We start from the raw sequence: 57,671 nt of genomic DNA on the forward strand, positions 1-57,671 counted from the left end.
TTGGAATTAAATCCATCATTGTTGATTTTCCTGATCCACTAGTTCCCACAAATGCATAAGTTTCACCAAGTTTGATATCCAAATTGATTCCTTTCAAAACTTCTTGGTTTGTACCTGGATATGAAAAATGAATATCTTCGAATTTAATGCCTTCGTTTATTTTTTCTAAAACGGTTTCATCACCATGTTCAATCACTTCAGGATCGCGATCGATGATTTCAAAAATGCGTTTCCCCGCTGAATTCGCCTGGGTGATTTTACCAACCATTTGAGAAAGTTGTGTGAGAGGTCGCATTAAAAATAATAAAGTTAATAAGAATGCCATAAACTCACCCTGGGTGAATTTTCCGGAATATATAAATTTTGCACCTAATGCAAAATATCCGAGCACGACGATAGACGATGTCAATTCTACAAGGCTTGGAGCCATCTGCAGATAAAACTGTCCTTTAAAGGTCCTTCGATATACCTTTTGGTTGATGTTATCAAATTTTTTGAGATCTTGTGTTTCCTGGCGAAACGTACGGATAACTTTTATTCCCGAAATAAATTCTTGGATATGACCATTTAGATCTGCTATTTTTTCCTGGAACCTTGCTGTGGATGAGGATATTTTTCGAGTGAAGAGAGTAACTGGCAAAATCACAACAGGTACTGTCAAACAAGCAAGGATTAACAGTTCAGAATTTAAATAGATTAAGATAACCAAATGTGTTAATACATAAAAGAAATTAATGACTGCATCACGTAAATTACTTGATATTACTGCTGCAACAATTTCAGCATCATTGATGACACGGCTCATGATAAGCCCTGTTTTTTCTTTGTAAAAATAGGTAAGTGGAAGTTTTTGAACTTTTTGGAATAACTCTTGGCGAATGTCTCGAACTGCTTTGTAACCAGCAGTGGCGATACAATAAACTGATAGAAGGTATGTTCCCAATTTTAAGAGATAAAGTGGAAATACCGCAATACATACTGCCCAAACCACTTCTTTAGGCTCCATATTATCAGTGTATGCATTGATTTGAAGTTTGGCAGAGATGATCAATCGTTTGATACGTTCTAGTCCATCTAAACTATCATCACCTAGTAAAACTTCCTGAACCAAAATAGTTTTTTCAGGTAATGTTAAATCTAAATGGAATCTATTGTTTTTGTCACTACCTAAGGAATCAAATAAAGGGATAAGAGCAGTGAGTGAGATACCATTGAGTACAGCTGTTAATAAAGCAAAGATCAGACCTAATACAAACCTTTGCCGATAATGAACGCTATAACTCAGTAGTCTTAAAAAATATTTCATATATGAACTTCCTCATAGAAGTTACGAAGTAAGGTTTCCCCAAACTCAGTTAGAATGGATTCAGGATGGAATTGTACCCCGAAGACCTTTTTCCATTTTCTGTGACGAATTCCCATGATCACACCATCGTTTGTTTCTGCTGTCACTTCCAATTCATCTGGAAAATTAAGTTTTGAAACTGACCAAGAGTGGTATCGGTTCGCTAAAAATTGGTTTGGAATCTTTTTGAAGATTCCTTCGCCATTATGTGAAATTTCTGAAGGCCTTCCATGATAAATATCTTTGGTTTGTTCTAATTTTGCTCCAAAGAATTCGGCAATAGTTTGGTGCCCGAGACAAATGCCTAACACAGGCAATTTTGGAAAAAGAAAGGAAAAATGAGACATGAGTAAACCCGATGTTTTTGGTAATCCCGGACCGGGTGATAATACGACAGCTTGGTATTTTTGTATGGAATCCAAAGGTAGGTTTTCATCATTTCGCATTACTGTTGTAGGTGCGATTTTGTTGAGATATTGGTATAGAATATAGGTGAATGAATCGTAGTTATCGATGAGTAAAAACATACTAGGATAGGACAAGTGGAGTTTGTTTCCAAATCCACTTATCCTCGTTCCAACTTTTAAGCGTTTGGAGTTTCGATCCCAACTCCATCGTTGAGGAATTTCGAAATAATCACTCTTTGGATTTGAGAAGTTCCTTCGTAAATTTGGAAAATTTTTGCATCTCGCATCAATTTTTCTACTGGGTATTCTTCATTGAAACCGTATCCACCAAAAATTTGAACTGCATCGGTTGTGACACGCATTGCCATATCAGCGCAAAAAACTTTTGCAATGGAAGCTTGGTATGTGTTACGGAATCCATTGTCGATGAGCCATGCAGATTGCCAGCAAAGCAGTCGACCAGCTTCGATGTCACGAGCCATCTCTGCGATCATAAAACTTACACCTTGGTTCACAGAAATTGGTTTTCCGAACGCATTACGAGTGTTTGCATAACGTATTGAGTGGTCAAGAGCGGCACGTGCCACACCCACTGCACCAATTGCAACTGCTGGACGGGTTTTATCAAAAGCACCCATCGCAATTTTAAATCCCTCACCTTCTTTCCCAATCATATTCTCTTTGGGAACTTTTACATCTTCAAAGGTGACGCCACGTGTGTCGGAACATCGTTGTCCCATATTCTTTTCTTTTTTACCTACAATGATTCCAGGAGTTTTTGCATCTACGATGAACCCTGTCATGCCTTTGTGTCCAGCGTTTGGATCTGTTTTTGCTAAAACAAAAAACCAATCAGCATGACCTGCATTGGTGATCCACATTTTGGATCCATTGATGATATATTCATCACCAACACGTTTTGCTGTTGTACGAATTCCTGCAACATCGGATCCAGCCCCTGGTTCCGTAACAGCGTAAGCCGCTAAGGTAAAATTTTCTGTCATTGGTTGGATGAATTTTTTCATTACATAATCATCTGCACCGAGAAGAACGGGTGCAAGAGCAAGGTTGTTTGCAAGGATTGCTGTTGCCATCCCAGAACATCCATAAAATAACTCTTCTGAGGCGATGAGTTCGTCGAGAACTCCAAGTCCTGCACCACCGTATTCAACAGGAATGTGCATATTCATCAGACCAACGTCGAATGCTTTTTTCAAAATCTCTTTTGGATATTCACCTGTGTGGTCATGGTGTTCCGCTTTGGGAATCATTTCATTTTTTGCGAAATCTTTGGCTAGCTCGCGGAGGGCTTTTTGTTCATCGGTGATTGAGAAGTCGATCATGGTATGCCTTATGGATGTTTTTTTACAGTACTTTGGAATTTTCTCTATGAGTCAAGAAACTAGGGCGACTTAAATCTGTTGAAAAATCTTTTGAATCCAAAATCCTAGCCATGGGAGACTACAATGTCAGGACACTCGAAATGGGCGACGATTCGAAGAAAAAAGGGAGCCATTGATGCCAAAAGAGGCGCCATCTTCACAAGGATAGCCAAAGAAATTTCTGTGGCAGCCAAAGAAGGTGGAGGTGACCAAGAAGGGAATCCAAGACTTCGATTGGCTGTAACAAAAGCCAAAGCCGCAAACATGCCTAAAGACAACATAGAACGTGCCATTAAAAAAGGTACGGGTGGTTTGGAAGGCATGGTGTATGAAGAGTGTCTATACGAATGTTATGCACCAGGTGGGGTCGCCATTATGGTCGATGTGCTCACAGATAAAAAATCCCGAACTACTCCTGAAATTAAAAGTATTTTAACCAAACTTGGCGGATCCCTTGCCAATGCAGGTGCCGTCTCTCGTTTGTTTGAACGAAAAGGCCAACTCACTCTCAAAGCGGATCAAATTTCAGAAGAGACATTATTTGATTTAGCACTTGGGGCAGGCGCTGAGGATATCCAAGTCAATGATGGAATGTTTGTTGTCCTTACTTCACCAGCTGAATACGAAGCAGTGCAGTCAGCTCTCTCTTCCAAAGGATTGAATATGGAAGAATCGGAAATCAAATACATTCCGATGACAACGGTAGAAGTAAACGATAAAGAAACGGCTGAAAAAGTGATGAAACTCATCGAAAATTTGGAAGCTAACGACGATGTCCAAGGTGTGAGTTCCAATTTTGAGTTAGGCGAAGGTGTCGAACTCGATTGATCTTTGATCTTCGCGGAATGGACAGGGATTTATGTCTCCCTGTCTTCTTTGATACTACAATCGATCCATTGTTAGGATTGGACATCCTGCCAATGGATTTATTTCTTTTTGATCATCCCAGCGATGAATATCAGTAAAATTGCGCCAATCACTGCAACGATGAGTTCGGCGATGATACCATAAGTTCGAAATCCAAGTAAACCAAACACAATCCCACCTAAGAAAGAACCTACTACACCAATCACTAAATTGGCAATGATCCCAAAACCTTTCCCACGGAGGATACGGCCTGCAAGCCAACCTGCCGCAAGTCCAATGAGTAAAAACCAAATAAAACTATACATAACTGACTATCCTTGTTGCCTTTTCTATTGAATTCTCATAAAATTACAGGACGTCGTTAAAGAATCAAATCATATACGAAGGTAACATTTGAAAAATCAGCTATTAACAGGACCTTATTATTTTGGAATGAAAGACTTAGAAGTGTTTAAAAAACATTTCATCCAAGAAAATAAAGGAAAACCACTCTTTCTCATTCGTTTTGAAAATATCACTGGCATTGAACTCACAGAATTTTTAGATTTATTACGTACTGAATTTTACTCATGTCTAGACTTAGAAGATATTTGTTTTGGATTCCATTACTTAGAAAAACCAAATATTCTTTTAATGGGAATCTCACCATTATTTGAATGGGATATTGAAAAATTTCCCAATATTGAAAACTCAGTGGGAAAATTCCAACAACAATGTTTGCAGAATAAAATCGTTTCCTTTCACTTTGGTGTCTCGCGAACACAATCTAATTTTATATCCGATAATGAAGAAATTTTTGCTGAACTGTTTCGATCGTCTGAAAAAAATCTAAACGACAACTTAGTGCGTTGGAGTTGGACCTATTACAACAAAGCCAACACATATATTTCTGGTTCTGTGCATGAAGCCATGATCCAACCAACTGTTATCTTTAATCCAAAAGACAAAACCTATGCTGTGAAAGGTGGGGAAGTATTTTTAGGAGGAGGGGCATACATTGGTTATAAAGATTTAATCAATGACATTCCTTCTGACCAGGACATCAACCGAATCGAACTATTGATTTTGGAAAAACTCATCATAGCTTGTGAAGGCGCACCAGGTTTATTAAAATTTAATATTTCTCCTCAATCATTAATCGATACCTTTTCACAAAATGACAGGGTGGACCGATTAAAAAAACTCATCCTAAGCAAAGATTTGTCTCCTGAAAATGTTCGCTTTGAACTCGTAGAAAAACCATACGACGAATCAAAATTCCATTTAAAAGATGTCTGCCATGCATTTTATTCGCACGGAATGAGTTTCGCGGCTGATGACTTTGGAGTCAAAAGTCAGTCTCATCAAATAGTACTAGATCTTGGAATTATGATCAAAGAATTCAAATTGGATCCTATTAGTTTTAAATTCAAAATCGAAGAGGACCAAATTAAATTTTTGGATAACTTAGCTTTCATCGATTATTGTAAACGATTAGCAGACAACCGAGAAGCGGTGATTACTGCTGAGGCTGTAGAAGATTTTGATACCTTAAATTTCCTTATGGAACACCAAATTTACCAATTCCAAGCCAATATTTTATTTGGGAAAATGACCGTAACCGATTATAAACGAGATTTTGATTTACTCCATTCCATCCACGAAGATGTTGTGAAAGAAGTCTTAACAGACAAAATTTTATCGGAAAAACAAAAGAAAGTTGGGAATTTGTTCCTCGTCGCATCCGAAGAGGGACTCATTTAAAATTTTTATGCATTTTATCATGGCAATCGAAAACGATCCAAATTCATCGCAGGATTTGGAAAATATCTTCCTTGGATTAAGGCAACGTGTTGTCATCACTAAGTTTTCGCAAACAGTTCAAGAATATGTAAAATCTTCTAACCCAGATATCATTCTTATGGGTTTAACCTTTAAAGACAAAAAAGAATTAGAATTTATATTAGAGCTACGTCGGGATGTCATCACCCATAATATCCCAATTTTAGCTATGATTCCAAAAGAAGATACAAACTTCATAACAAATCACAAAAAATTGGGATTCACTGATTATATGGTGAAGCCATTAGCAAAACAAGCATTACTCGACAGAATCCATTCACATATTGAAGAATATAAGTTTAGCGAATCTACAAAAACAAGAGATAATGTTTCATTTGTAGTCGTTGACAGAGGACATGGCAGAGTATTATTCCAATGCCGTGCCAATTTAAAACGATATGTATTTCCAGAGTTTAAAAAAATTTTTACGATCAATTTTTTAAAATCAATTCATGCAGAAAGAATTTGTTTTGATGTCCGTGTAGTCCCTGAACTAGGAAAAGAAGAAGTAGAAGTTTTCGAAAGGGTGATAAAAATTTTTCAAAACCAAGAAAAGATAATATTCATTGCTGGTAGGCACATGGGTGCTTTCATAGAACATGCAACCGATGATGATAAAATGTTAGTTTTTATGGCTCCTAACGAATACGAAGAATATGTAAAAATGGAAGAGTTAAAAAAAGAAGAGCAGCGAAAAAAGGAGAAAAAAGAAAAATTCGCAAAAGATTCAAATAAGGAACCTTCCGTAACACCAGTTCAACCAACAAATTTGGGTGATGTGAAAATAGAAATCAATCCTTCGGATACAATACAAACAACAGCAAGTGAATCCAACGATACAAAAGATACAAATCCATCTGAAGAAGCAAAATCGTCTTCAAAAGATTCTACAAAAACAGATCAAGAATCTAACCAAGCTAAAAATTAAACCAAACCTAAATCAATTAAGTATAAAAGAAGAAACCTATGAACTATAAAAGAGAAGTAATCGATTTACCAAATGGAAAAGGTGAAATCATTCGTTTTCAAATGAATGAACAAAACTCACTCACTGGACAAAATATGAGGGATCTAGGTGAGATATTAAATGAAATCAAAGAAGATCCAACCAAAAAAGGTGTCATCTTAGCCACTGATAATCCAAAATTTTTTTGCAATGGACTCGATGCAGAAAATCTTCTCGCAACACCTAAAAACAAACTCATAGAAGAAGTTGGTGGGATTGTAATTTTGTTTGGTGAATTAGTAAAATTCGATAAACCTCTCATCACAGAAGTCACCGGTTATGCAATGGGTGGTGGTGCTGTCATCACAGTGGCTTCAGATTATAAATATATGTTAGATGGTAAATGTAGAATTGGTTTTACTGAAGTGAATGTTGGATTACCTTTGCCAGGAAGTTTTATCGATCGCATCAAAATGTGTGTTGAACCAAGGTATTGGGCAGAAGTTTGTTTAGAAGGGACAATTTATAAAGCTCCTGAAGCTAAAAAAATTGGTCTCATTGACGAAATTGCTTCCACACCTGAAGAAGTAAGAAAACTCTCTGTAAAAAAATTAGAAGCACTTTCTAAAATCCCTTCCTCTGCACTCCGATCGACAAAAAACACATTGAATGCCGCACTCATTCGAAATTTGGAACAATATAAAATCGATACAACAAAATCATTTGAACAACCAGGAGTTGTTGATAATTTATTAGAAGCGATGACCGCACTTAAAGAAAAAAGGAGACCTGTTTTCCAATAAACGTTTGTCATTGAAAATCAGGAGATGAGAAATCTCCCTCCTGATTTCTTATAAGTCTTTTCACCATACTTGCCGAAAATTATAGTGAAATCCGATGTTGCGTTTTATTGTATTTGTCCTCATACCTAGTTTTGTATCCCTATTCGCAATATCCTCATCTGATTTCCCGCCTGGTTTTGTTTTAAAAAATCCCTACTTATGGCCTGTAAAAGGATATGATTCCATTACCGGTGCCTTTGGTGAATTTCGAACTGGTCATTTTCACATGGGTCAGGATTTTTCCACTGGTGGAAGAATTGGTGTTCCCATCCTTGCAGTGACAAAAGGAAAAGTCACTCGGGTTCAAAGAAGATGGACAAGCATTGGTTATGCGTTATTTCTTCAACATGATGATGGTATGACATCACGTTATGGTCATCTCCATAAATTTGCACCAAAAATAGTAAAACAAATCTTAAAATCAAAACAAGCGAGACGATTCAAAGATAGAACGGATTTTGACATCGCCCTTCCTGAACCAGTAGAAGTAGAAGCTGGCGAAACAATTGCTTTCTCTGGTGATACAGGAGTTGGTCCTCCCCACTTACACTTTGAATTATTCAAAGACAATGTGTATTACAATCCAATGCACTTTGGGTTAGGATATAATTCTGCAGAGCCGATTGTATTTAATACTTTAAGGATCACACCCCAAACACCACGTACCTTTATCAATGGTCGAAATGAAACGATTGAAATTCCATTTTATGAATCAAGTGGAAATCGTTTTGAGTTATCTGAATCTCCTACACTTTTTATCCAAGGAAAAGTAGGAATTCAAATTGCGATCCATCAAAAGTCGAATAACAACCGACTTGGAATTTTCACATTAGATATGTTAATCGGAGACAATGTTTTGCAAGGCTTTCAGCTTTCAAAAATCCTGAAGGAACATACAAGAAAAAATGTTTTATTATATGATAGCTCTGTTAGTAAACCAAATGGAAATCCTTTTTCGTATTATTTGCATACAAGAGACGGAAATGATTTACTTGGAATGCGGAGTAACGGTCGCGAACAAGGTGTACTTGACAGTGAACAAATGAAGATGGGAGAACCGAAAGAAGTGACCATTCGTGCAACTGGTATGGGTGGCCAAATGTCTCTAGCTTCTTTTTATGTTTTGAAAGACCAAGGTGATTACAGCCACATAGTCACCAAAGAATGGAAATATAATGTCTATTATGATCGATATACTACGTTCAAATCGAAAGATACAAAAGTTGAATTGTTTTTTCCAGTAAATGCCGTGTATTCAAAAGCTTTCTTTGAAATCGAAGCCCAAGAACAAATCAAAATCAACACGCAAGGTCTTAACCAACTCTCAAGTGTTTATAAAATAGGTCCCGATTTTAAGGATTTTAATCTGGGATATGACCTTTATGTCAAAGTTCCCAAAACAAAAGATATTAATTCGGCCGATTTATATGAAGTATTACCAGATGGGAATGTCAAAAAAATCAATGGTTCTTCCTTTAGTTCATGGGGCCAATTTTTTAAAGTGAGACTTCGTAAAACAGGTTTGTTTGTTGTTTTATCAGACCAAACTCCACCAAATATTTATTTGCATGAGTTGATGAATAAATCGATTTATCCAAGAGAGGATTTTGCTTTGTATCTCAAAGCTGTAGATGTTGGATCAGGGATTATGCCAGATGGATTTGATATCACGGTGGACGGAATCCCTGGGAAAGCTGAATTTTTCCCAAAAGATGGCCGTCTTGAAATTTTTGAACCAGAAATTTTATACGAACCTGGAAAACATACCGTACTTGCAAGTGTACGAGATTATGCCGGGAATTGGAGTTCTACGGTAAGATATGATTATGAAATTCAGGCACCACCTGTCGTGGAAGAAAAGAAAAAACCAGTCACCGAATCAACAGTGATCGAAACTTCTAAAGAAAAAAAATCGACAAAAGAAAATAAAACAAAACAATCTTCGCCTAAGGTACAAAAGGTGGTAAAACCAATTACAATTGCACCAAAGGCAAAGGATAAAAAGTCTACATCCCGATAGCAGCACCACCGTCAACGCGGAGGTATGTTCCAGTGATGTAAGATGCATCATTACTTAAGAAAAACTTAACAGCAGATGCGATCTCTTCTTGTTTTCCCGGACGTTTGAGTGGGATCACAGCAGGATCAGTTAACTTTTCTTGTACTTCCTTAGAAAGTGTTCCTGTCATTTCTGTTTGCACATATCCAGGGCATACAGCATTGACAAGTACGTTCCTTCCAGAAAATTCACGTGCAGAAACTTTTGTTAGAGCGATTACACCAGCTTTTGAAGTGGAATAATTTGCTTGGCCTGGTTGACCAGTTAATCCAGATACAGAAGAAATATTAACAATTCTTCCAGAATCAGACTTAAGGATGAGTTTACTTGCTGACTTAGTCATAAGGAAAACACCCTTACAGTTAACATCCATAACAAAATCGTATTCTTGTTCTGACATACGAATGAGTAGGTTGTCTTTCAAAACACCTGCATTGTTCACTAGAAAATCAAGTTTACCAAATGCTTCTTTAGTTTTGCTGATGGCAGCATCACAATCTTCTGGTTTTGTTACGTTACAAGCAACTCCAATTGCTTTAACACCAAATTTTGCTTCTACTTCTCTTGCAGCTTCTTCAATTTTTTCCTGATTCAAATCAACAAGCACCAAACTTGCACCATGCGATGCGATTCGGTTTGCGATTGCTCTTCCCAAACCAATGGGAGAGGCAGCTCCCGTTACCAGTGCTACTTTTCCTTCGAATTCTTTGGACATATGCCCCCCTAGGATTTATTACTAGATTCTAAACTTGAATCTAGAACATCGTTCGGCAATCGTAAAATTCCCAGTTGAAACGGAAGTTTGCACTGAGAGACTGCCCTTATGATCGATCGTTATAGCCATCCTGAGATTTCCGCCATTTGGGAATTAGAGAACAAATTTAAGATTTGGACAGATATTGAAATTTATGCCTGCGAAGCTCGAGCCAATCGAGGAGAAGTCCCTAAAGAAGACTTGGAAACCATCAAACAAAAGGCAAAATTCAACGTAGATGAAATTCTAGAAATTGAATCCAAAGTACATCATGATGTCATCGCATACTTAACCAATTTAAATTCTTATATAGGACCAGCTGGCCGTCATGTTCACTTCGGTTTAACTTCCAGTGATGTTGGTGATACAGCACTTTGTGTGCAGATGGTGCAAGCAATGGACCTCCTTATCCAACGTACAGAAACTCTTTTAGAGACGACGAAACAAAAAGCAAAAGAGTACAAAGACCTTCCTTGTATCGGAAGGTCTCACGGGATCCATGCTGAACCAATGACACTTGGTCTTAAGTTTGCACTCTTTTATGCAGAGATGACACGTAACTTGGAACGAATGAAAGACGCCCGTGCACAAGTTGCTGTTGGAAAACTTTCTGGAGCAGTTGGAACATATTCCAATATTGATTTAGAAATTGAAGAATATGTATTAACCAAACTTGGTTTAACAGTAGATCCAATTGCAACCCAAGTGATTTCCAGAGACAGACATGCATTTTATATGTCAGTACTTGGCGTCGTTGCAGCAAGTTTAGACAGAATGGCAACAGAGATTCGTTTGTTACAAAAAACAGAAGGTCGCGAAGTAGAAGAACCATTTGCAAAAGGACAAAAGGGATCTTCTGCAATGCCACACAAACGTAATCCTGTAGTTTGCGAAAGAATTTCGGGAATCTCTCGAGTGATTCGCTCCAATGTAAATGTTGGATTACAAAACGTAGGGCTTTGGCATGAAAGAGATATTTCTCACTCATCCGCAGAAAGAATTGTTCTACCGGATTCCACCATTGCTCTGGATTACATTTTAGAAAAAATGAATTTTGTATTGAAAGGTCTTCACGTGTATCCTGATGCCACAGAACGTACATTAAATGTAACCCGTGGACTCATTTTTTCACAAAAAGTATTGTTATGGCTGATTGAAAAAGGTGGAATCACAAGAGAAGATGCCTACTTGATTGTCCAAGAAAATGCAATGGCAGTTTGGGCCGACCAATCGAAAAATCTACGTGACCTTTTGAAACAAGACCCACGTTGTTCTGCGATTTTAAAAGATTCTGACTTGGATGAAATTTTCCAGATCAAACCCTATTTGGAAAGAATACCGCTTATCTTCAAACGATTAGGGATCATTGATTAAAATATACAAGATTTAAAACCATTGGTTTGTAAAGGAAAGGTTAGGTAACGTAAAAACTACGAAGCCTAACCTTTTAAACTTGTGCATTGTTGATTTTAATTTTTTTTCAGTTCCAAATCCAACCAAGACACTAAATCTTCTAACATCTCATTACTAATGGTATGTCCTTCTGGATACTCTTTATATTGATATTGTTTCCTCATTGATTCTAAAAACTCTTTCGATGCTCGCGCTGATGTAACTGGAATCACGTTATCGTTCGTACCATGCGCGATATAAATTTTTTGATCATGAGGCAAATCATCTATTTTAGTATTTTTCTTTGTTTCCTCTAATATACGTCCACTGAGAGCAATTATCCCTTTAATGCGATCAGGATGTTCTAATCCAATTGAGTATGACATCACAGCTCCTTGGCTAAAACCACCAAACCAAACCTGCTTCGTATCGAACTGGAATTGAGTGGAAAGAAAATTTAAAAACTCTAATAGAATTTTTTGACTTTTTTGTTGTTGTTCAGCATCGATTTTTGGAGCTCCACCTGTGAATGTAATTTCATACCAACCAAATCGATCTCGACCAAGAGTGATGGGTCCTCTGACAGATACGATCAATAATGAATCAGGTAAAAATTCAGTAAGTGAAAATAAATCTTTTTCATTGCTACCGACACCATGTAACAGGATGAGCAGAGGTGGTTTCTCAATGGATACTTTTGGATGACGAATTAGAAATTCTAATGGTGGATGCATTGATCAAACCTATGTGATTAATTATTATTAGCAATTTGTGTTTGATACAAAGACGAATCAAAACGAAAGGATGTCATGGTTAATGCTCCTGCAACTGGTTTGTCATTGAAAAAAGATACTGAATCAGATTCTAATCGTGTCCCAACTGTATACAAAAGCGGAAAATAATGTTCGGTTGTAGGAATCGCCCATTCAAATTCTTTTCCTTTTGAACGAATCGACAATAAAGACTCTATATCCTTCGTGGTAATCCAATCCTTTACTTTTTGATTTACTTCGATTGCCCAATCAAAACCATAAACCTCATTTAATCGATCCCAAGCCACCATACGTAAGTTATGTACAATATTACCACTTGCAATAATGAGGATTCCTTGAGAACGCAAAGGTACTAATTCTTTCGCTAATAAAAAATGTTGTTCCGGAGAATTTTTATTATCCATACTCAACTGGACAATCGGAACATCTGCCTTAGGGTAAATGTGTTTGATTACACTCCAGGTCCCATGATCTAGTCCCCATTCATAATCTAATTTCACAGTTTGTGTTTTGACCAAATATTGGACCTGTTTTGCTAACATTGGGTCACCAGGTGCAGGGTATTCCACATCAAACAATGCTTTTGGAAACCCACCAAAATCATGTATCGTTGGAGGCCGTTCCATAGCTGTGACAAAAGTACCATCCGTTAGCCAATGTGCCGAAATCACTAAAATTGCCTTAGGTTTTGGGATGGAACTTGATAAACCACGTAGTCCTTCCACAAATTCATTTTCTTCAATGGCATTCATAGGACTTCCATGCCCTAAAAACAAGGACGGATAGATGTTTGGGTCACTTATTTCATTATTTATGGCTGTAAACTTTGTTTCGCTCATCTGGTTTCTAACAGATTTCTCTGTTTAGCCCCTTTTATTATTAGTTTAATATTAAACCATTTATTGTCAATCTAATTTCAAGTTGATCGGTTCGATTTTTCCAATCTTCTATGATTTTCTGATTTCCAAATTATTTTCAATCATATACTTGAGTTGTTTGAATTTGTACGAATTGTACATGAGGATCAATTTTTGTATCAAATGTTTCATATCGAACAAGTAATTTTCCAATTTGCAAATGAAGACGAACTTCCTATCATAATTTGTTTGTTAAAAGATAATCATCTTCCATATGAAGACCTTACGCATCGTTCGTTACAAAACTTCTTACTCGCAAAACTTGGAACTTTAATTAAAAGTACAACACAATACCGTTTGATTTTTCCCGATTCTGCAATTTGTATGAAGAAAAAATTATAAATAATTTTAAGGCAATTAAAAATGAATCATAGAGATAGTATTGAATTGATTTTAAAGGAACTTTTTACCAATCCCAAAACAACAGCAATCCCTGACGTGTTTGCATCAGATTACATCGCACATACCTCAAAAAAAACTTACACCGGAATTAAAATTGTAAGCAAATGGATCAAAAACTTAAACCAATTTTTATCTGATTTAAAGATCACCAAACTAGAATTTATTTATGAAGATCCACAAATGATAGTATGGAAACGAACCATTAAAGGAAAAATCAAACCAAACAAAAGTAATAAACTAAATAAAGGGAAGTCTATCAAATGGGAAGAAATGATTGTCTCGAAATTCCAAGGGAACAAAATTCAAGAAGAATGGATTACAAGTGAGTTTCTTGGTGCACTCCTACTCTTAGGAAAATAACCGATATATAAGATAATTCTAAATTCAATTTGCTTAAACAAAATCAATCGATAATAAATTTAAAATATTGAGGAAAAAATATGGCAGCACCCAAGAAGAAAAAGAAAACAATCGCGAAAAAAAAATCGTCGATCACCAAAGTTTCATCTCAAACGAAAAATTCGCAACCCATCACACCTTTTTTGATGTTCAATGCCAACCTCGAAGAAGTGACCAAATTTTATTCAGGTATCTTCAAACAATCTAAAGTTTTATCTGTTAATCCTATGCAAGCTGAGTTTGTTCTGAATGGACAAAAGTTTTCTGCTTATAACGGAGGTCCCGAATTTAAATTCTCTTGGGGTGTTTCTTTTATGATCCATGTCGAAACACAAAAAGAAGTTGATCATTATTGGAATGCTCTATCCGCAGGTGGGAAAGAACTTATGTGTGGTTGGGTAGAAGACAAATTTGGTATGGTATGGCAAATTACTCCCAATATATTATTAGAACTTATTTCCCATAAAGATCCAATTAAACGAGAAAAGGCAACTCAGGCAATGTTAAAGATGAGAAAAATTGATATTGCATCATTAAAAGAAGCGATTCGAAATTAGTAAGAATCAACCAATCAACTCTTGGGTTGATTGGATTAAATTTCGATTGGAGTGTACAAAGACATTTCAAATCCAGAAATATCGATTGTATAATTATTTTGTGTATAAAACGGTCCTCCAAAACCTAGTCTCCATGTAACAGGTCCTAATGGTAATTCATAAAAGAAATAATAACTTTTTGCATAGTTTGTTCGTGAGTCTACTTTACCTCTACTCAATGTAGAAAGAGCATAAATTTCTAAAGGATTTAACTGACCATTTGCGGCCGCAGCAAACATTAAATAACTAATAGGTTCTATGGAACCCGAACTTTTCCCAGTTAACAAAGAATAGGCTCCCAATAATTCTAAATTGTTTCCAGCGGATAAATTGGATAATAAATAAGCTTTGTATGGATCTCCATCAATATTACCCGTTGTTAACAGTGAATATCTACCGAGATTATCAATTTTATTGTCGAGGGTATTTCCTGAATTAAAGATTACTGCATTGGTGAATAATCCAATTCCATCATTAAAATCTGCTGTCCCTTGTAAATTGACAGATCCTACACCGAACCCCATTCCAATCCGAAAATTATCATTTCCACCCTTTCCTAAATATAAAACAGGAAGTAACATGGAATAAGTTCCTTTTACTTCTGTTTGCAAATCTACATTTTCCTTTCCATTTTGATTTTCAACCGTTGGTGTAACGGAAATAATTTGCCTCGTATTCAAAAATGAGACATTTCGATTTAATACAAAAACACCCCAATATTCTCCAATTTGCCAATCCTTTGTTTTTAAATCGTACATCAATTTTGTATTTCGAGATGCACTGTTTGTTTCTTCCGCCATCACTGCTTTTCCGTTTGGTCCAACAATATCAACCGAAGAACTTATGAATTGTACACCTGGATTGATTGAAAAATAACGCGCACCAGATGGTTCATTAAATACACTGATTATTTTTCTTTTATATTTGGAATCGAGAACAGAGTTAGTTGGTTTGTTTTCAATTTTTTCTTCCTGGACAACTTGTGAATATAAAGAGAAGCCAAAAAGGAATAGAATCCAAATGAATGAATTTTTAAACACTTGCAACAACATGCTAAAATAACTAAAAGTTAATGTAACGACTCAAACAGTTAAAGCTTGTTTTTCAGTAATTAAATTGTATTTCACCTTGATTTGATCTATTTTTTCTTCCATTAATTTCCAAAGAGATTCCTTTTCTGGATGAAAAGTACATAAAACTCCTTGCCTTACCAAATCAATCAGCTCTTCAATAGAAAAATCTAAAAAGCGATATAACTTAAAATATTCATAAGTTAAATTTACATTAAAAATATCGGGATCATCGGTGTTGATACAAAGCATCAATCCTTGGTCATAATAATATCGAACAGGATGATTTTGTTCTTTTCTTACATATTTTCCAGTAAATACATTTGATGTTACACAGATTTCAATTGGAATTTTGTTTTCTTTCATGTATCGAACAAGTTCTGGGTCTTGGATGGCAGATGTTCCATGACCAATCCTTTCCGCTTTACATAAGTTAACTGCATCCCATATCGCCCAAGGACCATCATCTTCACCGGAGTGAGCAACACATCGTAATCCAGATTCACGAGCAATTTTAAAAACTTCCGCATAATCTTTTGCGGGACCCATAAGTTCAGCCCCACCAAGTCCAATTCCAATGACTTCTTTATGTTTTAAACCTAACACCCGCTTTAGGTTATTCATTGCATTTTCAGGACCAAAGGATCTTGATACATCAACCAGTAATCGAATCGAAATTCCATCTTTCACTTCGATTTGGCGAATTCGATTCACCATGACTTCAACCATTTCATCAAAATCCAATCCGTTTTGAATGAACTTTGATGGTGCAAAGAAAGCTTCACAATACACTATATTATTGGAACGTAAATAATCAGCTAAACTATCAATGAAGTATCCTAAATCAGAAGCTTCTTTGACCGAACCTTGGACGAAAAAGAATACTTGGATGAAGCCATTCAAATCTTTAAAATTATATTTATCTTCGAATTCTTGGTCTGTGACTTCGATGCCATTCTTTTTATATAAGAACTTAAGTGTTTCTTTATTCACACATGCTTCTAAGTGCAAATGGACTTCTGTTTTTGGAATCTCTCGAATAAAATTGATAACATCTTGTTCATTTGGATGTGCTACCGAAAGATCTCCCGCAAGGAGTGACTTGCTTTCTTTGAGAAGAGATATCTGTTCCATCCCCTCTGGTCCTTCTTTTGGCAAAAGCCAAAGTGGAGGATGGAGAATGGGTAATTCCATGAGTGACACTCTTTCGTTTAAGAGTGTGTTAATCTGTTTATCAAATGTAAGTTGGATGGTTGGCGAATACGGTCTGTCAGCTGGCAATCGGCTTTTGAGTCGATTGAGCTCAGCAATGTCTCGGTCAATGACAGCAATGCGGCTTAGGATTTCAGAAAAAGGAACTTCCATGTTCCAGGAAAGAATGCCGAATTTGGTAAGTGCCTACAAGTAGATTTTTAAACATTGGGTGAAAATCCCTATTTAGCTTTGAAATTTCCCGTCGATAGGAAGTTTGGGAGCGGAAAAGACTGGAAATTTTTTCCGAATTATGTCGTATAAATGAATATGCTTACATCTCGTAAAACCTTTCTACCGTTTGCTCTTCCTTCCATTTCAGAAGATGCAATTGAAGAAGTGGCCCAGGTTCTCCGATCAGGATGGGTTACCTCCGGACCAAAAGTAAAACAATTCGAGATGGAATTCGGTGACTTTGTCGGTAGCAAAGAAACCATCGCAGTTAATTCCGCAACCGCAGGCCTTCATTTAGCCCTGGAAGCCATTGGGCTCACATCCAATGATGCAGCCATTACTAGTTCTATCACTTTTACTGCCACTGCCGAAGTGATTTGTTACTTTGGAGCTGAGCCGATTTTGACGGATGTCGATTCGATTCATAACCTGATGACACCTGAAACGTTAGAAGCAACAATCAATACAAAGTGCAAATGGAATGGGAAAGAACTCATTAGTAAAAAAACGGGAAAACATATCAAAGCAATACTACCCGTCCACCTAGCAGGTTACACCTGTGATATGGAAAACATCTTAGCCATTGCTAAAAAATACAATTTATCTGTCATCGAAGACGCGGCCCATGCTTTCCCTGCCGTTCATAAAAACAAAATGATTGGTACTTGGGGAGATTTTACCGTATTTAGTTTTTACGCAACGAAAGGCATTACAACAGGGGAAGGTGGGATGATCACAACTCCTCATAAAGAAGCCGCTGAACGAATCCGTAGGATGCGACTACATGGAATCAACCGTGATGCGTTTAATCGACCTGGTTGGTACTATGAAGTAGTTGATGCTGGATACAAATACAACATGACCGATATTTCTGCAGCTCTAGGTGTTATTCAATTGAAGGAATCACATGGATTTTGGGAACGCAGAACTGATATCGCCAAACATTATAATACGGAGTTTGCACAATTAAAGGGAGTGAAACTTCCAAAAGAAGATGAGAATGGAATCCATAGTTGGCATTTGTATCGCATCGAAATCGATCCAAAAATTGCAAAAATTGGTCGTGATACTTTAGTTGAAGAATTAAAGGAACTAAACATCGGAACTAGTTTACACTTTATACCCATTTTTGAACATCCATACTATAAAAAAACCTATGGATTTCAAAGGAAAGATTATCCTAACGCATGTCAGATGTATGATAAATCTGTTTCCCTTCCACTTTTTGCCGGAATGACGACAACTGACGAAAAAGATGTGATCGATGCAGTAAAAGCTTTACTTTCCTAAAATTTTTGTTTGTTCGGTTCACGACTAGGATTGGTTCGGAATTCATAAAATTCCGAATCATATAGTTGGAGTAAATCTACAAGACCCAGAATAAATTCAGAATCAGTTCCATCTGCCTTTCTTCGAATCCAAAAACCTACTAATTCTTTCACAATTTGTGCATCCATCACTTCATCCCCTGGAAATGTAGAAAACTTAGCAGCTTCCTCAGGGTCTTCATTATCTGTAAAAGCAGGGTACAAAAATAATATAAATCTATCAAAATAATAAGGATCTAATCTAGATTCTTCTACTAACATCAAATAACGATCTGCTTCCTTTCTAAAAAATTTTGAATTAGAATCTAATTTTTGATAAATAATAAAAAAATCCCTTGCTGTCTGTTTGATCCAATTTTCATAAATTGGTTTAGTGAGTTGTAAGAATTTTGGATTATGTTTTGCAGGTAACAAGTAATCTCTAAGTTTTTGTGGAAATTCAGGATTGTAATGACCGAAGTTCGTTGGGTCATTTCTTTCAAGATAATATTTTGAATGTGGGCCTGAAAGGAATATATTAATTCCAAGGATATCAGAAAGTTTATTTAAGCTAATAACTGTTTGTATTTTACAAAATATTTTATGATACGATATTTCTTTTTCACAGTACAATCCAATCTTGGGAAATTGAATCCAAGTTGTTTCCACTAATTCTTTGAATTTGATTTCTTTTGAATGATCCTTTCCTTTTGAAAAAAAAGGAAAGGTAGGTTGGTAAACCGAACAAGAGAAAAGAAATACTAAATAGAATTTACTTAATTTTGTAAGTAATTTCAGCAGGCAAGTTCTCCCATTCAGAATTTGTATCTTTACGAAAGTAAACTGGTGAAATAGAATTTTTAAGGCTCAAACTTTGGTACAATATTAAATCAGTTTCTTTCTTTTCAAAATAACGTTTGTCTGTATTACTTCCTAATCCCAAATCTGCAATTGGTATCCAGCCATAACCCAATAAAAATACAGATAATGAATCTTGAATTGATTTTGGTTTTCCTTTATCAAATCGAATCATTCGAAATGATTGTACGGGAACTCCACTTTGTTTCATCTTTTCTTTAAATTCGTTCAAACTAATACTAGTTTGACGAGCTTGGTAAATCAAATCCAAATAATCTCGCGTTGATAATTTAATGTCCTCTTGCGGTTTTTCATAAAACGGAATTACATCTCCAGGATAGGATGCTTCTTTATCTAAATAATCATCGGTTACATAGTATTTGATAAATTGATTTTTTGATGAAAACTTATACTTTACAACTTGTTCACCAGGTAAGTCTTCAATTGATAATTTTTTTAAATGAACTCGGTTTCTTTGGATAAAGGTAGGAGAATACGATTGGTCAGTAAATTTGACTCCACGAATTCTTTGTTGTTCATTCGATGGTGGGTGCAAAATGGCAATTTGAGCTTTTGACAAAGAAACAGAATCCAATTTAAACTTCAATGTTACTTCTAAATTGAATTCTTCTTCTCCCGATGCTATGAAACGTTCGGTTTCGATGAAGGGAATGTTTCTAATTTCTTTATTTTCGCGGTCTACTACCCAAAGTTTTGAACCACTTAGAAGCACTCCTCTTACCGATCGTAAATTCGTTTTGATCGAACCTGTGATTTTTCCGGTTTTTGTGTCATAACGATAAATACTATTGTCAGCAGAATCGGATATCCATAGTGAATCCCTTCCATAACAAATATCACGTGGTCTTGTACGATCTGTAAAAAATCCACCAATCAAAAGTGAGGTGGATTGATCATAAATCTGGACTTTACCAGAATCTAAATCTAAAATATAATAATAATTACCAACACTTGCAATACCTGCAACATTCGCTAATGGAATGGATATTTTATCTGTGATTCCACCTGAATTTGGATCTAGTTTTAGAATTTGTTTTGGTGCAACTACCAATATTTTTCCTTCACGTGAATCAAAACTAATCCCCCTTAAATTTGCTAATCCAAGGTTATAAATTTCTTGTTCTCCAATTTCATTGATTTTGACTATTGCTCGACGATTTGTATCGATGTACCAAAAATTTACTCCATCCCAAGCAAGCCCGTATGCTTTGTCAGAAAGTTTATATTCCTTACTTTCCTGTGAAAAAATTGGAAAAGAAAATATCAGTAACAAGATCCAAATACGTTTCATTCACTTATACCCACTGTCTTTACTATCAGACGAATGATATCATCGAGTAAAGAAGGATTATCATATTCGGATCCAAGTATGATGGGTTTTGGAACAAAAATTATTAGGAAAGATACTAACATAAAAACACCAAACATAAATCGAGTTTTTCCTATACCATTTAGGGCATCTTTGATGAAAGGATGTTCTACTTTAATGATATAATACACTAAAAATCCCCAGATCAACCAAGTGAAATGGACTAAAGCCAATATTAAAAACATTCCAAACAAAATGTGAATCCATTTGCGATATGATTCACCAAACATTGAATAAATGACATGACCTCCATCTAATTGACCAAAGGGAAGTAAATTGATAGCAGTGATAAGTAGTCCTACCCAACCTGCCTTCGCCAATGGATGTGCATGAATCTCCATTGTTTCAAAATCAATTGGCCCAAGAATCCATTGCGAAGACAAATATGTGAATAAGCTATCTCCGAAGATTAGATACCCAGACTTGTCAAAATCTTGCGGCATCTCTACTACTTTTGACAAAGATATTCCAACAAACCAAGCAAGAAGGGAAAAAAACAAACTAGCTGCAGGACCACCAACTCCAATATCAAACAGAACTTTCTTGTTAGGTATTTGGTCTTTGATTTTGATGACAGCCCCCATGGTTCCAATTGGTCCGAAGGGAAGGGGGATAAAGTATGGTAAACTTGCGCTCACTCGATAATAACGTGCTGGCAAATAATGACCCATTTCGTGTGCAAGCAGGATGAATAAAAGTGAAACAGAATATGGCCAATTGGCAAAAAAATAGAGTTTATAATTCTCCAATGTTTGAGGGACTTCTGGATTTAAAAAAATATCAGAATAGGTAAGTGTAAGGAATGTCAGAACGAACAATAGCAAATGAGTGGTTTTATTGGATTCCAAAGTCGGACAACCTAGAAAATTATTTTATGATTCATTAAATAGAATTATGGAAAACAATCAATTAGATTCCAAACCGAAAGTTCTGTTCAGTTATAGGATACAAAACATTAGGTTTACTCATTTTTAAGAATTTACGTGGCATAATTCCTAAATCGATCGGAATCCTCAAAGAAATGGTTTGAAGAATCTCGATTGAAGAATCCCTGATTAAAAATATGGTTCCACGTACATTTGAGCAACTTAGAACTGTCTAAAGATCATCCTGTTTCCCAACAAATCGATGTTTGAAAATATAAAAATTATTAAAAAATTTGACCCGGCAGCCAAATCGTATTTGGAAATCATCCTATGTTACCCAGGATTACATGCCTTGTGGTTACACAAATTGGCACACCTCCTATATCGGCTTAGGTTGCCAATCATCCCACGCCTTTTCAATTACATTAGCCGATTTCTAACTGGGATAGACATCCATCCTGGAGCCAAAATTGCTCCTGGAGTTTTTATCGACCATGGCGCTGGAGTTGTTATCGGGGAAACTGCGATCGTGGGAACCGGTTCTTTGATTTTTCAAGGAGTTACCTTAGGTGGAACAGGGAAAGAAACAGGAAAACGACACCCAACCATAGGGAAAAATGTCGTGATTGGTGCAGGTGCAAAAATTTTAGGAAATATCACTGTAGATGACCATGTGCGAGTTGGAGCTGGATCCGTTGTTATGCGAAATGTTCCGGCAGGATGTACCGTTGTTGGAATTCCTGGAAAAGTTGTAAAGGCTGGTGATGGAACATCTGACAGTATGGAGCAAATGTTGGACCACAACCAAATGCCAGATCCAATTGCAAAAGTTTTTTCTGTCTTATTAGAGAAAGTCGAAACACAACAACAATTGATCAACAAACTATATGAAAAACAACAATTGATGGAAAAATCAAATTCAAATGCACAAGAAGATGATTTGTTTTTACAAGAATTTATCCATGGAGATGGAATTTAAAATTCTTTCAGTAGTTCTGTTTTTTTCTGTTGGTATTCCTCATCAGTGATGAGCTGATTTTTTCTCATTTCTTCAAGTGCCTTCAGTTTCTCAGGGACGGATTTCCAACTATCTTGAGGAATTGAAATTTGGTCATCTTCTTTCGGATAACGAAAAATAGGTGGATTCGGCATCAAACTTGAATCTTTATAAACAATTACATTTCCAAATACTGAATTTTTACTGAGCGAACTATCTTTGTACAAACTTAATGAATCTTTGCTTTTAATCCAAAGTTCTGGTTTATAAATTGGTTTGATTGGAATTGGTTGGAATATTACCCAATCTTCAAAAGAATACTGCGTAGGAAAAGTGATATTAGTATTGATTTCCTGGAATAAAATCACAATACCATTTTCTGTTCCCATGATATAAAAACTTGTTTTTAAAATTTTAACATTCGGAGCCAACAGATCGTCAATTTTGAATATACAAAGGTAAACCTTCTTTTTTTGGTTTTGATCGTTTTCTTTAATCCTCTCAACAAATTTTCCAATTTCTAATAAATAGGATTCAGGAACTAATTGTTCCCAATCTTCATAAGCTAGTACTCCACGTTTGTATTGAATTGAAGCAAGAACTTTAGGCAGTTCTTCCAAATGATTCGTACTGATTGAAATTTGACTCAGTTGATTCGGAAATAAATCTTTCCAATCTTCTTCTCCTACTTCAAAAAAAGCTATAGAGGCATTCGAATCGATTAATTTAATCTTTTGTTGGAAATGATGGCATGTAGTGTTTAAAAAAAGAAAAATCAGAACAAAAGTTATTTTTGAACTTGCCGTTAATGAATTGATGATCAATAATTTCCATGTGCAAAGATATGTATTCCTTTTCCTCCTAGTAGCTTTCTTTGCTCCAGTTAAAGCCGATTCCATACCACAATTTCAAATGAAGGACCAATATGGGCAATCGTATTCTGATTCTTCTGTGAAAGGAAAACCGATTGTGCTTATGGGATGTTATTTACGAGATGTTGAAATTTGCCGAAAACAAGGCCGCAAACTCTATTGGAAAATGCAAAATTTACTTTGGAAAGACAGTCATAAGGTCAATTTTTTGTTATACCTCGATCTAAAGGAAACAAACAAAATTGTAGAAGACTATATCGAAGAGTCTAAACACAAACAATACGAAAATATTTTATTAGATCGTAAAGGCCATTTGGCAAATGGTTTATCAAAGGGCGAAGTATACATTCGAATTTTTAACAAATCAGGAAAATTATTATCTTCCACCTACCAATCACAAATAGAGGAAACATTGATCCAAGAAGTATATGAAATTCTTAAAAAAGAAATATAACCTAATTTTTTTCTTTGTTGTTATCTTTATCAGCATAAGTTCACAAAATTGCCTTCATAAAAATTCAGATCAATACCTCTTTTGGACAGGGTATGATCATTTACAAAAATCAATTAAGGCCACTGCAAAAAACGAATTTCATTTATCGGCTCTTGCAGGTTCTTTATCAGAGGAAAACGAATCTCAATTTTTAAAAAACTCAGATGGATTCCCAATGGTGACTCTCACTGGTAGAATGGATCAAAATCAAAATTGGAACATGAGATGGTATGAAGTTGAATCTAAAAATTATGATTATTATGCCAATGTTACATTTTCACCGAAATTATGGGATGAAAAGGAAATCTATGCTGTCGAACGCAAAATCATTCACAAACTAAATGGATACCAACCTAGAGATTTTTTTAAATGGCTGAATGAATTTGCATTAGTAGTCAATGATCACAATGAATATCAAAATCTGAAATCTAATTCGAAGAACCTGCAATTCCTTTGCAGTGTAATGTATTGTCATATCACAGAAACGGCAGAATGGCATACTCTCGAATTCACTCTTAATGATACAACGAAATCCAAATATCCTGGATTTTACCAACGAACAGGTTCAAGGTTAGAAAAATCAAAACTTAATATCATGATTTGGGATAAAACAAATCCTACCCACCGACTAAAAATTACAAATCAAGGAAAAACTTTAGTATTCCATTTTCCAGTAAACCCTCCAAAGGATTATTTTCTGAATCCAAAAGAGATTCATTTTTTAGGTGATATTGAAATTCGATCTTTTGGCATTACTCTAAAAATTGATAATTTAGAATATCGCTTAAAAACAATTTTTGACAAGAACAGTGATACTTTGCATGGAAACTTCTTACGAATCGGTAAGAAAGAAATCAACGGAAACTTTTTTTATGTGATCCCACAAGGATTAGTCAATTTCATGATTCCTGGAAATATGGATGAATACTTCGATGAGTTTTTTACGTTACTGATCCAAGGCACACAAGGCCGTGGTGGATCCCAACTCCATGCAAAATTTGAAAAAACTAAAAATGGTCAAATAAATACCATTACCACTTATAATGAAATCAAACGTAAAAAATTCTCTTTATTTGGTAATGATGATTCGCAAAAAGCAAGTAACGATTTTGATTTTTTTGCTTCTTGGGAAGAAGCAATGTTAAGTGATTTGAAATAAAATCTAGATTGAATTTGTGTATGTGAAAGCGATTATCATTTTACACATCTCAATATCATTGCGATCGAATAGAAAGATTTAGTTACCTATAAATAAAATTGCGAAGTAATTCCTTTCCTTCTTCGGAACCAAAGGATTCCGGATGGAATTGTACTCCTTCGATTTTTAAAGTTTTATGGCGTAGACCCATAATTTCCCCTTTCCCTTCACCAGCTGATACTCGAGCCGTTACTTCCAATTCATTTGGTAAGGAATCTTCTTTTGCAACAAGGGAATGGTATCTCATAATTGCAATCTGTTGTGTTAATCCAAAGAATACTCCTTTTCCATCGTGTTCAATAGGAGAAAGTTTACCATGCATCGCCACTTTTGCGCGCACAACTTCTCCGCCAAACACAGTTGCCATCCCTTGCATCCCAAGACAAATCCCTAAAACTGGAGTTGTTTTCCCTAACTCTTTAAGAATGTCAGCGCTCACTCCAAAATAGGCTGGATCTGCTGGATGCCCAGGACCCGGAGATATGATAATCTTATCGTAGTTCGCTTCTTTGATTTCAAAAAATGATTTTTCATCATTTCGAATTACATCTAATCGAAAGGGAGTTTCCTTTTCTTCTAAAATCTCACCAATGATTTGGTACAAATTATAAGTGAAAGAATCGTAATTATCTAAAATGAGAACTTTCATATTCTTAACCTTTCGCCTTTTCTTTGATATCCGAAGGATCTTTATGGAGTTCCAAAGCCTTACGTACCGATGCCATTTTATTGATGATCTCTAAATATTCGTCTTCCGGTTTCGAATCATATACAATCCCTCCCGATGCCCGAACAAATCCCTTTCCATCATGGACAAAAAAACTACGGATGGGTATGGCGAAGGTACAATCACCATTTAATCCAAAACTTCCAACTGCTCCCCCGTAAGGTCCACGTGGTGATTTCTCTATACGCTCGATAATTTTCATCGATTCAATTTTAGGAGCACCTGAAAGTGTACCGGCAGGGAAAGAGGAAGCTAACCCAGAAAACATATCTTCTTTAGAAGAAAGAATCCCAACCACTTCGCTTGAGATGTGTTGCACGTGGGAAAAACGTTTGATATCGAATCTTCGCCTTACTTTCACCGTTCCAAACTTAGCGACTCGTCCTACATCATTACGATGTAAGTCGATGAGCATATTGTGTTCAGCGATTTCTTTAGGGTCTGTTAAAAGTTTACGAGCTAATGTTGTATCTTCCTTCGCATCCTTTCCACGTTTTGTAGTTCCAGCAAGTGGAAACGATTCCATTTCTCCTTGTCTTAGACGAAAAAGTAGCTCTGGACTTGCACCTAGTATTACACGTGTTCCAAACTTCACATAATACATATGAGGCGAAGGATTAATTTCACGTAAAGTTTCATAAATAGCAAGTGGATTGCCTTCAACAGTATATGTTTCTTCAAATCCGATTTGGCATTGGAAGGTATTTCCTGCTTTCACTTCTTCCAAAGCTTCTTCTACCATTTGTTTATGGACTTCTTTCGATAGTCCTTCTTGCAATAGTTTCACTTTTGCTTTTGGTTTTTTTGAAATGGGAGTTTTCAGCGAATCGAGGATTATTTTGATCACATCTATACGATTGGTACCATTATCAAAATAGATCAATTCCCCCGTAAATTTGTCATATATAAGGCCATCTAAGTACATCCCAAAAATCATCGCTGGGAAATCTGAATGTGGCTTTAATTTCAATTTGGGTTCAAAAAACTGCATACTTTGGTAACCCAAGTATCCAACCAGTCCACCCGCATAACTAATGCTCAATGAATTATAATCTGTAATTTGTCGAAGTGCAAAATAGGGATTTTCGACTTTAAAAGGATTCCCATCAATTTCGAGTACACCTGGTTCACCTGTAATGAGATGTGAGGGATCAAATCCAATCACTGAATAACGAGAATCATATTGGTTGTCTCCAGCAGATTCTAAAAGGAAACAGTTTTCATACTTCTCTTCAATCACTCGAAAAAGTTCCCAAAACTCGATCCCTTCTGGCAAATTTAAAGAAGTGTAATTGGGTTTTTTAGGAATGGAGATTTTCGGAAGTGATTGGCTCATAGTGTACTCAATGTTTGTTACCAAGATTCATTTCGAATCAAATTTAGAAATAAAAAAGGCAGGACCGGATTCCGGAACCTGCCTTTTCTTCTTTCAGATTAGAATCCGATTTTAGAGATTTTTATTTGCGAAATCCCAATTCACTAAATTCCAGAATGCTTCTACGTATTTTGGACGGGCATTACGGAAATCAATGTAGTATGCATGTTCCCAGACATCAATTGTGAGTAGTGCTTGCAAACCATCTTTTAATGGACTTCCAGCATTACTTGTGTTCACGATTTCTAATCCGTCACCTTTTTTCACAAGCCATGTCCAACCGGATCCAAAGTTTGTTACAGCAGATTGTGTAAATTTTTCTTTGAAAGCATCAAACGAGCCAAAGGATTTTGTGATGAGGTCTGCCACTGCTCCTTTTGGAGCCCCTCCACCATTTGGAGACAATGAATGCCAGTAAAATGTGTGGTTCCAAACCTGAGCTGCATTATTGAAAATACCGCCAGAAGATTTTTTCACGATGTCTTCTAAACTTGCACTTTCAAATTCAGTCCCTTTGATGAGATTGTTTAGATTTGTAATGTAAGTTTGGTGGTGTTTTCCATAGTGAAACTCTAATGTTTCAGCAGAAATATGGGGAGCGAGTGCATCCTTTGCATAAGGAAGTTCTGGGAGTTTATGTTCCATTGTGGTCTCCTGATGGATTCAAGTGTATTTGTATTTTGTCTCTAGTCTCATTCACAAAAGCAAATCGTAAACTAAAAAAGTAGAATGATTCTAATCATTCCCTCTATCAATTTCGACTGACGGTAGAACGAACTGTCTTCAATAATTTTAAAATTTCTGAGTGTAAAACTCCATTGGAAGCCACCAACTCAGGAAGTCCTGTATAGTAATGGACTCCATTTAAGTCAGTTAATTTCCCACCCGCCTCTGATAAAATCACAGAAATAGCAGATACATCCCAGTGTTTTACGGTTTTTTCCCAAATCGCATCCATCACACCTTCTGCAATGAAACAGGAATCCAAAACAAAAGATCCTGTGCGCCGAAAGGATCGGGCATAAGTCAAAAATCCAGAAAGGTCTGCCATGATCTCTTGGATCATATGAGCTCGTTTTGTGGGAAGGTTTGGTGAAAAAATGGCGCGGTTGAGTTCTGATACTCTCGAGGTTACAATCTGTTCCCCATTTTTGAATGCCCCTTCTCCCATCACGGCTGAATATACCGATTCTTGCGGTGGGACGATGACTACCCCACCTACTGGAGTTTCTCTATGTTCCAAACCAAAGGAAATGGCATAAAGTGGCAACCCTCGTACAAAATTCATCGATCCGTCTACCGGATCAAGAATCCATTTGAATTCACCTCCATCGATAGGAGGTTTGTCTTCGCATACGATTCCATCTTTGGGGAAGGACTTTTGTAAAAAACGTATTAGAATGTCACCTAACTTACCGTCTGCGGCATCAATCCTATCCTTTTCATCTGCATCAGTATCTGACCGAATTGCTGAAACTTCTCTTTGGATTTTTTTGGCTTCATGGATGATACCCATGGCATTGGCTTTGACATATTCGATGCGTTTGATAGTTTCATCGACGGGAAAATTGATCGTTGGTGAAGAGATACCCATATTTACTTACTTATCCATTATCGGTTGATTTTTGATTCACTTTCCATAAAATATTCCCAGACTTAGAAACAGTTCTTTCCACATCAAAAGAAGATAAATAGTGATGAAATGATTTGAGAGTTTCTTCCGGAATTGACTGGTTTGTATTTTCTAAAATTTGATAGAATGTTTTAAAATGAGAAATGGTTTTGGGAAGACTTGGATTTAAAAACCGAAGCGATAAGGACAGATAATCAATGCCGATGGGGCTGTAAATCCTTCCCAATTTCCAAATCTCAGATGTGATCCCAAGTTCTTCTCTAATTTTTGTTTCGATATCCGAAAAATCCACTTCATCAAAAATTTCAGAAAACTTTCGGATGGGTTTGTTTTCGTCTCGTTCGGATTCAACACGAAACTCTCCCCCTTGGAAACGTTTCGCTTCAAAGTCGATTACATGGTCTCCTTCTTCTTTGATCGACTTAATAGGAATCACTTTCACTTGGAAGTAGAGACGATCCGTGATAATTGTAGGAGTCATGTTTTGAGAACCGGGTCGTTTGATTTCTTCTGATTTTGCGCCACCTAGGTACAACATATCCACTGAAAATATGTATAAAAATCGGTAGGGGCCAAATAACATTGGCCTAACAAAAAATAATTTTCCTGTTTCTCGTTTTGGTCTCGGTTCTGGTAATAAACCTGTTCCTTCTACAGCCTCTGGTAAAAATTTAATTATGGTATGAACGAAATCTTTAATATCGCCAAACTCTGGTTCTGTGACAGATGTGCCTTGAATTGTAAATCGTTCAGGAAATTGAATGTAAGGAGAATGTAAATTGTCAACAAACACCTCCCCTACCTTATTTTTAGCAGAAAACTCTCCCAACAATCGGTTGATAGATTTATAGTCTTGTATTTTCATTTTTGGTTTTCAAATTGGAATTCATTTATTGATACGTTTGATTCTGTAACCAAACGGCTTTAGCACCGATAAACCTGCTAATTTATATCGATTGGAGTGATTCATGGTAATTTCATAATCAAACTTTTTTCCTACTCGGAAATGCCTTTCGATGGTTGACCCAAGTAAATTAAATGTTACGTCTGCAGCTTTCAAAATTTTTCGATACAGAAGAACAAAACTTTCAGGAGTTAGTGACGTACCTACATAATAGACTTTTCCTTTTCCAAAAGAATTCACTGTGATCGCTGGTTTTCCAGAATAGAATTTCTTTTTATCTCTATAACGGGCGATTACTTTCGCAGTTGTAGGTTCTAAAATTTCACAAAACTTAGAACCTTTGAGAGGCCATAAACCCATACGAATCCCCACCTTATCCGTTGCAGGTGCTTCAAATTGGAACACTTCTACTCCTGCCATCTCGGAAAAAACACCTGGTACTGGTGTTTCTACCATCCAATGATCCTTGTCTTTAATCCCTGCGCGGTATCCAAGTACCAATGTGCCCCCGTTCCTTACATACGTTTTTACTTTCTCCACGATTTCAGGATCAAACATTGTATACAATGGTAGAGTAAGAACTTTGTACTTCGACCAATCGTAATTTGCATTGATGGGTAGAGAATGGGCATTCACATTTAAAATATTTGTCCCAGCAAACCAAGTCGCAAGTTCAATGTCATAACCTACTTCTGCAAAAGGAACTGGTGCAAATCGAAGGCCATCACTCAACGGTTGGTGTTTGTAATTTCTAGAATTTTCTATATCGTGTAGGATGGCAACCGATGCAGGGTATGGAGAATCAGCAATGTCTTCAGCAAATTCTTTAATGTCTTCTATCGTTTTTTTAAGTTCATAGTATTTGGATGTTTTTCTTTTACCATGGTCAAGGATTCCATAACAAAGTTGCTCTTGCCCAAACCTAGCGGTACGATACCGAAAAAAATAAATTTGGTTGGCACCATTCACAATTGCTTGGGTCAACCAAAGGCCAATTTGGCCTGGAGGAGGAAGGTAACCTAAAGTATCATGGCCTTGGACACCCGAAAATTGTTCCATCACAGTGTATGGTTTGTCTTTTAACCCACGAGAGTATTGCTGCGTAGCAGTGACAAGTGGGTGTGGGTATGGTTCTTGTTGGTTCCCCCAAACAGGATAGTTGTCCCAAGAGACGTAGTCCAATTTTTTGAACATTTCGTACATATCGGTTACAGGTAAAAAGGGAGATGGGTATAAATTGGTAGTGAGAGGTTTTCCTTTGCTATATTTCCTGATTATCTCGGCCTGAAAATGAATGTAGGAAACCAATTCATCTGATTGGAAGCGGTAATAATCTTGGATCATGGCAGGGTTAAAATTACTCGCCACATGTGCACCTGGTAAAGGAATTTGATTCCAATCTGTATAGATCACACCCCAAAAAATATTCCCCCAACGTTTGTTAAGCGAATCGAGAGTTTTGTATTTTGTTTTTAACCAAGTTCTAAAATTTTTTTCTGCAAGAGGAGAATAATCAACATCTGATCCTTCATGGCCTGGTTCATTATCAATTTGCCAACCTACTACTGCGGGGTGGTTCCCGAAGTGTTTTGCCATTGCTGTGACGATACGTTCTGTTGCTTTTTTATAGGCAGGTGATGAAAAACAAGCCTGACGCCTTGTCCCAATCCCACGTATGATTCCGTTTTTTGAAACCTGTACAATCTCAGGAAATTTTTGGTATAACCATGGAGGAAAGGTCGCGGTAGGGGTGCCAAGGATTGCTGTCATTCCATGGCTTTGCACTTTCTCTAAAACTGCATCAAAAAGAGAAAAATCATATTTCCCTTCCTTCGGTTCCATTATTGCCCAAGCAAATTCAGCCAGCCGAACCGAAGAAAGACCCATATCTTTCATTATTTTAAGGTCTTCATCCCAGTCCTCAGGGTTCCATTGTTCTGGGTAATAACAGGTACCAAAGATCATATTTTTCCTTTTTGCGATTGCAGAATCTATCTTGTGACACAGACTGAATCAGAAAACACCTCTTTCAATCAAATAATGTCTGACCAAGTTATTTTAGGAATCTCAAACACTCATCACTATCGATTTACCATTGTGAATCTGACTGAAACCGCCAAGGAACCTATGTTCCTTCACTCCTTGAATAAGGAAATGTCTGTTTTTTTATCAAAAACAATGATGGGCGCACTTTTCCTTGCAGAAATGACGAAGAACCAACAAAAAGTCAGCATCCAATGGAAAGATGAATCCAATAAACAGGCATTAGCCTATAGCGATCGATATGGCAAAATGAAATCCGTTGCCTATTCTGCAAGTCATGAAGATGGTGACATTCGAAATGAATTTATCTTAGGCCAAGGAATCATGAAAGTGATCCGTTGGGATTATGAATCAGATACTTATCAGTCTTATACCAATTTAATAGAAGATACATTCGAAGCTAATTTCATCAAATACCTCACTGAATCAGAACAAATCAAAGCAATGGTTGGTATGGAGGTAGTGCCTTTTGATTTTCCAGGGAATGATTTTTCAGCTAAGGGAATTTTTTTTGAAGCTCTACCTGACGCAACGAATGAAAGTTTTGTTTTTTTACAAACTAAACTCAATTCACTGATTGTGAAAGAATCCTTTTGGACACTTACAATTGAAAAAATGTTAGAAACACTTGAATTAGAGATTGGATCTCCACTAGAAGTACTTAGCAAAGAAATACCGGAATTTTTATGTGATTGTTCCAGACACAAAGTAGCCGACATCATAGCTTCCCTCGGCGAACAAGAAGCAAATTCTATCATTGATGAAATGGGTAAAATTGAAATTACATGTGAATTTTGTAGAACAGCATACCAATTTGATTCTTTTGACGTGGAGAAATTTTTTAAACAATGAAGGCAAATTTTCTCTCTTTGAGAGAAACTGAGTTAGATCCTGTTTTCACAGCATTAGACCAAATTGTGGAAAAATTTTTAGCTGTGAACAAATACCCTGTCCTTTTATTCACAGGAGAGATGGGTGCAGGTAAAACAACCTTCATTCGCGAATGGTTTTCAAGATATGGAACCGATAGTTTGATTAATTCACCAACTTTTTCTTTGTATAATATTTATGATTCACATAAGATGCGTTTGTATCATTTTGATTTATATAGAATCACATCATTATTAGAATTAGAGAATTTAGGATTCGAAGAAATCTGGGGGAAAGAAGCTGTGTCCGCCATTGAATGGTGGCAAAAAGCAGAATCCATATTACCAAAAGGAAATCGAATTTTTTTAACCATTCAATCCGATTCGATAGAAAATCGGTCTTATACGATTGAATGGTCTGACGAGGATCTCGTTTGAATTTATTATATTTTGATACCACACAAGAATGGATTCATGTTGTAGTCGGAACCGCTGATACCAATTCGAACATAGAGTTAAAATCTAAATTAGTCGAAACCTCCCCGAAGGAAGCTTCATACCGCTTGGTGGAAATGATTAAGACAGCGCAGGAAAAATCTCAAATCAAAAAACCAGATATAATCGTTGTTCCCAATGGTCCTGGATCCTTTACTGGAATTCGCATAACAGTTAGTACAGCAAGAAATTTAGCTCAATTATGGGAAATCCCTGCCATAGGAATTGATAGTGCCGAACTTTATCTAGTTGGAATCAAATCCCAAAATATAAATCCAATTCCTGGGAGTGATACTTCAATCCTTTGTTTGGATGGAAAACAAGGAAAATTCTATACTAAATTTTTTGATGGTTATCAGTTTTCAGAGACAAAAGACCAATCACCAGAAGTCATCATAGATGATCTAAAAAAGCAACAGTTTACACCTAACAATTGGTATTACACTGGAACTTTTCCTAATTTTTACCCCAGTTCAGCTGTAAAAATTGAAGCGACAAATCTAAACTTATCGTCTATACTAAAGTATAGTTTGGAACATCTCAAACAAACGCAATATAAGAATTACGACTATTTATCTCTCCTACCCAATTACATTCGTGGGACCTATGTAGATCAAAAATGAATTTATGGATACCTATAAAATACAAAGAAAAATTATCGAATATCTAGACCAAAAATCTGGTAAAGATATCACAAGACAAGAGATCAAAAAAAAATTCACTGAATCGAGTGAGTTCAAACGACCCGACCCAAAATCTAAAAAAGTAAAATCCTTTAAACGCAAAGAAAAAGTACCAAGAAAGGAAATCGAATTTTTAATCGATCAACTTTGTAACTTACTCGAAATTGAAGGTTTGCTAATTCCAAACAAAAAATACCTAACCGTTGCTAGTCCTTTTCGTCTATCCGGAAGGATTTCGATTTCAAGGCGAGGTGATGGATTTATTTCTTTGCCTTCTAAAAATGAAATCTTTGTTCCCGGGCCTCTGACGAATACTGCTATTACAGGAGACAAAGTAGAAGTGATACCTTTGGGTATCGGTAAAAAAGACCGTTTAGAAGCTGAAGTGACAAAAGTGCTCAAACGAGGTCGTATCCTTTACCGTATGCGAGTCAAAGAAAAAACTAACAAATTTGTATTTGGAAATTTTTTAGATATGTTAGGTGAAGGGAAAGAAGGAGTCCTTCACGTAAAATCAATATTAAAAGATAGTTATGATGCAATCAATATTGATGATGTACTCATTGTAAAATTGAAAGAAGGTGCTGAACCTCAAGACAATTTATATGATGTGAGTTTCATCCGATTTGAATCAGATACAAAAGAAGATGGCGACTTACAACGGATCCTGATGAAATATAATTATGATCCAGTGCACCCAGATTTCATACCATTGGATTTTCCAGAAGAAGTTTCTGAAAAAACAGTTTCTGATTGGAATAGTAGAACTGACCTACGCGATCTTTATGCAGTTACGATTGATGGAATTACGGCAAAAGATTTTGATGATGCCATCAGTTTTGTAGACGAAGGGAATCGACTCCGAGTTTGGATCCATATTGCAGATGTATCTTATTACGTAGAAAAAGGTTCGGCACTTGATAAAGAAGCCTATGAAAGAGCAACTTCAGTTTACTTAGCAAACCGAGTTGTTCCTATGTTACCGCCAATACTCTCAGAAAACCTTTGCAGTCTTGTTGCAAATACAAATCGATTAGCGTTCACAGTAGAGATGGAAGCAAGTAAAACTGGTGAAATTTATAACGCAAAATTTTACAAATCTATCATCAAAGTAAAAAAACGTTATACCTATGAAATGGCGGAAGAAGAAATAAAGGCTCAAGATCCGAATAATTGGATGTACCAAATTTCTCTTTTCACAGATGCACTTCGTAAACATAGGATGAAAACTGGTCGTATCGATTTAAATTTACGTGAAACAACGATTACTTGGAATGAACGTAAAGAACCAATTGGTATCGAAAATCGTGAAAGACTTACAAGTCATATACTCATTGAAGAATTGATGTTATCGGCCAATCTTAAAGTTGATGAATTCCTTCGAAAGAAAAAGATTCCAACTCTCCATCGAATCCATGAACCCATGGATGAAGAAAAATTAGAAACTCTAAATCACTTTCTACAACTTAATGGTTACAATGTTCAAATCCATGATACAAGTTACCCAGAGATCATGAAGGCCGTTAAGGAAATCCAAGACAATTCCGTTGGTAAAATATTCAATTATCTATTGCTACGTAGTTTTATGCAGGCTTATTACGGAGCAGACCCTCTTGGTCATTGGGGACTAGGTTTTAAAGACTATTGCCATTTCACATCTCCAATCAGACGTTATCCGGATTTAATTGTTCACAGAGTGTTACAAGCAACTTTGTTAGAATCGGAAAAAGAGTACTCAGAGAATGAAATTGCTGTGATGGGACTCCACTGCTCGGAAGAAGAAAGAAGAGCTGCCGATGCCGAAAGAGATATTGTTAAAATAAAATCATTCCGTTATTTGGAATCCACAGGCATTAAAGAATTTAAAGGGTTTATCGTAGGAATCCGGCCTTCTCTAATTTTCGTAGAACTTGATATTTCGAACTTAGAGGGTGTTCTCGACAAATCCGAATTTACCGATGAATTTGAAGTGATGATCAAAAACGATTTTTCTTTTTACTCCAAAAAGTATTCCAAAATATTTTTCATTGGAGATCCCGTGACAGTTAGTTTAGATCGAATTGATTTTGAGGAAATCAAAGTATTTTTGAAACTGAAAGATTTCAAAAAAGACGAAACTCCCCTTAAAAAAAAATAAGTAAATGAACCGAATGTATCTTAGAATGATACGTTCGGTATTTCTTCTCTTCTCCAAATTTTTCTAAAAAACTTTCGATTGTTCACTTCAATTGATAGAATTTTTTGAATAATCTCTTCTTCACTAACGCTGTGTTCCTTCATTAATTCTCGGTTAAGTGATAATTGAGAATGCGCCACCCATTTAACGAGAGATGATTTTTTTCTTTCTGATTCAGGAAGTAATTCATTCACTTTTGTAAAAAAAGTTTCATGAGTTAAAAATAAACCATTTGAGATTTCCGGCATTGGTGCAGCGCCATGATCTGCCGTCACAAGAAGGATAAAATTATCTCCATAATTTGATTTTAGAAATTCAAATATTGTCTCTATTTCATTATCCGTTGCTAATAATACTTGTTCAGCTTCTTTTGTTTCCCAACCGTACAAGTGTCCAACTGCATCGGTTGCTTTCAAAGTTAAATAAGCTAAGTCAGTTTTGCCATCTAAGTGTTTATTTCGTTTGAGTATTGTTTCTTCAATGGTATCTCTAAATAATGATCCATCCATTTTCACTTGGAATTCGGAACCTTGGAAATGATGAATTTTCGATAAAAACTCGATTGGATGATTCGCTTCAAAATGTGTTTTAATTTTTGATTTATTCGCTTGGTAATAAGAATATAAGCTGTATTTTCCGGTTGCAATAGGTTTTTCAAATGCATTAGGATATGTTGACCAATTTAAATTTTTGACATCCTGCCAATAAACATAATCACTATCTGGTTGCATTGAATTCGTGATGTTTTGGCTTTGTTTATATTCTTTTCCATGACCTGCCATCCCTACGGCTGCTCTATTCGCATAACACTGACTAATGATAATTGGTTCGTTGTTTTGGAATAAATCCCATTCATCTGCTAAACTTGATGAATTCAGTTCACTTAGATCAAATGTTTGGTTTTTTCCTTGGTAAACAGGTCTATGGTTTACCTTTCCATCAGTATAAGTATAAATTTCATTTGAAAAAACTTTTGCATCTTTTGGAAAAGCACCCGTTCCAATAGCCATATGACCAACTGCTGTATGCGATTCTAAATGAGCGACTTTTCCCTTTTTAAAATATACAGAATTAGATGATAGCGACTCTAAAAATGGATAAGAACCTTTATGTGCTTTATAAAGTTGTCTCCCACCTTGGTCTACTACGATAGTGACAATAATCTCTGGTATATCTTCGACGTTTTTAAATATTTTAGAGAAAGTACCAATCGGAAGTTTGTTTTTAAAATCAAAGTGTAAAATTTTACTATAAATAGATGGTATGTGTTGTTGGAAGATTTCATCTGAATAAACTCCATTATGAAACCATTTTGGACCATAGATCCAAACAGGTATTTCAGTATCATAAGAGTATTGTGTATAATGCGAAGTATAGTTTACTTCTTTTGTAAAATTTTCTTCTTCAAGTTCTAATTTCCATTGTTTACTAAGAGTATCCCAGGAAAGTTCATGTTCCTCTAATATATTTTTAATATCTTCTTTTGAATAATGAGAAAGAGTGATTGATTCCCTTGCCTCTCGATCAAAAATATTAAATGGATAGGGTGCAAGTATCAGGTCAGTATCGGGTTGCATCGAAAGGAAAGCAGCGCGTTTATAGTCTTTCTCCCATTTACAACCTGATAGAATGAAATATAAAACAATGCTAAATATGATAAAAAACTTTTCGTTCGTTCTAGTATTCAAATTTACTTTCCTTTCCTGCTACACTCTCCCTGATTTTATTCCAACTAGGCAAGTGAGAATTAAGTTTGTTGGAGATCTTATGTGCCATTCTTCACAAATTTCTGCCTATTTTGATTCCAAAACTAAAACATATAACTCATTTAAAAGTTTCGAATACGTTGCAGATTCTTTACAAAATGCCAATTTAACGTTAGGTAATTTGGAAACTACCATAACAGAAATCTCAAGTGAATATTCAGGATACCCTAGGTTTGGAAGCCCGGTAGGATATTTACAAGGTTTGAAACATGCGGGATTTGATATTTTATCAACGGCAAACAATCATTCTGCAGACAAAGGTCCTTATGGTATCGATACAACAATTAGAAAAATTTTCGAAAACGAGATGATCCCAATTGGAACATATCTATCTATGGAAGACTTTCAAATTCGAAAAAATTTTTTTCATGAAACAAATGGAATCAAAATTGCAATCTATAATTATACATATTCCACGAATGGTATTCCAGTTCGAGATGGTCGAATAGTAAGATTGTTAAATGCAGAACAGATCCAATTTGATGTAGCATATGCAAAAGAAAATGGAGCTCATTTTATTATATTGTGGTATCACTATGGAAACGAATATGAGCCAAAACCAAGCAGATCCCAAGAATATTGGTCAAAATTAGGACTTGAAGCAGGTGCTGATATTATCATAGGAGGTCACCCTCATGTGGTACAAAGAATAGATTTTTTCCAAGATCCAATCTCTAATGAAGACAAATTAATCGCCTATTCATTGGGTAATTTTTTATCAGCGCAAAACAGACAATATACGGATGGTGGCATCATCCTTTCTTTAACGCTTGAAATCGGTCCAAATAACCTAAAGAAGATACTCAATGTACAATCAGAACCTGTTTGGGTGAATCCTAGAAATTATTCAATCATTCCTATCCAAAAGTATAAAAATCTTCAAATTCCCAATCAATTACCGAAACATTTAGAAAAAAGAATGTTTGAATTTGAATCACATCTGAAAAAAATCCCTGGATTAGGAATCACTTCCTTCTAATGTTTGGATTTCATTTTGGATCGTTTCATAACCTTTCCCAGCTCGTATTAACACAATCGAATCATCAGTAATTTGTAAGATAGTAGATAATTCGGTTTTCACGATACCACCGTCAACTATCCCATTCACTAAATGACCATAGATGGTTTCTAAATCATCGATATCTATGATAAATTCATCATTACTGAAAGCAGAAGTGGATGTAAGTGGAGCATCATGAATATTTAAAAGCTCCTGCAAATAAATATGATTTGGAATACGAATTCCGATTTGTTTGTCTTTATGGTGGGCAATGGAAGGTTTGGGTAAATTTTTATTCGCTTTCAGAACAAATGTAAAAGGACCTGGAGTCACTCGTTTCATAAATCGATAGGCGGAATTTGGTAAATATTCTATAAAATGTGATGCCATCGAAATATCTTTGCATAAAAGTGAAAGTGGTTTATCCTTTGGTAACTTTTTGATTGAGTAAATTTTTTCAACTGCAGATTTGGAATTGGCATCCGCAATAATCGCATAAACTGTGTCAGTTGGAAATATAAAGATGCCACCATCCTTCAATTGTTCGGAAATTTGTTTTAGTTTTCGAATTTCAGGATTATCTGGATGGAGGTAAATAATCATAAAAATTTCCGCTACTGGGCAGTGAGACCACCATCAAGCACAATACATTGTCCTGTCATGTAAGCTGAAGAGTCGGATGCTAAATAGATGGCAGCACCTAAGATATCTTCCGGTTTCCCAAGTCTTCCCATTGGAATTCCTGCCAGTACTTGTTTCATAATAAATTCTTTGTCTTTGATCATATCAGTCATATCTGTGTCGATAAGTCCTGGGCAAATTACATTGACTCGATAACCATTGTTACACCATTCAATTGCAAGTGCTTTCGACAAAGTGATCACAGCACCTTTTGTTCCAGAATAAACAGATGCTAATTTGCTTCCAACCATACCTAAAACGGATGCAACGTTTATTATATTTCCACCTTCTTTTTTGTTGTGTTTATAGTAAGCTTGGCAATTTCGAAAAACACCTACATAATTGGTTTGCACAATATTTTGTAATTCATCTTCTTTAAAACCTGAAGCAGGTGTATTTGTAGCGATTCCCGCATTGTTGATCAAAGTGTCCAATCGTCCATGTTTCGATTTGATTTGCCCAATGATTTCATAAGCGCTTCCTTCACTTCGAACATCTAAAACCACACCATGGATACCTTCCTTTTCCATCCATTGAATGGATTCTGGTTTTGATCCAGCACCATACACAATCGCACCTGCATCTCTAAAACCAAGAGCCATCGATTTTCCGATCCCTCGGCTTGCACCGGTAATTAAAACAGTTTTACCTTTTACATCGAATAAATTCATTTTACCTCATGGTTGGAAGGATAACACTCACTTGCTTGTGGTTTGGTATCTTCCATTAATTTTTTATAATCAAGAGTATTGTCATCTTTTACTAAATCTCTGCGAATGTAATGGGTTCCTTTCTCATAATAGTCTGCGATCGGATTACAATCTTGGATGTCTTCAGAGTAACCTCGTTTACAACCAGGCACCACAATCAATGCCCAGAAAAGGATCGTAAAAAATCTTGGACTCATCATGTACAAAGAAAACAATAACCCGTAAGGAATAGCAAGAATTTGTTTGTATTAAAGTCAGCATCACCCAGAAGAAAACAGATCCTATCTGACTTAGGATTTAATCTTCTGATCCAACCAGAACATATAGATGAAACCCAATTGGATCGGGAAACTCCTATCCAATATTTAGAACGAATGGTTCACTCAAAACTAGGATATATTTTCCAGCCAAACAATTTTTATTTGGCCGCTGATACCATTGTTGTTTATGAGAATCAAATATTACACAAACCAATGGACGATAAGGATGCCTTTCGAATTTTAAAAATTCTCTCAGGAAAGAATCATTTTGTATATTCCGGGGCTGCAATTCATCACAATAATGGAACAGATTTTTTCTTCGAAGAAACTTCGATCCAATTTCGAGATTGGAATGACTTTGATATCATGGATTATATCGAACGCGCCCAACCATTTGACAAAGCAGGTTCCTACGGAATCCAAGACAAAAATGGACCAGTTAAAAATTGGACTGGATCATATACAAATGTAATGGGATTCCCTTTGAGAGGTTTTTTGGCTCGCCACGAATTATGGATTCATTCGTGGGAAGAAAGTATTAAGCGTAGAGACTAACTAAATTTCCAGGTTTGTAAGAAGCTTTTGCTTCCGGTGTGGATTGGATTTCCTGTGCCAGGTTTTTGGTTTCCGCATTTGGATATTTTGGCTGGTAAGAGCGTGATTGGATGGCTTCCACCTGCTCCACAGCTTGTGTATTGTATGTCGGAGAAACATACATATACGGTTCTCCTAACCCTGAAACTCTTGCCACATTACTTGAGATTTCCATACTATGATTATCGCCCCAGTCCTACCAATAGATTAGACCAGAAACAAGAAAATGGAAACAAAAAAATCGCAAGCAAAGGAATATAACTCCCTTTTCCAACTTTTTAAAACTGCTCCTACCCAAATCCCTCAATTTTTTGCCTATGCTGGCGAAGACTCCTATGAATTCGAACTCATCGTCGATCACTACAGGGAAACTCTTCAAAAAACGTTAGGTGATTTTGAAGTGATTTTGATTGTTTCAGAATCTGGTGAACAGGCGAAATTATTTGCAGAGCTTTTTACACCTGATATGTTTTACCCAAGAAAACTGATCATCATCAAAAATGCAACGGCACTTTTCAAACCAATCCTTGATGCAAGAGCTGCTAATGAATGGAAAGATTTTGCTTCTGGATTCCGAAAAAATATCACATCTGTTTCAGATGAAATTTATACTCTCATTCATTACGATGGGAAAGATGTTCCAAAAATTTTAATTGAGTTATTCCAAGGAACTTTGAGTTTTTTCAAAACAAAAGTTTTATACCCAAATGATTATCCTAAAATATTCAAAGAAGTATGCGAGCAAGAACAAGCACACTTTGAACAAAATGCCATGGATGAATTCATCCATCGAACACCAGCAAATGTTGGTGCTTACATTAAAAGTGTTAAAAAACTAAAACAATACCTTCATCGATCCAAATTTACATTAGAAGATGTGAATTCTGTACTTTTTAGTCAAAATGAACTCAATACGAATGTATTGGTTGAGTCATTGGTCCAAAAACGCAAAGTTGATTTTTTCAAAGAGTTTACAAAATTTGGAGATCAAAATTCGGAGATTCTAAATTTTTTAACTCGGTTAACATACAAATTAGATGAAATTCGTAAAATCAAAGTGATACGTTCTAGGCATAACGGTGAAGTTCCAATACCTATTATGGATGAACTCTTAAAAACTGGAAGTTTTTCAGAAGCACGAAAGAACTTTGTCAGACGACAATTAGTTTCAGACTCCGCAAATTTTACGGATAAGATATTAGATCTTTTTTATGACCAAGTGATCGAAATGAATATAAAATTCAAATCAGGTCTTCGAGATGAAGAAGGTAAAAATTATTTCATTCAAAAAATTATGCATTTGTTTGCATTGCTTCAAGATAAATCTTCTAAATGAAATTCATGAAGTTTTCTATATAAATTACGTTCCGAAATTCCCAATAGTTTTGCCGCTTTTTCTCGATTTCCTTTCGTATAAATTAAATTAGCCTTTATAATCTCCTTTTCATAATCTTCCAAACTAATTCCAGGTTGGACGTTTAATTCAGATAAAGAATTTTCAAAAAAATGGATTGGAATCTGTTTCCAATGCAATTGTTTACCAGAAGTAAAGGCAACTAACGCAAAAAATAAATCTTTCAGATCAGAATAGTTTCTATTAAAATTTTTATTTTTAAGGAAAATATAAAAATCTTCATCTAACGAATTAATTTTTTTATTCAATGTTTGGTTTGCTTCTTCTAAAAATTCATGAACAAATAGAGGTAACTCAGATATTCTTTTTTTTAAATTGGGTATTTCAAAACGAAATGATTTTAGTTGATCATAAAAGTCTGCATAGAGATTCTTTTGGTTTAAAGTTTCCATTTCTTCAGAATGGATTTCCCAATAGAGATATACTTTTGTTTTTTCATTGTATTTTTCTGATTTCCACCACTGCTGTAAGGCAATCATTTCTTCTTTTTTGGCTTTTGTGATCCAATCAATGACAATTGTTTGGTTTGGTTTCGGAGATTTAATTTTGTCTAATTTCTCCTCAAACGAATTATTAATAGAAAAATCAAACTGTACGATACTTGATTCACTAATATTTCTTTTGTCTAAACTTCGCTGAATCCAAAAGGATTTTCCAACTCCGCGTTCTCCTACGATTAAAATTGGTAAGGAGGAGTTCGAAACTTCTAACCATTGATTTTTGATTTTTTCAATGTCAGAACCTTTTGTAATCCACTCAAATGCTGATTTACCTTTTTTTAATGACACTCACTGTACCTTGTAAATAGCCATTAAATTCTCTAATTTTATTCAAATCTAAAAACTTTTTTGCCTGAGATGGTTTTACCATCAAAGTTTTCGGATAGGAATAATTAGTTTTCAGAAGATTCGTTTCAGCAGCTACATTTTTGATTCCCCAAGTTGACAATGGATCCAATACAAATGTCGTTTGAATTAAATATTCTTTTCCTTTTGTTACTTGCACATCATATGGTAATTGAATCCAAATTGCTTCCCCTTTTGATTCCACTAAAACAGTTTGGAATCGCTCTTTTTCAATGAGTTCTGAATTTGATTCTGTTCTTAAAATATATTCTAAATCGGTTTTGATTTCTTCTTTTTCAAGCACTCGTTTTTCTGCAATTTTTTCATACGCTAAGTATAAATTGTAAGGAGTAACAACGTCAACAGCTGCTCTCACAAGTGATGCATCAAATTTTTTTATATTCGATTGGTTCCATTGGAATGGGTACTGTAATTCCTCTAATGAAGAATATACATTAAATTGGTTTAAGTATAAATATTCATACCCATCTTGAGTTCCTATTTTTTGGTATTCGGTGATTCCTACTACTCGTGAATTACTTGCCTTCCCTATTCTTTGTAACTCTCTTATGGTGCTAAGATCCGAATGATTGGGAATCAAAATGATAGGTTCAATTTCCATATGTCGAAGATCATTAAGTGCCATAATAATGGAGCCAGACTTATCTTTCACATTTGATGATAATAATAAAAATAATTTTCTAGATTCCTTTTTCCCTGACGAAAACTTTCCTTTTAAACCTTGTAATGCCGCAAGAATTGACTCAGATTGGTTTGAGCCTTGCCAACTGGTTTCTTCCATGATTTTTTTAATTTCCACATGTTCTTTTGTAGGTGGAATCGAAAGTGTTTTATCTTTTTTTAACAAAGTTACGCCTAGATAGAGACCATCTTGGTCATACATTGACGTTAAACTTTTTAAAATGTCTTTTTTGTAATAAGCATAGGCGGAATGGATATCTAGAAATAAATTGATTTCGTAATATACCGGCGTTTTACTTTTTTTCTCATAAAATCGAGGCGGTAAAAATCGAAAACTTTTTTCATTATGTTTTTCATACGCCATCACAAAGTTTGAAATTAATTTTGATTGGATGATTTGTTTATTTAAATTTTTACAATTGTATATGATTGTTTTGACTAATATAGGATTTCCAAAATCAATTTGGTCCTGCACAACAAAATGAGAATCCCACTCATTACAATATCCATTAAAATCTTGGTCTTTTAAATCTGCCTCTTCGTTCCACTCTGTTTCATTTAAATAATTTTCGATAATTTTTGAATCGGTAATTTCAGTAAAAAAATTTCTTTTTAAGTAATGTCGTGAAAGACGGGACAATTCCAAACTCGCCTCACGTTTGGTCCCGAGAACAGGTGGTACATCACCCGAAATATAAGCAGGTAGGATAGAAATTTCTTTCGCAGAAATATTTTTAGGGAAGAACGCAAAAAAAATAAGCAAACTTGCAATAACATGAAAGCATGTGAATCGAGACATAAAATTAGAATCGGTCTATTGTGGGAAAATGTAAATCTTTATCCTACAAGCTAGTTTCGTTTTCTTTGATAAAAGATTGACAAGTGTTTTGAATCAGATCAAATTCTTCGGAAAAGGAGTAGATTCTTTATGAAGAAATCACTTATCGTATGTGCCTCTCTAATCGCATTTGTTGTATCTTGCGGATCCAATGATGGAGGCAGAAGAGACGCTACGACCGTAGGTAAAAATGGTTGGATTTTTGAAGGTTGGGCTTGTGCCCCAGACGCGGCGGCTGCAAAACGTGGTCAAAGCCCTGCTGAGTACTGCAAAGGAAAAGAAAAAGAGTTCGATTATCTTTACATGAAATTTTCTGCACGTGCATCTGACAAAGCAATCAAAGCGAATTCAGTAGCGATGAAACAATCAACATGCCGTGAAGCAGCTCGTTTACAAGTTGCTGGTGATGGTTTGAAAAAAATCCTAGGTGAATACTTAGAACAAGCTTCAGGTGTATCCGATGGTCAATCTACTGGTTCCGTGATCGTTTCTGAATCAAAAGGTATTATCAAAGGAGTTGGGGTTTATGACTGCTGCTCTCTTAACAACGAAACAGGAATCTGTGCAAACGTTGGTGAGCCAGAAACTTGGGAAGAATGTCAGTGCGTTGGATACCTCAGATATGCAGGTGGACAAAAAGCACTTGAAGCAAAAGCAACTGCTGCTCAGTAATCTGACAACTTAGCTTTGTTTCGAAAAAGCCTCCGATTTAGGAGGCTTTTTTTTTACCTAGTATGGAATTGATTCTATCGATTTCTAAAACACAACGTCAATCTGAGAAGGATTACTTTTTTGCCTTTGGTTCAAAGTAATGTTTGTGGATAAATTCTTGGACTACCTTATGTTCATTTGCTGCTAATGGTTTAAAGATCACAGATGTTGTCTTTCCCGAAGATCGATGGACAGTTCCAAAAATTTCCAATGGATTTTGGTTCAAAGAGAATTGGATTTTAAGATGATCACCTTCATAAAAAATTGCTGTTGTTTGAAACGCTAGACCACCCGTCCCTAAATCGGAAAGATGTCCGGTTACTGGGCCAGTTTTTGATTTTACTAGTTCAACAGTACAAGGAACATCTAATTTCACACGAGCATCTTTCCTTTTCTGTTTTGCCCCACCATATTTACTATAACTGTCAGAGAATATCGATTGTTTTGAATCTGCCATTTCAGTTTCCTTACACGAGACTTACAAACGTTTCACAGTTTATACTCTCATTATTAATTTCGCTTGTTTCCAAAATGTTAGAATCCATTTGTACAGATTCTAATTTTTCTTTAAATTCATTCACTGAAGAAACAGAAAGAAGGTTTCGTTTGATATCTTCAGGGAATCCCAAATTTTCTATATATTTAATAAAATGTTTTCTAAATAAAATTAACGCATAATCGTCAGTAGACGGATAAAAATCTAACATCATGTCCAAATGTTCCAAAATCAAAGATCTGATTTGGAACCATGGCACCATTTGTTTTGGTGTATTCCCAAATACCCATGGGTTACCGATTGCTTTTCTCCCAATCAAAACCAAATCAACACCATATTGTTTCTTTTTTTCCAAAGCTTCTTTGTATGTTTGTACATCACCATTCCCATAAATAGGAACATTTGCTTTTGCTTTAATTTCACCAATTGCATTCCAATCAGCAAAACCTGTATAAGCCATAACCTTTGTCCGTCCATGAACAGAAATCGCAGACACCCCAGAGTCTTCTAGTACTTTGACTGTTTCCAGATAATTTAAAGAATGAGAATCCCAACCCAATCGGATTTTTGCAGTAACAGGAAGGTTCGTTTTCTTTTTTATCCCTTCAATCATCTTTCCTGCTAATCGTATGTTCTTAAGTAGTCCAGCCCCTGATCCATTATGAGAAACTTTTGAGACAGAACATCCCATATTCAAATCAATAATGTCTGGTTTTCTCTCTGCTGCGATTTCTGATGCTTGAACAACAGTATCTAAATCGGAACCAAAAATTTGGAAAACAATAGGACGTTCGATTTCTACAAATCGAAACATATCCAATGATTTTGCATTTCCGAGTTTCAATTGTTCGGTGGAAACAAATTCAGTATAAGAAAATGCTGATCCAAATCTTTTTGTGATTTGGCGATAAGGGCTATCAGAAATGCCAGCCATTGGCGACAAAGCTACATCACCCTCAATGATTACATTTCCTACCTTTACCACTGTTATTTCCTAATTAAGAATCAGCCTGGTCTGAATCAGATTCTCGAACGACTGCAAAGTCTTTCACAAAATCTTCGTCCTTAGTATTTACAACTTTAACACCCATTGCAGATCTACCTACCATCGAAATGGTTTTGACCTCAACACGAATCGCCATACCAGATTGAGTGATGACTAGGAGTTCATCCTCTTCTTTTACTGAAGAAATTCCAACTGCCCGTCCATTTTTTTCACCAATTTTTAGATACGTCATTCCTTTTCCACCACGCCCTTTAGTGGAAAATTCTTCGAAATCAGTTCGTTTTCCGAATCCATTTTCAGAGATACAAAACAAATTTGTATTAGGTTCTACTTTGGTGATCCCGGCAATTTCATCATCTTCCTCTAACTTCATTGCTGTGACACCGGAAGCAGTACGACCTTGGGATCTTAATTCATTTAAATTCATTCGAATCGCAAGTCCGTTTTTGCTTCCGATAAAAACATCATAGTTGTTTGGGTTGGCAATCACATCAATGAGTTCATCCCCTTCGCGAAGACCGATCGCAATGATTCCTGATTTTTTAGTATTCGTGAATTCATCCAATTGGATTTTTTTCACAAATCCTTCACGTGTCACCATCAGTAAATAGGATTCATCAAAATTTCTAAATGTAAACAATGAGGTAATCATTTCATCATCATTCAAATTGATGACTGCCTTCAGTGATTTCCCACGAGCTTCCTTTGTTGCTATTGGCAACTCATACACTTTCATCAGGAATGCCCTTCCTTTATTGGAAAACAACATCAAGTTATCATGAGTCATGGCGCTACTTAGTTTTTTGACAAAGTCTTCTCGCTTTGTTGAGATCCCTTGCACACCCTTTCCACCGCGTTTTTGTCGTCGGAAAGTATCCATAGGAAGTCGTTTGATGAACATGTCTTCAGAAAGTTGTACAACCACTTCTTCATCAGCGATCAAATCTTCTGCGTTAAAGGTTGAAGATTCAAGAGATTCCAAACTAATTTCTGTAGAACGAGTATTTCCAAAAGATTGAGAAACTTTACCAAGTTCATCACAAATAATCGATTTTACTCTTTCAGGTTTTGCTAAAATATCTTCAAGGTCAGCAATAAGAAGTCGCACTTGCTCCAATTCATCGATGATTTTTTGAACTTCTAAAGAGGTTAACCTTTGTAAGCGCATCTCTAGAATTGCATCAGCTTGTAATTCTGATAATGCAAACGTTGCCATTAAGGAACTTTGAGCTTCTTTCACATCTTTCGATGCTCGAATGATTCGAATCACTTCATCAATGTTTTCAAGAGCAATTCTTAATCCTTCTAATATATGAGCTCGTTTTTGAGCTTTGTCTAAATCAAACTCAGTTCGCCTAACAACAACTTCGCGCCTATGTTCTGCGTAGGATTTTAATATTTCTTTAAGGGAGAAAATTTTAGGACGATTGTCCAAAATCGCAAGCATGGTAATTCCATAACTCACCTGCAATTGCGTTAATTTAAATAATTGGTTTAAAATAACTTGAGCATTTGCATCTTTTTTGACATGAATTTCAACTCTGATTCCTTTTCGGTCAGAGAGGTCTAAAATTTCTGAAATACCTTCGATAAGTTTTTCATTAACAAGATCGCCTATTTTTTCAAGAAGGTTCTTTTTGTTTACTTGGTAAGGAATTTCATGAATAACAATGATCTCACGACCTTTGTTATTTTCAATGATCTCCACTTTGGATCGAATCCGAATCGAACCTTTACCAGTGGCATAAGCCTGGTATAATCCTTCTCCTCCGATAATGATACCACCGGTAGGAAAATCAGGACCAGGTAAAATTTTCATGAGCTCTGGTAGGGTGATATCCGGATTTTGGATCATCGCTATCACAGCATTTACCGCTTCTTTTAAGTTATGCGGAGGAATGTTTGTTGCCATCCCCACAGCAATTCCCGTCGAACCATTGACTAATATGTTAGGAAAATTTGCTGGTAAAACATCAGGTTGCTGTCTCGTATCATCAAAGTTTGGTGAAAAACTAACGGTATTTTTTTCAATATCTTTTAGAAGTTCTTCCGCAAGTTTTGTGAGGCGCGCTTCCGTATAACGATAAGCCGCTGCATTATCCCCATCGACAGATCCAAAGTTACCTTGGCCATCAATCAATGTTTCTCGCATAGAGAAGGTTTGTGCCATACGAACCATAGTTTCGTAAACAGCTGAGTCACCATGTGGGTGGTAGTTACCTATCACTTCCCCAACAATCTTTGCTGATTTTACATAAGGTCTGTCAGAGCGCCATGCCCTTTCATTCATCGCATGTAAAACACGTCTATGAACTGGTTTTAATCCATCACGCACATCAGGAAGTGCACGACCAACGATAACGCTCATCGCATAATCAAGGTAAGCTTCCTTCATTTGGTCTTCGATTTCAACCGGAATGACCCTGACTCCAGCTTTTAAGGCTCCGGCTACGTCTGGTCTACCGGATAAATTGAGTGCTAAGGTTTTGTTTGATTCGTTTTCTTGGCCGTTTTGTTCGGTCATTTGATTTTCCTAATTCCGATTAAAGATCTAAATTTGCTACTTTGTAAGAATTCGCTTCAATGAAACGACGTCGCGGTGACACTTCATCACCCATTAGGATATTGAATGTGTCTTCTGCTTCTACAAAGTCTTGTAGTTTCACTTGTAACATCACTCGTTCTTTTGGATCCATCGTCGTATCCCAAAGTTGTTCTGGGTTCATCTCTCCAAGTCCCTTGTATCGTTGGATGACAACTTTATCATTGGGTCTTGATTTTAAGATTTCATCCTTTTCGCGATCTGAGTAAACATACACTGCTTCTTTACCAAATTTTAGTAAATATAACGGTGGTTGGGCAACATAGAGTGAACCACGTTCGATCACTGGTTTCATATAACGAAAGAAAAAAGTTAAAAGAAGTGTTCTAATGTGTGATCCGTCAACATCGGCATCTGTCATGATGATGATCTTTCGGTAACGAAGTTTATCCACGTTAAATTCATCATCACCAATGCCTGTTCCCATAACGGTGATTAGTGTTCTAATTTCTTCATTGGATAAAATTTTATCCAAACGTGCTTTTTCAACGTTTAGAATTTTACCTTTGAGTGGAAGGATGGCTTGTGTGTTTCGATCACGACCTTGTTTGGCAGATCCACCCGCAGAATCCCCCTCGACAAGAAATAGTTCGCAGTGTTCAGGGTCTTTTTCAGAACAGTCAGCTAGTTTCCCAGGAAGACCACCACCTTCTAATACAGTTTTACGTCGAGTTAAGTCGCGTGCACGTCTTGCTGCTTCTCTGGCTTTCGATGCTAAGATACATTTCTCTAAAATCTTTTTGATGACGGCAGGGTTTTCTTCAAAGTATCGATTGAGTCCTTCCCCAGTAATGGTCTGCATAAGACCTTTCACTTCCGCATTCACTAACTTCTCTTTAGTTTGTGAATTGAACTGAGGTTGCGGAATTTTGATTGAGATAACCGCACAAATTCCTTCTTTAATATCATCCCCCTGTAAACCATTGGGTTGTTTTTTAAACAAGGTTTGGTCTTTTTTCAGATGATCATTAAGAGTTCTTGTGAGTGCGGTTCTAAATCCTTCTAAGTGTGTTCCACCTAAATTGTTGTTAATGGCATTGGTAAAACAGAATATATTTTCGCTATACGTATCACAGTATTGAAGTGCAATCTCTGCCCAAACATTTTCTTTTTCCCCAACAAAATGTAATACTTTGTGGAGAGGATGTTTGGATTCCGTGATATATTCGACAAAGGATACAATTCCACCATCAAACTTAAACTCATGTTTGGCGATTTCTTCTTTTCTTTGGTCTTCGATTCGAATTAAAAGCCCTTTGTTTAAAAAAGCAATTTCACGAAACCTTGCAGAAAGTGTATCAAAAGAAAAATCAACAGTGGTAAAAATTGTATTATCGGGTTTAAAACGAACAACTGTTCCACGGTGATTGGTTTCACCTATGATTTTGACATCTTCGATGGGAACGCCTGCTTGGTATTTTTGATAATGGAGTTTACCTTCTTGGTGGACTTCCACTTCCAAATAGGTAGATAAAGCGTTTACTACAGAAACACCAACCCCATGCAAACCACCAGAAACCTTATATGCATCATTTTCAAATTTTCCACCAGCATGTAAAATTGTGAGAACCACTTCTATCGTTGATTTACCTTTGTCTGGATGGATCCCAGTCGGAATCCCTCGCCCATTATCTCGGACTTCAATGATATTTTCTGGTAGGATGCGAACGTCAATTTCCGTACAGTGGCCAGCCATCGCCTCATCCACGGAGTTGTCCACAACCTCATAGACCATCTTATGGAGGCCGGACTCATCTTGTGTTCCGATGTACATTCCGGGACGTTTCCGGACCGCCTCTAGACCCTCTAGGATCTTGATTTTCGAGGCTGAATAGGCGTTTTGATCGGTTTGGTTGGACATAGAATTTTAAGATACCCTATAGGAAGTATCCTAGAAACACCCTCGAAGGGCAAGTGAAATCGGGGGAAACGGTGGGTTTAAGACCTTGGATTTTGGAATTCATTTCCCGTTTTGAATTGGATTTTTTCCAATAAAAACGGGCTTGTGATTCGATTGATTTTTTGTAAAAGTTCTGATTTTTGGAACTCCAATTCCTGAGAAACCATGGAATGACGGCAAACAACTGTCAGTTTTTTACTGATAATGGATTTTGGAAAACTCTGTTTGCCAAACACCTCTCCAACAATGTCATTCCATTGTATTTGGAGTTTTTTCAGAATTTGGTCTTGGAAAACAGATTCCCGATCCAAACCCAATTTTTCGAGACTTTGGAAGAGTTCAGAGAGTTCTACTTTTTTCATATTCCAGTCAACTCCTTCACTTTACCTGATTCGATTTGATAAATTTCTTTATCGACTGTTAGGTTTCCGACATACTCATTGATCCCTTCCAAATCAGTGGTGGTAAAAAATGCCTGACCACACTCCGAAATCAAATTCACAAAATATTCTCTTCTTTTGACATCGAGTTCTCGGATGATATCGTCAATGAGAAGCACAGGTGCTTCTCCTGTTGTATCCCGGATCATTTGAAAACAAGCAGTCTTTAAAGCAATGACAGCACTTCTTTTTTGGCCTTGTGATCCGAAACCACTTAAGTCTTTATCATCAAATCCGATGGGCAATGTATCTCGATGGTTACCACAACTTGTGTAACCGATAGATTTGTCTTTTCGTAAGTTATCAAATAACCTTTGTTTGTGTTCTTCTTTGGAAGATACATTTGGTTTATATGTAAGATGAAATGGATCTTTGCCAGAGCTTAGTTGTAAAAGATTTTGATGAAAGTAACCTGCTAAACTCTGAATGGTTTTAGTTCTAATTTCTCTGATTTCTGCGTCATGTTCAATGATCGGTTCGTCCCAAATTCCAATTTCCCTATCATTAATATTTTCTTTTTTTAAAGCCGCATTCCTTTGTTTTACTAAACGATCATATTCAATGAGTTGTTTTAAATAATAACGATTTGTGGAAGAAATAAATGCATCTAAAAACCGTCTCCTTTCCACATTTCCATCTTCTATAATTAGAATATCTGGTGGACTCATTACGATGGAACGAAAGTAACCTACATAGTCGGAGATTTTCTTAAATTCTTCTCCATTCACTTTTAATTTTTTTCGTTTTGTATGTGAATGTTCGATTCCATATTCAAATAAATAATCATTCCCTTCTGATTCAAATTCAGCACGGATAAATGTGTCAGAAGTATCCCAACGTAAAAGTTGGTTTTGGTCTGATTCACGAAAACTTTTTAAATAGGATAAAAGCGAAATGGATTCGAGTAAATTTGTCTTCCCTTCTCCATTGTTTCCAATGAAGAAGACAAGACGTGATTTGAATGTAAGTTGAGTTTCTTCGTGGTTACGAAAATTTTTGATGTATATTCTTTTGAGAAACATCAAAGTTTCATTGGCATTATGACAGAAACAAAATCACTGTCAGATGGATCCTTAAATAACACAGGAGCACTCGAAGTTGTAAATTCTAAAATTACTTCTGGGTCATCCACAGCCTTCACTACATCACTTAAATAATCCCCTTTGAATGCGATGGTAATCGCTTCACCATTGTATTCAATTGGCATATTGTGATCGAACATCATCGTTCCTGGATTGGATGAACTAATGTTTACATTTCCTTTACTAAAAGCCAAACGAATTTGTTTCGATGGTTCTTCTGCTGAAATCAAAGCTTGTTTCAAAAATGTAAGGAAGTCAGCTTTCACAACACGAACTGATTCAGTGGTTTGTTTAGGAATCACTTGTTCGTAATCAGGGAAATTACCATCAATGAGTTTAAAAAGAAGTTCAACGTTTCCAGATGAAACATAAATTTGTTCTTCCACAAATCCAATCTTTGCAGTTTCTTTTCCTTCCATCATTTTTAACATTTCGCGAACAGCTTTATGAGGGATAATCACTCCATTTTTGAATGGAAATTGTTTTGGAAATTTACGAACAATTTTTGATAAACGACGTCCATCTGTTCCCACAACAATTAAATCAGTGTTATCTGGTTTTAAAAACAAACCATTGAATACAAAACGAGTTTCTTCGATTGCCATTGCATAAGATGTTTTACGAAACATTTCACGAATCGTTTGGCAAGGAAACTCAACAACACTTGACTCATCTACTTTTGGAATTGTTTTAATATCTTCGGAATCAATTCCATTCACTTTGAACTTAGTATCCATTTTTCCAGAAGCATCAGTGATCGTAGTTTCTGAATTTTCAGATTGTTCGGTGGTTGTCAGTAGACTTGTATCAAAATTTAAATTTTTAAAAATATTGGAGAGTTGTTTTGCGGGAAGTGATGCCGTTCCTTTTTCTCCAATGGTGGAAGGAACAGAAGTTTTGATTGCGATCTCTAAATCAGTCGCTGAAAGATACACTTCGTTCTCACCAGTTTGTATTTTTAAATTGGAAAGAGCCGACTTGATCTCTCTCACTGAGATCACTCCATCCACTGAGTTAATTGCTTTTAGGAATTCTGTAGTATTGACAGTGAATTTCATTTTTCCTCTTCTTATTATTAATATTATATATCTTTATATATATTATGTCGTTTCCGTTGGTTCTGTCAGTATGTTGATAAAGCCTGGAAAGTTCAATTTTTATTGAATTATGTCAGGTTTTTTCCATTTGGCAAGTGTGAATATTTATGTCCCTTTGAACAATTCATGCGACAAATTTGGAACCATAAGACTAGACTATGTCCTATCGACAGTTTATCGACAGTCTATCTTGGTGTTAGTGACAGATTATTGGAAGCTAATCTTGTGTTTGATGGAGTGAAACAGATCTTCCCATTGTGGTTCCGATTTCATCCTTTCTTTGAATTTATCGATTCCATGGATCACGGTAGAGTGTGTCGTCGAAAAAATACGACCGATTTGGGCCTTGGGAACATTGAGAACATCGTGGAGGAGGAGCATACAAAGATGCCTTGGAGGGATAAAATCTGCTTTTCGGCTCTTCCCAAGTAAATCTTTTCTAGCAACGTTGGTTCGGTCACAAACCAAATCGATCACCATATCGGGACTGAATCCAATTCGTTTTTTATTCGTTAGAAACCGTGCTTCTGCAATTTCTTTGATTTTGTCTTCGGTAAGTAAAAAATACTCATACGCTTTTTTATATAAAACCAAATCATTGACAATCCCAATCAATGCCCGCGAATCACCTTCTAAACGTTCGGCGAGCCAATGGAGTAAATTGTCACTTGCTGGTATATTAAATTCTGAAAAACTATTTTTGAGTAATGCCTTTCTTAAATCTATGTCATGTGATTTGATATCTGCCTGCAAACCATGCACAAACCTAGATTTAAGTCTATCATGTAGAGGGAGTTCGTAACTTGGACGATCTGATGCGATGACAATTTGTCGTTTGCGATCGTATAAAAAATTAAAGAGCGCAAAAAACTCTTCTTGGGTTTTTTCAGCCCCACCATTCAAAAATTGTATGTCATCAAACAAAAGAACATTGTAGGATTGGTAACGAATTTTAAATGACTCGAGTGCTTCACGATTATTTTGGCGTACCGTAAAAATGAATTCGTTTAGAAACGATGTACTGTTAACATACCGAACCGTTTTCCAAGGATCCTTTTTTTTGATCTCATTTCCTATTGCGTGAAGTAAATGTGTTTTTCCAACTCCAACGGGTCCAAATAAATACAAAGGATTGTATTTACCCGGTTGCTCTACGACACTTTTTGCTGCTGTGTAAGCAATCCGATTGGAATCTGAAGTGATATAATTTTGAAAAATATATTCTGGATTAAGATCAGAATCAGAATCATCAAATTTTGATTGGATGACATCTTTTAAAACATGTGATGATGTTTCTGATTCGGTCAGAATTGATACCCGAAACCTGTCTCCTACCACTTGGTATACGGCTTCTTCAATAAAACTGATGTATTTTGTTTCTACATGACGTTTGATGCCACCCGAAGGTGCCATTAAGTGAACCACTTGGTTCTCCCACTTATCAAATCGAAGTGGTGCAATGAAATTGGAAAAGTACTTGGGAGGTATCTGTTTCGATATTTCTTCTAATATTTCTTCCCAACGTTTGTCCAAGCTTCCCCGCCCTAAATGTGAAATCGGGTACTATACTTTTAGCAAGTAGGTAGAATTCAAATGAAAAATCGGAAAACGATCCAAACTGGAAAAAATAGTCGAACCGAATAAAAAAATTATGTCCCTTTACTGGCTTGACAAAGAATTTTAATTTAACGAATATTAGGTGTATAAATTAAATTAACTAATTTCTATACAAATTTTTTATTTAAGTAAAATTAAAGTAAATTGAAATCTAATTTTGAATTAAGTAGCAAGTCGTAGAAAAAGTTGTGATAAAAGAACATATTCAAGAGCAGGAATTTCATAATGAAGTTTCATTTTGAAATCAAGGATGGCTTCAATCCTAGTAACATTGGCTTCAAAGTTTTTTTGTCTATATTCATAAAGCAGTAATAAACATATCATTTCTAAAAAGTCGATTCCCGTGAGACCTTCTTTGTTGGATCGAAATTCACCTAATTGGTCTCTCACCCAGTTTTCTAACTTAAATAATAAAATTGAATCGTGGCAATGTTCCCTTACATTCTCATGCCATTCCTCTAAAAATTCATCTGCAATTTCAAAAGGATTCAGTGATCCACCATAATACAATTTAGATTCAGAGATTTCATTCCTTCTAATTTTCTTAATTTCATCTTGTGGAAGGTAATGGAAGGGAATACAAACCGAACGAGATACAATGGTTTGTTTTAGATTATGAAGGTCATTAACAATGAGAATGAATTTTGTATGAGGTGGAGGTTCTTCTAAAGTTTTTAAAAGAGTTGTTTCCGCTTCATTATTGATTCGATTTGCTTCTGGAAATAATACAATTCGATATTCGGAAGTGTGTGGTTTAAATGGAATTCGAGAAGAAAGTAACCACCGAATCGTAAATTCTTCTGGATCTTTTTCTTTTCCAATCGCAATATTTTTTCGTCTTGGAAACTGGATGAAGTCGGGATGAATTCCTTTCATAAACTGGCGGCATGAATCACAATGCCCACATGATGTTCCATCTAAACAAAGGATTTGTCTTGCAAACCTTTCAGCAGCAAGCCACTTCCCCACTCCATCTGGTCCGTAGAAAATAAGGGATCCTGGAATTCTTGATCTGTCCTTTAAAAAAGAATTTATATATGTCAGTGCAACATCTTGGCCTGACACTTGCTCAAAGGAAAACGAAGTATCGACCATTTCTGTTTAATAAACCGGAGTAAGCCAATTCATGTACTTTGGATCTTCACCACGTACCGTTTCAAAAAAGATAGATTGGATTTTTTTTGTGATAGGACCTATATTTCCATTTCCAATCACTCTTCGGTCTACTTCTTTCACCCATGCGACTTGTACACCAGTTCCAGAAAAAAATAGCTCATCGGCAATGTAGAGTTCTGATCTTGCAATGTCTCTTTCGATCACTTGGTAACCAAGGTCCTTTGCAATTTGAATGATGCTTCTTCTTGTAATTCCTTCTAAGATCGAAGATGGAATGGTTGGAGTATGGATTACTCCATCACGAACGATAAAAAGATTTTCGGCTGACCCTTCTGATACAAACCCTCTCGCATCTAAAAAGATGGCTTCATCCATTCCATTTTGTACAGCTTCTGATTTTGCAAGAGCAGAGTTGACATACCCACCACTTACTTTGGAAAGAGTTGGGATTTGGTTATCAGAAAATCTTTGCCAAGAAGATACCATAGTCGTTAGTCCATTTTGAGTATCG

The 57,671-nt window shown here is 36.0% G+C and carries 57 protein-coding genes (2 of these 57 running past the window's edge); 21 read left to right on the forward strand and 36 right to left on the reverse strand.

The genetic code is table 11. From position 1 onward, the window contains the following. The 3 genes in view from EHQ43_RS02690 to EHQ43_RS02700 are tightly spaced (at most 56 nt apart) and all read right to left on the reverse strand, a layout consistent with a single transcriptional unit that may run on beyond the window. Positions 1–1,306 carry the 5' portion of an ABC transporter ATP-binding protein gene (locus EHQ43_RS02690; protein ID WP_135740247.1) on the reverse strand. It extends 590 nt beyond the left edge of the window, so only the first 1,306 of its 1,896 coding nucleotides appear in the window; it begins with the start codon at positions 1,304–1,306; its stop codon lies beyond the left edge, outside the window. After that, complete coding sequence (locus EHQ43_RS02695) at positions 1,303–1,872, reverse strand: anthranilate synthase component II (RefSeq protein ID WP_135770383.1); 570 nt, start codon at positions 1,870–1,872, stop codon at positions 1,303–1,305. The genes EHQ43_RS02690 and EHQ43_RS02695 overlap by 4 nt, the downstream gene beginning before the upstream one ends. A 56-nt stretch (positions 1,873–1,928) precedes the next feature. Further along, positions 1,929–3,095 (reverse strand): acyl-CoA dehydrogenase family protein, encoded by a 1,167-nt coding sequence (locus EHQ43_RS02700; protein WP_135740246.1) that lies wholly within the window; start codon positions 3,093–3,095, stop codon positions 1,929–1,931. Between the two features lie 123 nt (positions 3,096–3,218). Between EHQ43_RS02700 and EHQ43_RS02705 the strand changes: the two genes are divergently transcribed. Beyond that, complete coding sequence (locus EHQ43_RS02705; protein WP_135740245.1) at positions 3,219–3,962, forward strand: YebC/PmpR family DNA-binding transcriptional regulator; 744 nt, start codon at positions 3,219–3,221, stop codon at positions 3,960–3,962. Between the two features lie 98 nt (positions 3,963–4,060). Here EHQ43_RS02705 and EHQ43_RS02710 read toward each other — a convergent pair whose 3' ends face one another. After that, positions 4,061–4,306, reverse strand: coding sequence for a GlsB/YeaQ/YmgE family stress response membrane protein (locus EHQ43_RS02710; protein WP_135740244.1), 246 nt, complete (start codon positions 4,304–4,306; stop codon positions 4,061–4,063). An 88-nt stretch (positions 4,307–4,394) separates the two neighbouring features. On the opposite strand from EHQ43_RS02710, the gene EHQ43_RS02715 reads away from it, so the two are divergent. The 4 genes from EHQ43_RS02715 (at position 4,395) to EHQ43_RS02730 (ending at position 9,630) form a co-directional block, all read left to right on the forward strand. Further along, on the forward strand, positions 4,395–5,744 hold the full coding sequence (locus tag EHQ43_RS02715) for an EAL domain-containing protein (protein ID WP_135753892.1): 1,350 nt from the start codon (positions 4,395–4,397) through the stop codon (positions 5,742–5,744). A gap of 7 nt (positions 5,745–5,751) precedes the next feature. Continuing rightward, positions 5,752–6,750 (forward strand): response regulator, encoded by a 999-nt coding sequence (locus EHQ43_RS02720; RefSeq protein WP_208730867.1) that lies wholly within the window; start codon positions 5,752–5,754, stop codon positions 6,748–6,750. A gap of 38 nt (positions 6,751–6,788) precedes the next feature. Continuing rightward, positions 6,789–7,571, forward strand: a complete 783-nt coding sequence (locus EHQ43_RS02725) for an enoyl-CoA hydratase/isomerase family protein (protein ID WP_135770084.1) — start codon at positions 6,789–6,791, stop codon at positions 7,569–7,571. A gap of 94 nt (positions 7,572–7,665) precedes the next feature. Continuing rightward, on the forward strand, positions 7,666–9,630 hold the full coding sequence (locus EHQ43_RS02730; RefSeq protein ID WP_135753894.1) for a M23 family metallopeptidase: 1,965 nt from the start codon (positions 7,666–7,668) through the stop codon (positions 9,628–9,630). On the opposite strand, the gene EHQ43_RS02735 is transcribed toward EHQ43_RS02730, so the two are convergent. Beyond that, positions 9,617–10,384 carry a glucose 1-dehydrogenase gene (locus EHQ43_RS02735; RefSeq protein ID WP_004786786.1) on the reverse strand — a complete coding sequence of 256 codons (768 nt, stop codon included), beginning with the start codon at positions 10,382–10,384 and terminating at the stop codon, positions 9,617–9,619. The genes EHQ43_RS02730 and EHQ43_RS02735 overlap by 14 nt on opposite strands. A gap of 108 nt (positions 10,385–10,492) precedes the next feature. Between EHQ43_RS02735 and purB the strand changes: the two genes are divergently transcribed. Continuing rightward, entirely contained in the window at positions 10,493–11,797 is a 1,305-nt protein-coding gene (purB, locus tag EHQ43_RS02740) for an adenylosuccinate lyase (RefSeq protein WP_135740240.1), read from the forward strand. Positions 11,798–11,892: 95 nt separating this feature from the next. Here the strand turns inward: purB and EHQ43_RS02745 are convergent, their stop codons facing one another. Next, a complete protein-coding gene (locus EHQ43_RS02745) occupies positions 11,893–12,549 on the reverse strand; it encodes an alpha/beta hydrolase (RefSeq protein ID WP_135770085.1) in 657 nt (218 codons plus the stop codon). 17 nt (positions 12,550–12,566) lie between these two features. After that, a complete protein-coding gene (ygiD, locus tag EHQ43_RS02750; protein ID WP_135770086.1) occupies positions 12,567–13,427 on the reverse strand; it encodes a 4,5-DOPA-extradiol-dioxygenase in 861 nt (286 codons plus the stop codon). 201 nt (positions 13,428–13,628) lie between these two features. Between ygiD and EHQ43_RS02755 the strand changes: the two genes are divergently transcribed. The 3 genes from EHQ43_RS02755 (at position 13,629) to EHQ43_RS02765 (ending at position 14,863) form a co-directional block, all read left to right on the forward strand. Next, entirely contained in the window at positions 13,629–13,847 is a 219-nt protein-coding gene (locus tag EHQ43_RS02755) for a hypothetical protein (protein WP_135770087.1), read from the forward strand. A 21-nt stretch (positions 13,848–13,868) separates the two neighbouring features. After that, positions 13,869–14,267, forward strand: coding sequence for an ester cyclase (locus EHQ43_RS02760; RefSeq protein ID WP_135770088.1), 399 nt, complete (start codon positions 13,869–13,871; stop codon positions 14,265–14,267). A gap of 80 nt (positions 14,268–14,347) precedes the next feature. Next, on the forward strand, positions 14,348–14,863 hold the full coding sequence (locus EHQ43_RS02765) for a VOC family protein (protein ID WP_135770089.1): 516 nt from the start codon (positions 14,348–14,350) through the stop codon (positions 14,861–14,863). A 35-nt stretch (positions 14,864–14,898) separates the two neighbouring features. Here the strand turns inward: EHQ43_RS02765 and EHQ43_RS02770 are convergent, their stop codons facing one another. Both EHQ43_RS02770 and add read right to left on the reverse strand, forming a co-directional pair. Beyond that, a complete protein-coding gene (locus tag EHQ43_RS02770) occupies positions 14,899–15,942 on the reverse strand; it encodes a hypothetical protein (protein ID WP_244242612.1) in 1,044 nt (347 codons plus the stop codon). A gap of 42 nt (positions 15,943–15,984) precedes the next feature. Then, positions 15,985–17,337, reverse strand: a complete 1,353-nt coding sequence (gene add, locus EHQ43_RS02775) for an adenosine deaminase (protein ID WP_135770090.1) — start codon at positions 17,335–17,337, stop codon at positions 15,985–15,987. Positions 17,338–17,493: 156 nt separating this feature from the next. Here add and EHQ43_RS02780 point away from each other — a divergent pair, with 156 nt between their 5' ends. Beyond that, entirely contained in the window at positions 17,494–18,687 is a 1,194-nt protein-coding gene (locus EHQ43_RS02780) for a DegT/DnrJ/EryC1/StrS family aminotransferase (protein WP_135740232.1), read from the forward strand. On the opposite strand, the gene EHQ43_RS02785 is transcribed toward EHQ43_RS02780, so the two are convergent. The 3 genes from EHQ43_RS02785 to EHQ43_RS02795 form a co-directional block, all read right to left on the reverse strand. Continuing rightward, the gene (locus EHQ43_RS02785; RefSeq protein WP_244242613.1) at positions 18,684–19,373 is read right to left on the reverse strand and encodes a hypothetical protein; all 690 of its coding nucleotides are present in this window, start codon (positions 19,371–19,373) and stop codon (positions 18,684–18,686) included. The two genes, EHQ43_RS02780 and EHQ43_RS02785, sit on opposite strands and share 4 nt — an antisense overlap. A 103-nt stretch (positions 19,374–19,476) precedes the next feature. After that, the gene (locus EHQ43_RS02790) at positions 19,477–20,874 is read right to left on the reverse strand and encodes an NHL repeat-containing protein (protein ID WP_135740230.1); all 1,398 of its coding nucleotides are present in this window, start codon (positions 20,872–20,874) and stop codon (positions 19,477–19,479) included. Continuing rightward, positions 20,871–21,800: a site-2 protease family protein gene (locus EHQ43_RS02795; RefSeq protein WP_135740229.1), complete on the reverse strand. Its 930-nt coding sequence runs from the start codon at positions 21,798–21,800 to the stop codon at positions 20,871–20,873. The genes EHQ43_RS02790 and EHQ43_RS02795 overlap by 4 nt, the downstream gene beginning before the upstream one ends. A 280-nt stretch (positions 21,801–22,080) precedes the next feature. Here EHQ43_RS02795 and cysE point away from each other — a divergent pair, with 280 nt between their 5' ends. Next, positions 22,081–22,797, forward strand: a complete 717-nt coding sequence (gene cysE / locus EHQ43_RS02800; RefSeq protein ID WP_135753898.1) for a serine O-acetyltransferase — start codon at positions 22,081–22,083, stop codon at positions 22,795–22,797. On the opposite strand, the gene EHQ43_RS02805 is transcribed toward cysE, so the two are convergent. Next, on the reverse strand, positions 22,794–23,639 hold the full coding sequence (locus tag EHQ43_RS02805; protein ID WP_244242614.1) for an SHOCT domain-containing protein: 846 nt from the start codon (positions 23,637–23,639) through the stop codon (positions 22,794–22,796). The two genes, cysE and EHQ43_RS02805, sit on opposite strands and share 4 nt — an antisense overlap. On the opposite strand from EHQ43_RS02805, the gene EHQ43_RS02810 reads away from it, so the two are divergent. After that, positions 23,632–24,141, forward strand: coding sequence for a TlpA family protein disulfide reductase (locus EHQ43_RS02810; RefSeq protein ID WP_244242615.1), 510 nt, complete (start codon positions 23,632–23,634; stop codon positions 24,139–24,141). The genes EHQ43_RS02805 and EHQ43_RS02810 overlap by 8 nt on opposite strands. After that, a complete protein-coding gene (locus tag EHQ43_RS02815; protein ID WP_135770092.1) occupies positions 24,116–25,339 on the forward strand; it encodes an LIC10025 family lipoprotein in 1,224 nt (407 codons plus the stop codon). Before EHQ43_RS02810 ends, EHQ43_RS02815 begins: the two co-directional genes overlap by 26 nt. Before the next feature lie 82 nt (positions 25,340–25,421). Here EHQ43_RS02815 and EHQ43_RS02820 read toward each other — a convergent pair whose 3' ends face one another. The 6 genes from EHQ43_RS02820 to EHQ43_RS02845 form a co-directional block, all read right to left on the reverse strand. After that, positions 25,422–26,027: an anthranilate synthase component II gene (locus EHQ43_RS02820; RefSeq protein WP_135753901.1), complete on the reverse strand. Its 606-nt coding sequence runs from the start codon at positions 26,025–26,027 to the stop codon at positions 25,422–25,424. 4 nt (positions 26,028–26,031) lie between these two features. Further along, positions 26,032–27,441 carry an anthranilate synthase component I family protein gene (locus tag EHQ43_RS02825; protein WP_135753902.1) on the reverse strand — a complete coding sequence of 470 codons (1,410 nt, stop codon included), beginning with the start codon at positions 27,439–27,441 and terminating at the stop codon, positions 26,032–26,034. Positions 27,442–27,552: 111 nt separating this feature from the next. Beyond that, positions 27,553–28,125: a superoxide dismutase gene (locus EHQ43_RS02830; protein ID WP_135740223.1), complete on the reverse strand. Its 573-nt coding sequence runs from the start codon at positions 28,123–28,125 to the stop codon at positions 27,553–27,555. A 106-nt stretch (positions 28,126–28,231) separates the two neighbouring features. Then, a complete protein-coding gene (locus EHQ43_RS02835; RefSeq protein WP_135740222.1) occupies positions 28,232–29,074 on the reverse strand; it encodes an inositol monophosphatase family protein in 843 nt (280 codons plus the stop codon). A 10-nt stretch (positions 29,075–29,084) separates the two neighbouring features. Beyond that, positions 29,085–29,978, reverse strand: a complete 894-nt coding sequence (locus EHQ43_RS02840) for an LIC_10030 family protein (RefSeq protein WP_135740221.1) — start codon at positions 29,976–29,978, stop codon at positions 29,085–29,087. Positions 29,979–29,999: 21 nt separating this feature from the next. Continuing rightward, complete coding sequence (locus tag EHQ43_RS02845; protein WP_135770093.1) at positions 30,000–31,982, reverse strand: beta-galactosidase; 1,983 nt, start codon at positions 31,980–31,982, stop codon at positions 30,000–30,002. Between the two features lie 75 nt (positions 31,983–32,057). Here EHQ43_RS02845 and hslO point away from each other — a divergent pair, with 75 nt between their 5' ends. The 4 genes from hslO to EHQ43_RS02865 are packed head-to-tail and all read left to right on the forward strand — an operon-like array spanning position 32,058 to position 36,244. Beyond that, entirely contained in the window at positions 32,058–32,912 is an 855-nt protein-coding gene (hslO, locus tag EHQ43_RS02850) for an Hsp33 family molecular chaperone HslO (RefSeq protein WP_135740474.1), read from the forward strand. Further along, positions 32,909–33,367, forward strand: coding sequence for a tRNA (adenosine(37)-N6)-threonylcarbamoyltransferase complex ATPase subunit type 1 TsaE (gene tsaE / locus EHQ43_RS02855; RefSeq protein ID WP_135770094.1), 459 nt, complete (start codon positions 32,909–32,911; stop codon positions 33,365–33,367). Before hslO ends, tsaE begins: the two co-directional genes overlap by 4 nt. Beyond that, positions 33,364–34,047 carry a tRNA (adenosine(37)-N6)-threonylcarbamoyltransferase complex dimerization subunit type 1 TsaB gene (gene tsaB / locus EHQ43_RS02860; protein ID WP_135770095.1) on the forward strand — a complete coding sequence of 228 codons (684 nt, stop codon included), beginning with the start codon at positions 33,364–33,366 and terminating at the stop codon, positions 34,045–34,047. The genes tsaE and tsaB overlap by 4 nt, the downstream gene beginning before the upstream one ends. A gap of 4 nt (positions 34,048–34,051) precedes the next feature. After that, positions 34,052–36,244 carry a ribonuclease R family protein gene (locus EHQ43_RS02865; RefSeq protein ID WP_135770096.1) on the forward strand — a complete coding sequence of 731 codons (2,193 nt, stop codon included), beginning with the start codon at positions 34,052–34,054 and terminating at the stop codon, positions 36,242–36,244. Positions 36,245–36,264: 20 nt separating this feature from the next. Here EHQ43_RS02865 and EHQ43_RS02870 read toward each other — a convergent pair whose 3' ends face one another. Further along, positions 36,265–37,971 carry an alkaline phosphatase family protein gene (locus EHQ43_RS02870; protein ID WP_135770097.1) on the reverse strand — a complete coding sequence of 569 codons (1,707 nt, stop codon included), beginning with the start codon at positions 37,969–37,971 and terminating at the stop codon, positions 36,265–36,267. Here EHQ43_RS02870 and EHQ43_RS02875 point away from each other — a divergent pair. Then, positions 37,937–39,028 (forward strand): CapA family protein, encoded by a 1,092-nt coding sequence (locus EHQ43_RS02875; RefSeq protein ID WP_167481744.1) that lies wholly within the window; start codon positions 37,937–37,939, stop codon positions 39,026–39,028. The two genes, EHQ43_RS02870 and EHQ43_RS02875, sit on opposite strands and share 35 nt — an antisense overlap. Here the strand turns inward: EHQ43_RS02875 and EHQ43_RS02880 are convergent. The 3 genes from EHQ43_RS02880 to EHQ43_RS02890 are packed head-to-tail and all read right to left on the reverse strand — an operon-like array spanning position 39,008 to position 40,640. Continuing rightward, positions 39,008–39,652, reverse strand: coding sequence for an L-threonylcarbamoyladenylate synthase (locus tag EHQ43_RS02880; RefSeq protein ID WP_135770099.1), 645 nt, complete (start codon positions 39,650–39,652; stop codon positions 39,008–39,010). The two genes, EHQ43_RS02875 and EHQ43_RS02880, sit on opposite strands and share 21 nt — an antisense overlap. Positions 39,653–39,663: 11 nt before the next feature. After that, on the reverse strand, positions 39,664–40,401 hold the full coding sequence (locus EHQ43_RS02885; protein WP_135770100.1) for an SDR family NAD(P)-dependent oxidoreductase: 738 nt from the start codon (positions 40,399–40,401) through the stop codon (positions 39,664–39,666). Then, the gene (locus EHQ43_RS02890) at positions 40,398–40,640 is read right to left on the reverse strand and encodes a hypothetical protein (RefSeq protein WP_167481745.1); all 243 of its coding nucleotides are present in this window, start codon (positions 40,638–40,640) and stop codon (positions 40,398–40,400) included. Before EHQ43_RS02890 ends, EHQ43_RS02885 begins: the two co-directional genes overlap by 4 nt. A 39-nt stretch (positions 40,641–40,679) precedes the next feature. On the opposite strand from EHQ43_RS02890, the gene EHQ43_RS02895 reads away from it, so the two are divergent. Continuing rightward, entirely contained in the window at positions 40,680–41,255 is a 576-nt protein-coding gene (locus EHQ43_RS02895; RefSeq protein ID WP_135770102.1) for a Maf family protein, read from the forward strand. Here EHQ43_RS02895 and EHQ43_RS02900 read toward each other — a convergent pair. Next, on the reverse strand, positions 41,239–41,469 hold the full coding sequence (locus EHQ43_RS02900) for a hypothetical protein (RefSeq protein ID WP_135770103.1): 231 nt from the start codon (positions 41,467–41,469) through the stop codon (positions 41,239–41,241). The genes EHQ43_RS02895 and EHQ43_RS02900 overlap by 17 nt on opposite strands. 51 nt (positions 41,470–41,520) lie before the next feature. On the opposite strand from EHQ43_RS02900, the gene holA reads away from it, so the two are divergent. After that, a complete protein-coding gene (holA, locus tag EHQ43_RS02905; RefSeq protein WP_135770104.1) occupies positions 41,521–42,630 on the forward strand; it encodes a DNA polymerase III subunit delta in 1,110 nt (369 codons plus the stop codon). On the opposite strand, the gene EHQ43_RS02910 is transcribed toward holA, so the two are convergent. Together EHQ43_RS02910 and EHQ43_RS02915 are read right to left on the reverse strand one after the other, a co-directional pair. After that, positions 42,609–43,496 (reverse strand): helix-turn-helix domain-containing protein, encoded by an 888-nt coding sequence (locus tag EHQ43_RS02910; RefSeq protein WP_135770105.1) that lies wholly within the window; start codon positions 43,494–43,496, stop codon positions 42,609–42,611. The genes holA and EHQ43_RS02910 overlap by 22 nt on opposite strands. Beyond that, positions 43,477–45,054 (reverse strand): LIC10012 family protein, encoded by a 1,578-nt coding sequence (locus tag EHQ43_RS02915; protein ID WP_135770106.1) that lies wholly within the window; start codon positions 45,052–45,054, stop codon positions 43,477–43,479. Before EHQ43_RS02915 ends, EHQ43_RS02910 begins: the two co-directional genes overlap by 20 nt. A 129-nt stretch (positions 45,055–45,183) precedes the next feature. Here EHQ43_RS02915 and EHQ43_RS02920 point away from each other — a divergent pair, with 129 nt between their 5' ends. After that, a complete protein-coding gene (locus EHQ43_RS02920; protein WP_100716127.1) occupies positions 45,184–45,765 on the forward strand; it encodes a lipoprotein LipL21 in 582 nt (193 codons plus the stop codon). Positions 45,766–45,877: 112 nt separating this feature from the next. Here the strand turns inward: EHQ43_RS02920 and EHQ43_RS02925 are convergent, their stop codons facing one another. The 10 genes from EHQ43_RS02925 to EHQ43_RS02970 form a co-directional block, all read right to left on the reverse strand. After that, positions 45,878–46,261: a PilZ domain-containing protein gene (locus tag EHQ43_RS02925; protein WP_135770107.1), complete on the reverse strand. Its 384-nt coding sequence runs from the start codon at positions 46,259–46,261 to the stop codon at positions 45,878–45,880. A gap of 10 nt (positions 46,262–46,271) precedes the next feature. Further along, entirely contained in the window at positions 46,272–47,285 is a 1,014-nt protein-coding gene (locus tag EHQ43_RS02930) for a tRNA dihydrouridine synthase (RefSeq protein WP_135740205.1), read from the reverse strand. A 13-nt stretch (positions 47,286–47,298) separates the two neighbouring features. Next, the gene (gyrA, locus tag EHQ43_RS02935; protein WP_135740204.1) at positions 47,299–49,830 is read right to left on the reverse strand and encodes a DNA gyrase subunit A; all 2,532 of its coding nucleotides are present in this window, start codon (positions 49,828–49,830) and stop codon (positions 47,299–47,301) included. 19 nt (positions 49,831–49,849) lie between these two features. Then, entirely contained in the window at positions 49,850–51,769 is a 1,920-nt protein-coding gene (gyrB, locus tag EHQ43_RS02940) for a DNA topoisomerase (ATP-hydrolyzing) subunit B (RefSeq protein ID WP_135740203.1), read from the reverse strand. 77 nt (positions 51,770–51,846) lie between these two features. Next, positions 51,847–52,170 (reverse strand): DciA family protein, encoded by a 324-nt coding sequence (locus EHQ43_RS02945; RefSeq protein ID WP_135740202.1) that lies wholly within the window; start codon positions 52,168–52,170, stop codon positions 51,847–51,849. After that, the gene (recF, locus tag EHQ43_RS02950; protein ID WP_135770108.1) at positions 52,167–53,270 is read right to left on the reverse strand and encodes a DNA replication/repair protein RecF; all 1,104 of its coding nucleotides are present in this window, start codon (positions 53,268–53,270) and stop codon (positions 52,167–52,169) included. The genes EHQ43_RS02945 and recF overlap by 4 nt, the downstream gene beginning before the upstream one ends. Then, complete coding sequence (dnaN, locus tag EHQ43_RS02955) at positions 53,270–54,388, reverse strand: DNA polymerase III subunit beta (RefSeq protein WP_135740200.1); 1,119 nt, start codon at positions 54,386–54,388, stop codon at positions 53,270–53,272. Before dnaN ends, recF begins: the two co-directional genes overlap by 1 nt. 246 nt (positions 54,389–54,634) lie before the next feature. Beyond that, positions 54,635–55,960 (reverse strand): chromosomal replication initiator protein DnaA, encoded by a 1,326-nt coding sequence (gene dnaA / locus EHQ43_RS02960; RefSeq protein ID WP_135740199.1) that lies wholly within the window; start codon positions 55,958–55,960, stop codon positions 54,635–54,637. Positions 55,961–56,206: 246 nt separating this feature from the next. Further along, positions 56,207–57,139 carry a hypothetical protein gene (locus tag EHQ43_RS02965; protein WP_135740198.1) on the reverse strand — a complete coding sequence of 311 codons (933 nt, stop codon included), beginning with the start codon at positions 57,137–57,139 and terminating at the stop codon, positions 56,207–56,209. A 6-nt stretch (positions 57,140–57,145) separates the two neighbouring features. After that, on the reverse strand, positions 57,146–57,671 hold the 3' portion of the coding sequence (locus tag EHQ43_RS02970) for a branched-chain amino acid transaminase (protein WP_135740197.1). The gene runs 398 nt beyond the window's last position; the window shows 526 of its 924 coding nt (coding positions 399–924); the start codon falls outside the window, past its right edge; the stop codon is at positions 57,146–57,148.

The organism is Leptospira bouyouniensis, assembly GCF_004769525.1.
Classification (GTDB): domain Bacteria; phylum Spirochaetota; class Leptospiria; order Leptospirales; family Leptospiraceae; genus Leptospira_A; species Leptospira_A bouyouniensis.

Excerpts from the sequence above, each read along its gene's own strand:
- EHQ43_RS02695 (WP_135770383.1), bottom strand. The coding sequence starts at position 1,872 with ATGTTTTTACTCATCGATAACTACGATTCATTCACCTATATTCTATAC.
- EHQ43_RS02700 (WP_135740246.1), bottom strand. The coding sequence starts at position 3,095 with ATGATCGACTTCTCAATCACCGATGAACAAAAAGCCCTCCGCGAGCTA.
- EHQ43_RS02705 (WP_135740245.1), top strand. The coding sequence starts at position 3,219 with ATGTCAGGACACTCGAAATGGGCGACGATTCGAAGAAAAAAGGGAGCC.
- EHQ43_RS02710 (WP_135740244.1), bottom strand. The coding sequence starts at position 4,306 with ATGTATAGTTTTATTTGGTTTTTACTCATTGGACTTGCGGCAGGTTGG.
- EHQ43_RS02720 (WP_208730867.1), top strand. The coding sequence starts at position 5,752 with ATGCATTTTATCATGGCAATCGAAAACGATCCAAATTCATCGCAGGAT.
- EHQ43_RS02725 (WP_135770084.1), top strand. The coding sequence starts at position 6,789 with ATGAACTATAAAAGAGAAGTAATCGATTTACCAAATGGAAAAGGTGAA.
- EHQ43_RS02730 (WP_135753894.1), top strand. The coding sequence starts at position 7,666 with ATGTTGCGTTTTATTGTATTTGTCCTCATACCTAGTTTTGTATCCCTA.
- EHQ43_RS02735 (WP_004786786.1), bottom strand. The coding sequence starts at position 10,384 with ATGTCCAAAGAATTCGAAGGAAAAGTAGCACTGGTAACGGGAGCTGCC.
- purB (WP_135740240.1), top strand. The coding sequence starts at position 10,493 with ATGATCGATCGTTATAGCCATCCTGAGATTTCCGCCATTTGGGAATTA.
- EHQ43_RS02745 (WP_135770085.1), bottom strand. The coding sequence starts at position 12,549 with ATGCATCCACCATTAGAATTTCTAATTCGTCATCCAAAAGTATCCATT.
- ygiD (WP_135770086.1), bottom strand. The coding sequence starts at position 13,427 with ATGAGCGAAACAAAGTTTACAGCCATAAATAATGAAATAAGTGACCCA.
- EHQ43_RS02755 (WP_135770087.1), top strand. The coding sequence starts at position 13,629 with ATGTTTCATATCGAACAAGTAATTTTCCAATTTGCAAATGAAGACGAA.
- EHQ43_RS02760 (WP_135770088.1), top strand. The coding sequence starts at position 13,869 with ATGAATCATAGAGATAGTATTGAATTGATTTTAAAGGAACTTTTTACC.
- EHQ43_RS02765 (WP_135770089.1), top strand. The coding sequence starts at position 14,348 with ATGGCAGCACCCAAGAAGAAAAAGAAAACAATCGCGAAAAAAAAATCG.
- add (WP_135770090.1), bottom strand. The coding sequence starts at position 17,337 with ATGGAAGTTCCTTTTTCTGAAATCCTAAGCCGCATTGCTGTCATTGAC.
- EHQ43_RS02780 (WP_135740232.1), top strand. The coding sequence starts at position 17,494 with ATGCTTACATCTCGTAAAACCTTTCTACCGTTTGCTCTTCCTTCCATT.
- EHQ43_RS02790 (WP_135740230.1), bottom strand. The coding sequence starts at position 20,874 with ATGAAACGTATTTGGATCTTGTTACTGATATTTTCTTTTCCAATTTTT.
- cysE (WP_135753898.1), top strand. The coding sequence starts at position 22,081 with ATGTTTGAAAATATAAAAATTATTAAAAAATTTGACCCGGCAGCCAAA.
- EHQ43_RS02810 (WP_244242615.1), top strand. The coding sequence starts at position 23,632 with ATGATCAATAATTTCCATGTGCAAAGATATGTATTCCTTTTCCTCCTA.
- EHQ43_RS02815 (WP_135770092.1), top strand. The coding sequence starts at position 24,116 with ATGAAATTCTTAAAAAAGAAATATAACCTAATTTTTTTCTTTGTTGTT.
- EHQ43_RS02820 (WP_135753901.1), bottom strand. The coding sequence starts at position 26,027 with ATGAAAGTTCTCATTTTAGATAATTACGATTCTTTCACTTATAATTTG.
- EHQ43_RS02825 (WP_135753902.1), bottom strand. The coding sequence starts at position 27,441 with ATGAGCCAATCACTTCCGAAAATCTCCATTCCTAAAAAACCCAATTAC.
- EHQ43_RS02830 (WP_135740223.1), bottom strand. The coding sequence starts at position 28,125 with ATGGAACATAAACTCCCAGAACTTCCTTATGCAAAGGATGCACTCGCT.
- EHQ43_RS02835 (WP_135740222.1), bottom strand. The coding sequence starts at position 29,074 with ATGGGTATCTCTTCACCAACGATCAATTTTCCCGTCGATGAAACTATC.
- EHQ43_RS02840 (WP_135740221.1), bottom strand. The coding sequence starts at position 29,978 with ATGAAAATACAAGACTATAAATCTATCAACCGATTGTTGGGAGAGTTT.
- EHQ43_RS02845 (WP_135770093.1), bottom strand. The coding sequence starts at position 31,982 with ATGATCTTTGGTACCTGTTATTACCCAGAACAATGGAACCCTGAGGAC.
- hslO (WP_135740474.1), top strand. The coding sequence starts at position 32,058 with ATGTCTGACCAAGTTATTTTAGGAATCTCAAACACTCATCACTATCGA.
- tsaE (WP_135770094.1), top strand. The coding sequence starts at position 32,909 with ATGAAGGCAAATTTTCTCTCTTTGAGAGAAACTGAGTTAGATCCTGTT.
- EHQ43_RS02865 (WP_135770096.1), top strand. The coding sequence starts at position 34,052 with ATGGATACCTATAAAATACAAAGAAAAATTATCGAATATCTAGACCAA.
- EHQ43_RS02875 (WP_167481744.1), top strand. The coding sequence starts at position 37,937 with ATGATAAAAAACTTTTCGTTCGTTCTAGTATTCAAATTTACTTTCCTT.
- EHQ43_RS02880 (WP_135770099.1), bottom strand. The coding sequence starts at position 39,652 with ATGATTATTTACCTCCATCCAGATAATCCTGAAATTCGAAAACTAAAA.
- EHQ43_RS02885 (WP_135770100.1), bottom strand. The coding sequence starts at position 40,401 with ATGAATTTATTCGATGTAAAAGGTAAAACTGTTTTAATTACCGGTGCA.
- EHQ43_RS02890 (WP_167481745.1), bottom strand. The coding sequence starts at position 40,640 with ATGATGAGTCCAAGATTTTTTACGATCCTTTTCTGGGCATTGATTGTG.
- EHQ43_RS02900 (WP_135770103.1), bottom strand. The coding sequence starts at position 41,469 with ATGGAAATCTCAAGTAATGTGGCAAGAGTTTCAGGGTTAGGAGAACCG.
- holA (WP_135770104.1), top strand. The coding sequence starts at position 41,521 with ATGGAAACAAAAAAATCGCAAGCAAAGGAATATAACTCCCTTTTCCAA.
- EHQ43_RS02915 (WP_135770106.1), bottom strand. The coding sequence starts at position 45,054 with ATGTCTCGATTCACATGCTTTCATGTTATTGCAAGTTTGCTTATTTTT.
- EHQ43_RS02920 (WP_100716127.1), top strand. The coding sequence starts at position 45,184 with ATGAAGAAATCACTTATCGTATGTGCCTCTCTAATCGCATTTGTTGTA.
- EHQ43_RS02925 (WP_135770107.1), bottom strand. The coding sequence starts at position 46,261 with ATGGCAGATTCAAAACAATCGATATTCTCTGACAGTTATAGTAAATAT.
- gyrA (WP_135740204.1), bottom strand. The coding sequence starts at position 49,830 with ATGACCGAACAAAACGGCCAAGAAAACGAATCAAACAAAACCTTAGCA.
- gyrB (WP_135740203.1), bottom strand. The coding sequence starts at position 51,769 with ATGTCCAACCAAACCGATCAAAACGCCTATTCAGCCTCGAAAATCAAG.
- EHQ43_RS02945 (WP_135740202.1), bottom strand. The coding sequence starts at position 52,170 with ATGAAAAAAGTAGAACTCTCTGAACTCTTCCAAAGTCTCGAAAAATTG.
- recF (WP_135770108.1), bottom strand. The coding sequence starts at position 53,270 with ATGTTTCTCAAAAGAATATACATCAAAAATTTTCGTAACCACGAAGAA.
- dnaN (WP_135740200.1), bottom strand. The coding sequence starts at position 54,388 with ATGAAATTCACTGTCAATACTACAGAATTCCTAAAAGCAATTAACTCA.
- EHQ43_RS02965 (WP_135740198.1), bottom strand. The coding sequence starts at position 57,139 with ATGGTCGATACTTCGTTTTCCTTTGAGCAAGTGTCAGGCCAAGATGTT.